The following is a 40,705-nucleotide window of genomic DNA, read 5'->3' as shown; positions in this document are numbered from 1 at the left end:
ACCACCCTCATCGGCGAGCTCTCCGACGGCAGCGGCACCCCACCCCACCGGCGCCGGGCCCGCGCCCGGCCTGCGGGTCACCGGTGCGGCACTGAGCATCCTGGCGGCCCTGCTCCTCGGCTTCGTCGTGGACGTGGGCCTGCTCGGCCAGGTCCGCCACGCCCGCGACCAGCAGGTCGACTACGCCGCCCTGCGCAACGACCTCGCCAACGGCGTGGCACCCGTGGGCGGCTCGGGCGACGGCCTCAAGCCGCTGACCTCCGGCACCCCGGTGGCGGTGCTCTCCGTCCCCGGGCTCGGCCTGCGCGAGGTCGTCGGCGAGGGCACCACCTCGGAGGTCCTGACCCGTGGCCCGGGCCACCGCCGCGACACCCCGCTGCCCGGCCAGGCCGGCGTCAGCGTCATCATGGGGCGCCAGGCGACCTACGGCGGCCCGTTCCGGCACCTCGGCGGTCTCCACCCGGGCGAGCAGCTCACCGTGACCACCGGTCAGGGCGTGCACCGCTACCGCGTCGTCGCGGTCCGCCGCGCCGGTGACCCCCAGCCCGCGCCGCCCGCGGCCGGCAAGGGCCGCCTGACGCTGATCACCGCCGAGGGCACCCCCTTCATGCCGAAGGGCATCCTGCGGGTGGACGCGGACCTGATGTCCGACGTCCAGCCCGCCTCCGCCCCCGCCGTTCCGGCCGGCGCGCTGCCCGCCGAAGAGGCCGCGATGGCCGTCCAGGAGTCCGCCTGGCTGCCGGTCGTCCTGTGGGGCCAGGCCATGCTCCTCGCCGCCGCCGGTCTCGCCTGGGCCCACGCCCGCTGGGGACGGCGGCACGCCTGGGTCGTCGGCGTCCCCGTGCTCGGCCTGCTCGGCCTCCTCGTCGCGGACCACGCGGCACTGCTCCTGCCCAACCTGATGTGAGGACCCGTTCGTGACCGAGACCACCATCCCGCTCCCGCCGATCGCCGAGGACGCCCACGCCGGCGCGACCCTGGAGGCCCGCCGCATCTCGTGCTGGTTCGGCGACCACAAGGTCCTCGAACGGGTCTCCCTGACCATGCCCGCCGGGCAGGTCACCGCCCTCATCGGCCCCTCGGGCTGCGGAAAGTCCACCTTCCTGCGGACCCTCAACCGCATGCACGAGCTCGTGCCCTCCGCCTCCCTGGCCGGCGAGGTCCTGCTGGACGGCGAGGACATCTACGCCCGCGGACGCCGCCTCACCGAGGCCCGCCGCCGCATCGGCATGGTCTTCCAGAAGCCCAACCCCTTCCCGGCGATGTCGATCTACGACAACGTCACCGCGGGCCTCAAGCTCACCGGCCAGCGGGTCCGGGACTCCCTGAAGGACGACCTCGTCGAGGAGTGCCTGACCAAGGCCGGCCTCTGGAAGGAGGTCCGGGCCCGGCTGCGCCAGCCCGGCGGCGCCCTCTCCGGCGGTCAGCAGCAGCGTCTGTGCATCGCCCGCTCGCTGGCCGTACGGCCCAAGGTGCTGCTGATGGACGAGCCCTGCTCGGCCCTGGACCCCACCTCGACCCGGCGCATCGAGGAGACGATCCGCGAACTGGCCCACGAGGTCACGATCGTGATCGTCACCCACAACATGCAGCAGGCCGCCCGCGTCTCGGACCAGTGCGCCTTCTTCCTCGCCGAACAGGGCACGCCCGGTGGCATCGTGGAGCACGGCCCCACCACGGCCATGTTCGGCAGCCCGACCGACCCGCGGACGGCCGACTACGTGGAGGGCCGGTTCGGGTAAGGGGTGGTCATGCCTTCGTACACGTCCCCACCGCGGGCCCGGCCGGCCCGCGGGGTCCTCGCCGTCGTCGGCTCGGCCGCCGACGGCGTCGAGACCCTGCGCGAGGGACTCGTGCTGCCCGCGATCGCCCGCGGCTGGCGCGTCGCCGTCACTCTCACCCCGGCCGCCGCACTCCGGCTGCGTGAATCGGGCGAGACCGGGCGGCTGCGCGACGCCACCGGCCTGCCCGTACGCGACCGGTCGCGGCTCCCCGGCGAGCCGCGGCCCCATCCGGACCCGGACTGCTGCGTGCTGGCCCCGGCCGACGCCGACACCCTGGCCAAGCTCGTCCTCGGCATCGCCGACAACCAGGCCCTCACCCTGCTCGCCGAGGTCCTCGGCACCCCGCACGTGCCGCTCGTGGCCGTCCCCGTCGTCAGCGCGGCCCACGCCCGCCACCCCGCGTGGCCGGGCCACCTCGCGACCCTCCGCGCGGCGGGCGTCCACCTGCTGCCCGACCCGGACGCACGACCCCTGCCGGAACCGGGCGACGCGCCCGGCGGGCGCGGCCTTCCCTGGGCGGACGTCCTGGAGACGATCGACCGCGTGACGGGCTGAGGGAGCCGTCGCGGACCCGGGCCACCGGGGTCCCGCCGTTGGTGCGTTCGCTGTTCGGCCTTCACCTTTCCGCCGCCCCGGGTTGCGGCCGGCCGCGCATCCTTGCGCGATGCGGTCGGGCACGGGGAGTGACCCTCGATCGCGGTCGGGGCACGGACACCGTGCCCCGCGACAGGGGGGAACGACGGTTCATGGCAAGCGGTCGGCGATCAGCGGCAGATGATCCGCCGGTGCGGGTCCGCACCGGGACGTCGAGCGCGCATGAGCAGGCGCGCCCACCCCAGGCCCTCCGGTCACCCGCAACCGCACCACCACCACTGCCCGCACCCCTCCACACCGATCAGGAGTCACCCGCCATGCCCGGCCCGCGTCCGGCACTCTTCGTACGTCCGACCATCGTCACCGCCCTCTCCCTCCTTGCCGCCGTCCTGTTCGGCGCTCCCCCGGCGACCGCCGCGACACACGTACCGATCTCTGGTGCCGGGTCGACCTGGAGCCAGAACGCGCTCGACCAGTGGCGTGCCGACGTCCAGCAGGACGGCATGCACGTGAACTACAACGGCACGGGCTCGTCGGACGGCCGCAACCAGTTCCGCAACGGCACCGTGGACTTCGCCGCCTCCGATGTCCCCTACGGCCTCGACGACTCCGGCGTCGCCGACCCGCCGCCGTCGCGCCAGTACGCGTACATGCCGATCGTCGCCGGTGGCACGTCGTTCATGTACAACCTGAGCATCGGCGGCCGGCGCGTCACCGACCTGCGGCTGTCCGGCGAGGTCATCGCCAAGGTCTTCACCGGCCGGATCACGATGTGGAACGATCCCGCCATCAAGGCCGACAACCCGGCGCTGGCCGCCACGCTGCCCGCCCGCCGGGTCGTCCCGGTGGTGCGCTCCGACAGTTCCGGTACCACGGCGCAGTTCAGCACCTGGATGAGCAAGCAGTACCCGTCGCTGTGGGACGACTACTGCCGCGAGGCGGGCCGCAGCACCCCCTGCGGGACGGCGTCGCTCTACCCTGTCGCGCCGGGCAGCAGCTTCGTCCGCCTGGCAGGCTCGAACGGCGTGTCCGGCTACGTGGCGCAGTCCCGCAACGTGGGCACCATCACGTACGTCGAGTACTCCTACGCGGCGATCACGACTGGGTCCCCCGTCGCCAAGGTGCTCAACAAGGCCGGGTACTACGTCGCGCCCACCGCGCAGAACGTCGCGGTCGCCCTTCTGAAGGCGCGGATCAACGAGGACAGCTCCTCGCCCGACTACCTGACGCAGGCCCTCGACGGCGTCTACGACAGCACGGACCCGCGCGCCTACCCCCTCTCCGGGTACGGCTACGCGATCGTCCCGACCAAGGTGGAGCGCAACTTCACCCTGCAGAAGGGCGAGTCCCTCGGTGCCTTCGCGTACTACTTCCTCTGCCAGGGGCAGCAGCACGTGGACAAGCTGGGCTACTCGCCACTGCCCATCAACCTCGTCCAGGCGGGCCTGAACCAGGTCCGCAGGATTCCCGGCGTCGACGTCCAGAGCATCGACATCAAGAGCTGCCACAACCCCACCTTCTCCACCGACGGCACCAACACCCTGGCGCTGACGGCCCCTTACCCGTCCCCCTGCGACCGGGTGGGCAGCACGCCGTGCGACGGCAGCGTCCCCGGCGGCCGGACGCAGTCGATCACGACGACCCTCGCGCCGGGGGCGCTGCTGATCTCCGTGGCGGGTGACGCGCACGTCGAGTTGCCCGGTCCGCGGCTCGACCCCTCGGGCGAGTACCTGCACACCACGGGGCAGATGACCCCGGTCACCGTCACGGACACCCGCCCCGGCAACATCGACTGGACGGCTTCGGGCCAGGTCGGCGACTTCAGGGGCCAGGCCGGAGGCGTCCTCGACGGGAGCAGCCTGACCTGGGCCCCCGCGATCGTCGACCGCGGCAACGTCCGGTCCGTCACGGCGGGCGCCCCGGTCGCCCCCGGCGACGGCAGCGGGCTCAAGGACGTCCGGACGCTGGCCAGCGGAGTCGGCCCCGGTACCACGGACGTCGGGGCCGGCCTCGACCTCGACGCCCCGAGCTCCACGCCGCCCGGCACGTACACGGCGGTCCTGACGCTGACCGTCATCTGACCCGAACCCCGGCAGCCCCCACAGCCCCGCCGGTGGACGCCCCAGCCGACCACGGTCGGCCACGACGTCCACCGGCGCCGGAGCACTCCGGGCGGCAAGCTCCTGCCGGGCAGAGACCCCTGCGGCCACGGCGCTCCCGCCGGGGGTTCCGGCCGGGCATGCCTACCCTGGCGGGCGGGTTGGTGCCTCCGGATGGATCCCCCCGGGTCCGGCGGTCCGCGGATGTCGAGGACGTGTGATCGGCTCCGTCCCAGGGACACCAGCGGCCGCACCGGCCGCACGAGGAAGAGGGAGAGACCGGCATGGCGATTCAGCGGATGGACAACGTCGGCATCGTCGTCGAGGACCTGGACGCCGCCGTCGCGTTCTTCGTGGAGCTCGGCATGGAGCTGGAGGGCAGGGCGGAGGTCCAGGGCCCCTTCGCCGACCAGTGCACCGGACTCGACGGCGTGCACTGCGACATCGCGATGGTCCGGACCCCGGACGGCCGCAGCCGGCTCGAGCTGGCGAAGTACCGCAGCCCCGCCGCGATCGGTGCCGGGCCGCGCGACCGGCCGCACAACGTCCTGGGTACGCACCGCGTCATGTTCGCGGTGGACGACATCGAGGACACCGTCGCCCGCCTGCGCCCGCACGGCGCCGAACTCCTGGGCGGGATCGCCCGGTTCGAGGACAGTTATCTGCTCTGCTACGTCCGCGGCCCGGAGGGCATCATCGTCGGACTGGCCGAGCAACTGGGCTGAGCAGGCGGAGCCCGGCGGCTGCGTGCCGAGCGGGCGGCACCCGTGCCGTGCCGTACGGGGGAAGCCGAGGGCCCGAGCCCCGCGGATCCGCTCCTGCCCGGATAGCACGGGGACGGCCTCGCGGGGTCGGTTTTCCGCCGTGCCCCGCGCGCCGCGCGGCAGCGGGCCCCCGCGCCGGCGAGTACGCCCCGCTGTTCGGCGATCGTGGCCGTGACCTGCGGAGTGTCTGCCCGGCCCGGTGGCGTGGGGCGGGTGTCCCGCGGGCCCGCGGCGCCGATCGGGCGGGCAGCGGCGGCCCGGTTTCGCCTGCCGCCTACGCGCGTTGTGCCGCGGGTCGGCTCGGGGACCACCGGAGCCGGATCGAGGGGCGGGGGAGACCGCGTCCCGCCCGCCGGAACCCCGGCACCCGCGCGTCGGAGCCGCCCGCGTGAACCCGGTGGCGCCCGGACGGCACCGGGGCGCCCCCGCGATCACGCGCAGGTGCCCCGACCGCTGCGGCGCTCGCCCCGGCAAGCCTGCGACCAGCAAAAAGCCCCTCCCTGAGGGAGGGGCGCAAGACGTGCCCCCGGCAGGACTCGAACCTGCGGCCAAGCGCTTAGAAGGCGCCTGCTCTATCCACTGAGCTACGGGGGCCGGACGTTGGCCGCGACCGAACCCGCCCCTTGTGTCGACGGTTCCGTGACCTTGCCGGGGACAAGGATAGGGCGAGGCTCATGTGCGGCCGGTTGCTTCGCCTTCATGACACGTTGTGTAGGTTCGGTGAAGCGGTCTGATAATCGCAGGCAGGTGCGAATGTCGCACCAGTTTTGGCGCCTCAGTCGGCGGCTGTTGTGCACTCGTTATGCCGGTGTCTCTTCCGGCCCTTCTGTCCCGTTCCGGGCTTCTTGCGGGCCGAAAGGCGTGAACTAGGCGGAATACGCTTCAAAAACCCATCAAAATGGGGCATTCTGCCACTGTGGCGATCTTGGATGTACGGCCCGAACTCCTCGACGCGCTGTCGGCTCTGCGCGACCGCGTCGCGGACGCGCGTTTTCCCCTTCCCCTTCCCGGTGCCGAGCGGGCCCGCCGCACACGACTGGAACTGCTGGCGCAGCTCGACGACTATCTGGTGCCCCGGCTGAAGGCACCCGAAGCGCCGCTGCTGGCCGTGGTGGGCGGCTCTACGGGGGCGGGGAAGTCGACCCTCGTGAACTCGCTGATCGGGCGGCGGGTGAGCGACGCGGGCGTGCTGCGCCCCACCACCCGTACCCCGGTGCTGGTGTGCCACCCCCAGGACCGCGCGTGGTTCGCCGACCCGCGCGTCCTGCCGGGCCTGGCCCGTGCCTGGGCACCGCGGCCCCGGACCGCCGCCGACGCCGACGGGGAGGACGGTGCGGACGGGAGCGACGAGGAGCGCGAGGCGGAGGGGACCCGGCTCTGGCTGCGTCTGGAGACCGACGACACGCTGCCGCGCGGCCTCGCCGTGCTGGACGCGCCCGACATCGACTCCCTCGTCTCCCGCAACCGCGAGCTCGCCGCCGAACTGCTCTGCGCCGCCGACATCTGGATCCTGGTGACCACCGCGTCGCGCTACGCCGACGCCGTGCCGTGGCATCTGCTCCGTACGGCCAAGGAGTACGACGTCACCCTGGCCACCGTCCTGGACCGGGTGCCGCACCAGATCGCCGAGGACGTCTCCCAGCACTACGCGGCCCTGCTGACCCGCGCCGGGCTCGGGGACGTGCCGCGCTTCACCGTCCCGGAGCTGCCCGAATCCGCCGGGTCCGGCGGGCTGCTGCCGCACACCGCGGTGGCGGCGCTCGGCAGCTGGCTCGCGCACTGCGCCGAGGACCCGGCGGCACGGCACCAGGCGGTGCGGCGCACCGCGTCCGGGGTCCTGGGGTCGCTCGGCAACCGGCTCCCGGAACTGGCCGGCGCTTCGGCCGCGCAGCATGCCGCGGCGGTGCGCCTGACCCGCCGGGTGGACGACGCCTACGACGAGGCCGAGTCGCGCGTCCAGGAGGCCGTGGACGCCGGGGCGCTGCTCTCCGGGGAGGCCCTGGGCAGCTGGCGCGGCTACCCGGACTGCGGCCCGGCGGCCCTGCTGTCCGCCCTGGCCGAGAGCCTGGCCGCGCTGCTGCGGACGGAGGTCGCCACGGCGGACGAGCGCACCCTCGACGCCTGGCGCGGCGACCGCGCGGGCACCGCCTTGGCGGAGGACACCGACCCGGAGGCGGCGGCCGACGACGCCGCCGAGCGGATCGAGGACGCCGTCGACACGTGGGGGTTCACGGTGAACCGCCTGGCGCACCAGGCGGTCCGCGGGAGCGCCGACGGAGTGGACCCGCAGCACGCTGCGGCGCTGATCGCCGTCGCCGTGCTCGGCGGCCGCAAGGGAACGGTCGCGGGCGAGCGGCTCGCCTCCCTCGTCGGGGCGCACGCGGCGCTGCGGTCCGGCGACCGGGCGCGCGAGGAGCTGGACCGGCTCGTCGGGGACGTGCTCGACGCGGAGCGCGAACTGCGGGTGCTCCCGGTGGACGCACTCGATGTGACGGCGGGCCAGCAGGCCTCGCTGATCGCGGAGCTTTCGGTCGTGCAGAAGTCGTACGGACTGCAGGAGAGGTGATCAGGTGCTCACGGAGCGGGTGGACGCGCTGTCGGAACTGCTCGGGCTGTCGCGCACCCGGGTGAGCCACGAGGCGCTCGACGGGGCCGGGGAGCTGCTCGAACGGGTCGGCGACCGGCGCCGGCTCTCCGCCGACCACACGGTGGTGGCGCTGGCCGGGGCGACGGGCAGCGGGAAGTCGTCCCTGTTCAACGCGCTGACGGAGCTGGACCTGTCGCGGATCGGCGTCCGCCGTCCCACCACCTCGGCGCCGATCGCCTGCGCCTGGGACCCCCGGGGCGCCTCCGGGCTGCTGGACCGGCTCGGCATCGCGCCCAAGGCACGGTTCGCCCGGCACAGCGTCCTGGACGAGGGGGCGGAGCGCACGGACGACGGGCCCGCCGGCCTGGTCCTGCTCGACCTGCCGGACCACGACTCGGCGGCGACCGCCCACCGCGACCAGGTGGACCGGGTGCTCAAGCTCGTCGACGTGATCGTGTGGGTGCTCGACCCCGAGAAGTACGCGGACGCCGCCCTGCACGAGCGCTACCTGCGGCCGCTGGCCGGGCACGCCGACGTGACGATCGTCGTCCTCAACCAGATCGACCGGCTCCCGGAGGAGGCCGTCGAGCAGGTCCTGGACGATTTGCGGCGGCTGCTCGACGACGACGGGCTCGCCGTCGGCGAACACGGCGAGGACGGCGCCATGGTGCTGGCCGTCTCGGCGCTGAGCGGCGACGGCGTCGCGGAGCTGAGGGCGGCCATCGGACAGGTCGTGACCGAACGGGCCGCCGCGAGCCGGCGGCTGTCCGCGGACGTGGACGGTCTCGCCGAGCGGTTGCGCCCGCTGTACGTCGCCGAGGCGGTGGCGGGCCTCACCGACCGGGCCCGCGAGGACTTCACGGCGAGCCTCGCGCACGCCGTGGGCGCCGCGGCGGCGGGCCGGGCGGCGGAGCGTGCCTGGGCCAGGGCCGCCGACGAGGCGTGCGGCACCCCGTGGCGGCACCTGCGCCGGGTCCGCGGCGGGGAGCCGGACGACGACGGCCTCGACGGGCGGCGTCCGGCGCTGTCGGCGTCCCGCGCCTCGGTCGACGAGGCGGTGCGCGCGGTCGCGGCGGAAGCCGTGGAGGGGATGCCCGCTCCGTGGGCGCAGGCGGTGCGGGAGGCGGCGCGGCGCGGCGGCCGCACGCTTCCGGAGGCGCTGGACGCGGCGGTGGAACGGGCGGCGCCGGACGAGCCGCCGCGTCCCCGGTGGTGGTCGGCGATCGGTACGGCACAGTGGCTGCTGGCGCTGCTCGCGACGGCCGCGCTGGTGTCCGGGACGGTGGCGGCCGCGGGCGCGCTGCGTCTGCCGTGGTGGCTGCCTCCCGTGCTGCTGGCGGTGGGCGCCCTGGGCGGTCCGCTGCTCACCCGGGTGAGCCGGTTCGCGGCCCGCGGCCCGGCGCGGAGGCACGGTCAGGCCGCCGAGCGGCGGATGTCCGACGCGGCGGCCGACTGCGGGCGGGCGCGGGTGCTGGAACCGCTGGCGGCGGAATTGCTGCGCTACCGGGAAGTGCGGGAGCAGTACGGGGTGCTCGCCGGAAACCACTTCCGGGTGACGGAGTTGTCCACAACGGGTCAGTAATCCACAGGTTGAATCCGATTTCTCCACGGGGGGCGGGGAGGGCGCACCATGGAGCCATCGCGGGGCCGGCGGCAGGGGGCCGCCGGCCGGCGACGGCAACGGGGGAGCATCGGCAATGAACGAGACACTGGTCACCGTCGTGGGGAATGTCGCCACCAGGCCGGAATTCCGGAAGACGCCCACGGGTGTCCCGGTCGCCAGGTTCCGCCTGGCGACGACCGCGCGCCGCTGGGACCGCGAGCGCGGCGGCTGGTCCGACGGGCACACCAGCTTCTACACGGTGTGGGCCTGGCGGCAGCTGGGGGAGAACGTCGTGGCCTCGGTCGGGGTCGGCGAACCGCTGCTCGTCCAGGGGCGCCTGAGGGTGCGTGAGGAGGAGCGCGACGGGCGGCACTGGATCTCGGCCGACGTCGACGCGTTCGCCTGCGGCCACGATCTGACGCGGGGCACCTCGGCGTTCCGGCGGCTGTCCGCGGCCCGGCCGGAACTCACGGTTCCGAATTCCGGGGGCGCTGGGGAGCCGCTCGTGGGCGATCCGCTGGCCGCACTGTCCGGATAAGCCGGACAGCTGGGCATTCGCCCCGCGGGAAAGTGTCGATGATTTATCGACAATTTCACGTTCATGCCTACGCGCGGGTAACGATTGCGATTCGAATTCTCGGGCGACCGTGAATCCCGGTGGCTTTGGTGCGGTTGGTTCCTAGGATTCAGCGATACCCCGGCTTTCCGCGGGGATCCACAGCTGTCGGCGAGGCCCACCCCACGACCAGCCTCGCACGGAGGGGAAATTCATGTTCACTGTACGGAGGCGGGGAGCTGCCCGTCTTGCCGTCGCGATGGTGGCCTCCGGGCTCCTCGCCACTGGTTCCATAGCTGCTGCCGGGTCCGCCATCGCGGACGACGCGACCCCCACCGCGCCCGGTGCGACGGCGACCCTCGGTGGTCTGAAGACCGCCGCCCAGGCCGAGATCAAGGAGAAGGGCAAGGAGCCGGAGAAGGTCAGTGCCGGCCTCTTCGAGATGTCCGTCGACGGCGGCGGCACGATCCAGACGTACTGCATCGACATCAAGAACCCCACCCAGACCAAGGCCAAGTACAAGGAAGTCTCCTGGGACCAGTCGAGCCTGCACGACAACGTCGACGCGGGGAAGATCAACTGGATCCTGCAGAACTCCTACCCCCAGGTCGACGACCTCTCCGCCCTGCAGAAGACGGCCGGGATCGAGGACGGCGCCCTGACCCCGGAGCTCGCCGCCGCCGGTACCCAGGTGGCCATCTGGCGCTTCTCCGACAAGGCCGACGTGACCGCCGTCGACCCGCTCGCCGAGCAGCTCGCGGACTGGCTGGAGGGGCATGCCGAGGACCTCAAGGAGCCCGCGGCGTCGCTGACCCTCGACCCGCCGGCCGTCTCCGGCAAGGCCGGTGACCTGCTCGGTCCGATCAAGGTCAACACCAACGCCTCCACCGTCCAGGTGAGCCCCGCGCCCAGCAACCCCTCCGGCGTCAAGGTCACCGACAAGAACGGCACCGCGGTCACCTCCGCGAAGAACGGCGACGAGCTCTACTTCGACGTCGCGGCCGGCACCGCCGACGGGACGACCTCGCTGACGGCCACCGCCAACACCAAGCTGCCGGTCGGCCGCGCCTTCACGGGCATCGACAGCACCACGCAGGTCCAGATCCTCGCCGGTTCCAGCGACAGCTCGGTCTCCGCGACGGCGACCGGCACCTGGGCCGCCAAGGGCCCGATCCCGGCGGTCTCCGCCGAGGTCAACTGCGCCAAGAGCGGCCTGGACGTGACGGCCGCCAACGAGGGTGACCAGCCGTTCACCTTCAACCTGGCCGACAAGGAGTACACGGTCGAGGCCGGCAAGTCCGAGACCATCACCGTGCCGGTGGCCGAGGACCAGCCCTACAAGGTGACCATCACCGGCCCCGAGGGCTTCGAGAAGACCTTCGAGGGCGTCCTCGACTGCGAGACCGCGGGCAGCGGCGGCGACACCCCGTCCTCCTCGCCGAGCCCGGCCTCGGCCGGCGGCTCCTCCGAGGGCACGGCCGACACCGGCTCCACGACCGGCGGTGACCTCGCCGAGACCGGTTCGAGCAGCGCCACCCCGGTGATCGCCGGCATCGCGATCGCCCTGGTCGTCCTCGGTGGCGGCGCGGTGTTCTTCCTCCGCAAGAAGAAGGCGGCCCCCTCCGCCGAGTGAACTGACCCCACAGGCCGCTCATGAGTGAAGGGGGCGGAGGTCGACAGACCTCCGCCCCCTTCACCGCGCCCCGCGGGCGCGCGCCGAGCAGCGAACAGCCCCCTCGGAGCGATCTTCGAGGGGGCTGTTCACATGCTCAGGATCCAAGACTCAGGACCCAGGTCCCGGTGCCCGGGACCCGGTGTCCGGGACTCAGTACTGCTCGGTCTCCACGAACCCCGCGTCCGCGCGGTCGTCCGCGCCGAAGGCGGCGGCGGTCGGGTCGAATCCGGGCGGGCTGTCCTTGAGGGCCAGGCCCAGGCCGGCCAGCTTCGCCTTGACCTCGTCGATCGACTTCGCACCGAAGTTGCGGATGTCGAGCAGGTCCGCCTCGGAACGTGCCAGGAGCTCACCCACCGAGTGAACTCCCTCGCGCTTGAGGCAGTTGTAGGAGCGGACGGTGAGCTCCAGCTCCTCGATCGGCAGCGCCATGTCGGCGGCGAGGGCGGCGTCCGTCGGGGACGGGCCCATGTCGATGCCCTCGGCGTCGACGTTCAGCTCGCGGGCGAGACCGAACAGCTCGACGAGGGTCTTGCCGGCCGAGGCCATGGCGTCACGGGGACGCATGGCCTGCTTGGTCTCGACGTCGACGATCAGCTTGTCGAAGTCGGTGCGCTGCTCGACACGGGTCGCCTCGACCTTGTAGGTGACCTTGAGCACCGGGCTGTAGATGGAGTCGACCGGGATGCGGCCGATCTCCTGGCCCACCTGCTTGTTCTGCACGGCCGAGACGTAGCCGCGACCGCGTTCCACGGTCAGCTCCATCTCCAGCTTGCCCTTGCCGTTCAGCGTGGCGAGCGCGAGGTCGGGGTTGTGCACCTCGACACCGGCCGGGGGCGCGATGTCGGCGGCGGTGACCAACCCCGGGCCCTGCTTGCGCAGGTACATCACGACCGGCTCGTCGTGCTCCGAGGAGATCACGAGCTGCTTGATGTTGAGGATGAGGTCGGTGACGTCCTCCTTGACGCCCGGCACGGTGGTGAACTCGTGCAGGACGCCGTCGATCCGGACCGAGGTGACCGCGGCACCCGGGATCGACGACAGGAGGGTGCGGCGGAGCGAGTTGCCGAGGGTGTAGCCGAAGCCCGGCTCCAGCGGCTCGATCACGAACCGGGAGCGGAACTCGTCGACGACCTCTTCGGTCAGTGACGGACGCTGAGCGATCAGCACGAGGTATTGCCTCCAGGTTTGGCGCCCTCTATGTGACGCCATAGACAACACGAAGGGTACGGGGCCCACGGCCTCCCGTGCGGCAGCCCCGCCCGTCCGGCCTCCGGCGGGCAGGCCGGGCCCCCTCGCGGGGTCCGAGCGCGACGATCCGCCTCGTGTGCCCCGGGAGCCGGTCGCCGCCGCGTTTCGCGGGTGCATACTGGGGGCAATGACAAAGCCTCCTGCACCGAAGCGTCATTTGCCCACCAGCCCCTTCAAGGCGCCGGTCGCGCCGGCCCCGAAGGTCTTCGCCGTGGGCGACCAGGTCACGCACGACATCTACGGCCTCGGCCGGGTGATCGGCATCGACGAGGGAACCGCGGCGCTGGTGGACTTCGGGTCCACGCAGCTGCGGATCCCGAGCCCGTACAGCAAGATGACCAAGCTGTAGGACCGCCGTGCCGGTTCACGGCACGGCAGGCCCCGCCGGGGTCCGAGACGAAAGGGACACCTCTCATCGATTCGACGTCGCTGTTCTCCGCCCCGGAAGGGCAACCGCGCTCCGTGAGCGCGGCATCCCCGCCCCCGGCGACGAACCCCTTCCAGGCCCCGGACTTCGGGGACGGCGGGACGCCCCCGCCGGACGACGCCCAGGAACCCGCCCAGGGCAGGCACGCCCCGCGCCGCAAGGCCCGCTGAGTCCTGGCACAGCGGGCCGTCGCCTGGTCGGGCGAACGCCTCCGCCCGGCTTCGCCGCACGTCTCCTACGGCCGCCCGCCCTACGGGCGGACCGTCGCCGTGCCGCTCCCCATGAGGACGTCGCCCGCACCGGACCGCCGGCCGCCCCGGCCGGGCGGTCCACCGACGCGGAGCCCCGCCGGTCCGGACGCGGCCCGGTACGGACCGTCCGTGATCCGTCTCCGGATCCGGGCGCCGCGCGGGCGCTGGTCAGCCGGGTGCGGGGCGGTGTGCGGGTACTCGTTTCCGCCCGGGGGTGGACGGCTGGCAAGATGGGGTGTATCTGCCCACACATCGAATGCCGGACGGTTTCTCTTGGCTGAGTTCATCTACACCATGCGCAAGACGCGCAAGGCGCACGGCGACAAGGTGATCCTCGACGACGTCACCCTGAACTTCCTGCCCGGCGCGAAGATCGGTGTCGTGGGACCCAACGGTGCCGGTAAGTCCACCGTGCTCAAGATCATGGCGGGTCTGGAGCAGCCGTCCAACGGCGACGCGTACATCTCACCCGGATACTCGGTCGGCATCCTGCTGCAGGAGCCCCCGCTGGACGAGTCCAAGACCGTGCTGGAGAACGTCCAGGACGGTGTGGGCCCGGTCAAGGCCAAGCTGGACCGGTTCAACGAGATCGCCGAGCTGATGGCGACCGACTACTCCGACGCGCTGCTCGACGAGATGGGCAAGCTGCAGGAGGAGCTGGACCACGCCAACGCCTGGGACCTGGACGCCCAGCTGGAGCAGGCGATGGACGCCCTCGGCTGCCCGCCCGGCGACTGGCCCGTGGTCAACCTCTCCGGTGGTGAGAAGCGCCGCGTCGCGCTCTGCAAGCTGCTGCTGGAGGCCCCCGACCTGCTGCTGCTCGACGAGCCCACCAACCACCTGGACGCCGAGTCCGTGCAGTGGCTGGAGCAGCACCTGGCCAAGTACGCGGGCACCGTCGTGGCGATCACCCACGACCGGTACTTCCTGGACAACGTCGCCGAGTGGATCCTCGAGCTCGACCGCGGCCGCGCCTACCCGTACCAGGGCAACTACTCCACGTACCTGGAGACCAAGCAGTCCCGTCTCAAGGTCGAGGGCCAGAAGGACGCCAAGCGCGCCAAGCGGCTCAAGGACGAGCTGGAGTGGGTCCGCTCCAACGCCAAGGGCCGCCAGGCCAAGTCCAAGGCCCGCCTCGCCCGTTACGAGGAGATGGCCGCCGAAGCCGAGAAGATGCGCAAGCTCGACTTCGAGGAGATCCAGATCCCGCCGGGCCCGCGGCTGGGCAGCATCGTGGTCGAGGTGAACAACCTCTCCAAGGCGTTCGGCGAGAAGGTCCTCATCGACGACCTGTCCTTCACGCTGCCGCGCAACGGCATCGTGGGCGTCATCGGCCCCAACGGCGCCGGCAAGACCACGCTGTTCAAGATGATCCAGGGCCTGGAGGCCCCGGACTCCGGGTCGATCAAGGTCGGCGAGACGGTCAAGATCTCCTACGTGGACCAGACCCGCGCCAACATCGACCCCAAGAAGACCCTCTGGGCGGTCGTGTCCGACGAGCTGGACTACATCAACGTGGGCCAGGTCGAGATGCCGTCCCGCGCGTACGTCAGCGCCTTCGGCTTCAAGGGCCCGGACCAGCAGAAGCCGGCCGGCATCCTCTCCGGCGGCGAGCGCAACCGCCTCAACCTGGCGCTCACCCTCAAGCAGGGCGGCAACCTCCTGCTCCTCGACGAGCCGACGAACGACCTCGACGTCGAGACCCTGTCCTCGCTGGAGAACGCGCTGCTGGACTTCCCCGGCTGCGCCGTGGTCGTCTCCCACGACCGCTGGTTCCTGGACCGGGTGGCCACCCACATCCTCGCCTACGAGGGCGAGTCCAAGTGGTTCTGGTTCGAGGGCAACTTCGAGTCGTACGAGAAGAACAAGATCGAGCGGCTCGGCGCCGACGCGGCCCGGCCGCACCGCGCCACCTACAAGAAGCTCACCCGGGGCTGAGCGGGAGATGGCCCGGCACATCTACCGCTGCCCGCTGCGCTGGTCGGACATGGACGCCTTCGGGCACGTCAACAACGTGGTCTTCCTCCGCTACCTGGAGGAGGCCCGGATCGACTTCATGTTCCGGCTGGCGCCCGGGGAGGGCAGCGCGTCGTTCACGGGAGGGTCGGTCGTGGCCCGTCACGAGATCGACTACCTGCGTCCGCTGGTGCACCGGCATGAGCCGGTGACCGTGGAGACGTGGGTGACCAAGGTGGGAGCCGCCTCACTGACCGTCGCGTACGAGGTCAAGGACGCGGACGTGGTCTACGTCCGCGCGTCCACGATCGTCGTGCCGTACAACCTGGAGAAGGGCCGGCCGCGCCGGATCACGGCGGAGGAGCGGTCCTTCCTGGAGGCGTACTACGACGACAGCGCGAACGGGTCCGGTGAGGCCGGCGAGGGGGCCGTTGCCGCATGACGGCACCCCTGCGACTCGCCGATGCCAGGGAGGCGGACGGTTTCGCCGCCTTCCTGGCCCGGCTGCTCCACTGGGACAAGGCCGCCGTCGTCCGGCTGCGCGCATCGGGCACGGTGCTCGCCGTGTTCGGGCAGCCGCCGTTCGGCGGCGGGGTCCTGGCCGTCCGCACCGCCGAACTGGACGGGGCCGCCGGAGACCTGGACTCGACGGTCTCCGCGGGCCAGTTGCTCGACGGCATCGACGACGTGACGGGCACGGTCGCCGTGCCCGCGGCCGTCACCGGGCCGGCCTGGGCCGGACTGCTCCCGCCGCGCGGCGGCTGGGAGCCGGTGCGGGGCCTGCCGTCCGCGGAGGACGTACGCGCCGTGGCCGCGGCCGCGGTGACGGAGTTCCGCGACCGCAGCGAGGCCCTGCGGCCCGAGAGCCGTACGCGGGCCGAACTGGACGCCATCGCCGACGACATCTGGTCCCGGCAGCTCGGCGCCACCGGCCTGCCGCTGCGCGTGGTGCACGCCGCCCACGCGCTGGGCTTCCTCCGCCCGGTCCGCACCGTCGTCCCCGCGCCGCGCACCTCGGAGCAGCCCGCGGTGCTGCTGCTCGCCGCCGGCCCGTGGCTGCGGCTGCGCACGCCGTACGGCTCGGTCGCCGTACGGCGCGGCCTGCCGGGGCTGTCGGTGAGCCCGGTCCGCTAACCGACGACGACCGCCGCGAGCCCGGTGAGCACGGCGACGGCGAACGCCACCGCGCCCAGGAGCACACAGCGGTGCTTGACGACGGCGATCCCGCTCGCGGAGACCAGGGCGGGGAGCAGCGAGGTCATCGGGTCGCGCGCGGTGTGCTCCAGCGCGCGGCGCAGCGGCTCGCCGCCGCCGGTCCGCACGACGTCGGCGAAGAAGACCAGGGGCCGGCCGGGCTGCCAGTCGCTGCGGATGCGGCGCGGCAGAACCGCCGCGATGAGCATGACCAGCGAGATCACCCAGGCGCCGACGGCGCACCACCACAGGACGGTCCCGGCGGCCGGGAGCCGGCCCGGGTCCCACTGACGGGCCGCCAGGATGCCGGTCAGCGCACCGCCGGTGAGGCCGACGGAGCCGAGCAGGATGGCGGCCTTGCTGTCGGCGCGGGTGATCTCCTCCCGGGTGCCGGCGAGCAGATGACGTGCCTGCTCGGCGACTTCGCCGTCCGCGGCCGCGGGAGCGCCCTCCGCGGCCGGGGCCCGGGCGTCCTCGGTGTCCGCCGCGGTCACCGCGGGTACCCGTAGCCGCCGTCGGCCGGGGGCCGGGGCGGCATCGGCGGCGCCTGGGGCGGCGGGGCCGGGTGTGCGCCGGGGTGCGGGGGCGGGTCCTGGGGCCCCGGACCCGGTGCGGGGCCGGGGCCGGGTCCGGCCTGCGGCGGGAGCTGCCGGGGCGCGCCCTGGAGGAGTTGGCGCAGCTGTTCCACCGCGAGGTCCAGCGGCTCCTCGAAGTCGTGCGGCTGCAGGTGCCCCTGGTCGATCAGCTGCTTGATCATGTCGGCCTTGAGCCCGAGTTGCTGCCGGTCCTGCTCGTTCATGGCGGCGATCACCTGGGGCGCCTGGGCCGGGTCCTTGGCGAGCTGCACCGCGAAGCGGGCGACGTCGCCGTCCTGGAGGTACTGGGCGTAGAAGGCGGCGGCGGCGCCGGTCAGCTGCTGGTCGTAGTGCTGCTTGGCCGCGGCGACCTTGTAGTCGCTCGCGGCGGTGACGTACTCGCGTTCCCGCTGGCGGAGCGTGACCAGGTACTCCTGGGAGGCCTTGTCCAGGGCCAGCCGCACGGTGCACCAGGTGCGCAGGCCGAGTTCGGGACCGATGGGCTGCCCGGTCAGGGCCTCGTTGACGGCGTCCTCGGCGTCGGCGCAGCGCTCGATGTCGAAGCGGCGGGTGACGGCCCGGATCCGGCCGAGCAGCAGAGGCTGCAGCGCCGCCCGTACGTCGTGGAGGCCCTCCCGCACCACGCGCACCGGATCGGCGACCTGCCAGTGCACGTCCACCTCCGACAGGAAGTGGAAGTGGTCGCCCTGGCTGGGCACCGACCCGCCGACGGGCAGGGCGTGCCGGCCCATGTTGACCTCGTAGTACGAGCGGTAGACCCGCCACAGCGGCTCCTGGCCGCGCTGGTCGCCCGGCGACCCGCTGACGATCAGCTCGTTGGACGCGTTCACGAAGATCATGACCGTGTCGGCGGCGGCCGTCGGCTTGCGGATCATGCTGTCGAGGAAGCTCAGCGGCCGCGGCCCGTCGACCGGGTTGTTGACGGGGCCGGGAGGCGGCCCCACCGGCCCCTGGCCGCCCGGCCAGGGGCGCGGTACGCCCTGCGGCTGCCGCCAGGCCTGCTGGGCCTGGTTGTGCTGCCAGGCGTTCGGGTCGGGCTGCTGGGGCCCCCACCACGGCGGTTGGGTCATGCTGTCCACTTCTTCCTGTCTCGCGCGGTCGGTTGCCTTACGGGGTTGTCACGGGCCAGGCCGGCGTCGGCGCGTCGAACGTGCCCAGGGCCCGGCGCAGTTCGCGCAGCGCCGGGTCCGAGAGGTCGCCCGCCTGCGCTGTCCTGCGCACCAGTTGGTCCAGGCGCCGGCGGTCGCGCTCGGAGCGGACGAGCAGCGGGAGGAACCGGGCGAGGCCGCCGGTCATGCCCTCCGTCCGGTCGGCCGCCGCCAGCCACGCGTACAGCGCCCCGACGGCGCCCTCCCCGGTGGCGGGGGAGGCGAGCAGCACCTGCCACAGGGCGCGGACGGCGGCCCCCGCCGCCGGGTCGTCCGTGCCGCCCTCGTCGAGGCCGGTGCGCAGCAGCCGCGGCCACGGGTCGGTGCCGTCGACGCCCTCGTCCCAGACGCCGGTCGCCATGAGGAACCCCTCGGCGCAGGCGTCGCGCAACTCCGGGGAGTCGTCCGTCGCCCAGTCCACCAGGGTCTCCAGCACCGGGCCGGGCCAGCCGCCGACGATCAGGGCGCGCAGGGTCTCCAGGACCACCGCGCGCAGTTCGTCGCCGCCCGCGCGGCGCGCGACCAGCCGGAGGTCGGCCAGCGCGGACCTGGGGTGGTCGACGCCGAAGGTGGCGTAGGTGCGGGCGGCGGTCCAGCGGCGGGCCGCCGAGCCCCGCTCGCTCCAGTCGTGCAGCAGCGCCTGGACGAGGGCGAGGAGCCCGCCCTCGGCCGCGATCTGCAGCGCCCAGGCGGCCAGTTGCCGCGGGCGCCGGGCCCGGCCGGCCGACCAGGGGTCGACCAGGGAGTGGAAGACGCCGCTGAAGTCCACGGGCAGCAGCTTCCCGGCGGTCTCGGCCGCGCGGACGCGGTGCAGGCCGACCGGGGAACCGGCGAGTTCGTGGAGCCAGCGCGCGAAGGGCTCGCGCGCGGAGGGGTGTTCGAGCCACAGGTGGCGCAGCACCAGCTCCCGGGCGCGGGGGTCCTGGAAGACGACCGCGGTGGACGGCACCCGGCCCCAGGCGGTGGTCTCGTGGGCGGGCAGCTCCTCGGAGCGGGTGAGCTCCAGCAGCCGGCCGCGGTCGCGGTCGAAGCGCGGCAGGCCCAGGTGCCGCCGGGGGTTCTCGGCCTCCCTGAGGATCAGCGCCAGCCGGTCGGCCCGCTCCACGACCTCGTGGAACGAGCACTCCTCGAAGACCGCCAGCGCGATCAGGAAGGCCTTGTCGCGCGGGTCGGTGTCGGCGCCGTCCAGGATCCGCGTCACCATCTGCCGGGCGGCGTCGTCGACGAAGCGGTCCAGCGCCTCGTCGCCGGCCCGGCCGTCCAGCAGCGCGACGAGCAGCCGGGCGAAGGCGGCGGTACGGGCGGGCCCGGGGCAGGACCGCAGCAGCCGCTGCGTCTGCGGCAGGGCCAGCAGCCGCTCCGGGTCGGCACCCTCGGGCTCGCGCCGGACGGCGACCAGTTCGTGCCGCAGGTGGCTGCGGAGCACCTGTTCGGGCTCCGCCAGCCGCCAGGTGACCGTCCGCACCCGGTTCAGGGCCGTCAGCGGGTCGACGACGATCACCATGCGGCTGCCGTGCGCGGCGAGCCGGCCGGCCAGCGCGTCCAGCCGGCTGGCCCCGAGCGGCCGGTTGTCGGGGCTGACCGGCTCCGGCAGCAGGTAGCCCGCCGGTTCGGAATCGGCGTACGGGAACTCCTGCAGATTGGTGTCGGGGTCCAGCCGCAGGACGCGGCCGCCGCCGCCGCGCAGCAGCCGCAGCCCGGCGGCCTTGCGGCCCGAGCCCACCGGCCCCTGAAGGACGACCAGGGAGCGCCGGTCCAGTTCGGCGCAGGCGCCGTCGTGACCCGGCCCGGGGACGTAGACCCGGGCGAGCCGGTCGAGTTCGGCGTCGGCCACGGGGCCGGGGCGGTCCGCGTGGGCACCCGACGGGGAGCCGTAGTGGTGGTGGTGCTTGCCGCCGGTGAACTGGTCGCCGCCCACCGAGCCGGCGTGCAGGCGCTGCCCGCCGCCGCGCAGCCGGCCGAGCAGGCCGGGTTCGTCCGGAGCGTCCTCCTCGGGCGGTTCCTCCCGGGCGTTCGCGGCGCCGGGACGGTGGGGGACCCGTGCCGCCTCGTCCGCGCCGCGCTGCCGGGGCGGGGCCTGCTCCGGCCCGGGGTGCCGTTCCGCCTCCCCGTCGGCGGCGGGGGACCGGGGTGCGTCCACGGCGGTCACCTCCGGCCGTCGTGGTAGATGTGCTTGCCGCCGGTGAACTGGTCGCCGTGGACCGTTCCGGCGTTGAAGACCACCGGGCCCTCGGGGGCCGGCGCCCGTGGGGGTGCGGCTTCGGGCGGCGGGGCCTGCGAGGGCTGCTGCGACGGTGCGGGCTGCCGCGAGGACACCGGCTCGGTGTCGATGGCGGTGGCGGTGGCGGTGGCGCCGGCCGCGGCCGGGCGGTGCGGGGCGTGCACCCAGATCCCCACGGGGCCCTCCTTGGACGTGAACTCCTCGTGGTGGAACGCCGAGGGGTCGATGCCCGGGTAGCCGTGCCGCACGGTCGCGGAGTGCACGAACCCGGAGACCGCGACGGCGACCGGTGCCGCCGACTCCCGTAACGCGGCCCGCAGCGGTTCGCAGTCGAGCATGCGGAAGGCGGCGTCCAGGTCCGAGCCGTGCACCCCGTCGGGGTCCTGGCCGACCTCACCGCCGTGCAGCACGACGCGCAGCCGCACCCGGACCCCGGGCGCGGCCAGCCGGTTGCGGCCGGCCAGGTCCTCGGGAAGGTGGTGCAGCACCGCGTGGAGCAGCCGCGGCCGGGGCACGGAGGGGTCGACGAGCAGCATGACGCCGTCGCCCCGGTCCTCGGTCCGGTACTGCGTGCGCTCCGCGCCCGCCGCCGCGAGTGCGGCGTGCACGGTCTCGTACATCACGCGACGGACGACGGGTTTCTCCACGTCGTCGCGGAGTCCCGAGCCCTCGATGTCGCAGAGCAGGATCGTCTGGTGCACCGGATCGTTCACTCGCCCGTCCCTCTCGTGGTCGCCGGCGCCGCGGGTGGGGACCCCGGGCGCCCGGAGCGCGCTCCTCCCCCGGACACGGCGCGCGCTCCGGACGTGCCACCCATCGTCGGGGGCGGGGGTACGGCCCGCGATGTCACCCTGCCCGGAGGATCTGTGACCGTGTGCACAGAACCGGCGACGCGGCGCAGGAGCTGGGGCCGGAGGACCACCACCAGCCGGCGGCGGGTCGTGACCGCGCCGCGTTCCCTGAAGTCCCTGAGCACCCTGGCCACCGCCTCGCGTGAGGCGCCCACCGAGCCCGCGAGTTCGCGCTGCGAGAGGGGCACGGTGATGGCGATGCCCTCGGGTTCCTCGGCCCCGTGCTGTTCCGCCAGGTCGAGCAGCAGCCGGGCGAGGCGTTCGGGCACCGTGTGGGCGGCGGCCTCCAGGCGGTTGCGGTCGGCGGCGCGCAGCCGGTCGGCGACCACGCCGAGCAGGGCGATCGCGGCGCGCGGATGCCGTTCAAGGAACGGCAGGAAGTCGGCGGACCGGACGGCGACCAGCCGTACCGCGTACAGGGTGGACACCCGGGCCGACCGCAAGGAGCCGTCCACCGCGGCGAGTTCGCCGACGACGTCGCCCGGGCCGCGCAGCCCCAGCAGCGCCTCGTGGCCGTTCGCGGACGAGGCGGTGACCTTCAGCCAGCCGCTCAGCACCAGCAGGACGTGCGAGGAGGGCTCGCCCTCGTGGAGCACGACGGTGTTCGGGGGCAGGGACTGCGGGAGTCCCAGCGACAGCAGGTCGTCGCGCGGGCCGTCCTCGAGCCGGGCGAGGTAGGGGACGCGGTCACCGAGCGCTGCGCTGATCGTCACCCGTCCCCCTGATCACCCGTCGAGGGCACCCAAGGATAGTCAGGGGGCACGGTCCGTGCAGGTTCAGTCCCGGATAGTGACACATCCGGGCTACGGAATCAGCCCGCGGTGTTCACCATCGACGCCGCCGCGTAGACGAGGTAGTCCCACAGTTGCCGTTCGAGGTCGGGCTCCAGGCCCAGCTCGTCGACGGCGGCGCGCATGTGCAGCAGCCACGCGTCGTGCGCGGCCCGGTCGACGGTGAAGGGTGCGTGGCGCATCCGCAGCCGGGGGTGGCCGCGGTTCTCGCTGTACGTGCGGGGGCCGCCCCAGTACTGCATGAGGAACAGCCGCAGCCGGTCCTCCGCGGGGCCGAGGTCCTCCTCGGGGTACATGGGGCGCAGGATCGGGTCCTCGGCGACGCCCTCGTAGAAGCGGCGGACGAGCCGCCGGAAGGTCGGCTCGCCGCCGACCGCCTCGAAGAACGTCTGCTGCTCGACGGTGCCCCGCGGGATCTCATTCACGCCTCCCATGCTCTCAGACGGCCCGCGTTGTCCGGAGGGGGTCACCGTCGCAGAGTGGTCGTATGACGGATGGCGACCGGTACGCCGCCGCGGCGGGGCCGCTGCGGGCCCGGCTGGTGCGCCGGATCGCCGCGGCAGGCGGCCCGGCGGACCGGCGGTGGCGGGCGGCGTTCGAGGAGGTGCCGCGGCACCTGTTCGTGCCCGTCTACCACCGGCCCCGCTCGGACGGGGGGTTCACCCGGCTGTCGGCCGAGGACCCCGACCCGCGCGGCCGGTCCCGGTGGCTGTCCGGCGCCTACGCAGACGTGCCGCTGATCACACTGGTCAGGGGCGGGGAGCCGGTCTCCTCCAGCAGCCAGCCCTCGCTGATGGCCGCCATGCTGGAGGCGCTGCGGATCGAGGACGGGCAGCGGGTGCTGGAGATCGGCGCAGGGACCGGCTACAACGCCGCCCTGCTCGCGCACCGCCTGGGCACGGGGGCGGTGACCACGGTGGACCTCGACGCCGAGATCACCGAGGGCGCACGTGCGCACCTGGCGGCGGCCGGGCGCCCGGTGGCGGTGGTCACCGGGGACGGGGCGCTGGGCTGCCCGCAGCGCGCGCCCTACGACCGGATCGTCGCCACGTGCGAGCTCCCGTCGGTGCCGGAGGCCTGGCCGCGGCAGTGCCGGCCCGGCGGACTGATCCTGGCGCCCTTCGCGGGCGGGCTGATCGGACTGCGGGTGACGGGACCGGAGCGGGCCGAGGGGCGCTTCCTGCACACCCCCGCGTACTTCGTCTCGCTGCGGGGCGCGGGAGCGGCCCCGCGCCGGGAGGCCGGCGCCGCGCCCGCCCCGGCCCGCAGCCGCGCCAGCGACACTCCGCCGCGGGTCCTGGAGGACGAGCTGTTCCGCTTCCTGCTCGGCCTGTACGCCGGGGACACGGAGGTCCACTGGACCCCGGGCGGCCCCACGGTCACCGCCGCCGACGGCTCCGCGGCGCACGCCGCACGGGACGGCACGGTCCGGCTCTCCGGGCCGCGGGACCTGTGGTCCGCCGTCGAGGAGGCGTACGTCCTGTGGCGCGCCGAGGGCCGGCCGCCCCGGGACCGCTTCGGCATGAGCCTGGCGGAGGGCCGCCAGTGGACCTGGCTGGACCGCCCGGACGGGCCGCACCGCTGGGAGCTGCGGCCCGTGCCGGGCCCGGCCGGGGTCAGTCGCGGAGGACCGTGATCGTCGTCCAGGCGCCGACGTGGACGCGGTCGCCGTCCGTCAGCGGGACGGGCACGAAGGGGTCGATGGGGTCCTCGCCGCCGTTGACGGTGGTGCCGTTGGTGGAGCCCTGGTCCACCACCGACCAGCTGCCGTCGGGCTGTTCCACGAGCACGGCGTGCTTGTGGGAGACGCCCGGGTCCTCGGGCGCCCGGGACAGGTCGATGTCGGGGGCCTCGCCGGTGCTGTGCCGGCGGCGCCCGACGGTGATCTGCGGGCCCGTCAGCGGCAGCCGCTGCTCGGGGGAGTACGAGGGGAAGTACAGCCCGCGTGCCTCCGGGCCGCTGCGGGCCATCATGCCGGTGAAGTAGTCGCGGTCGGCGGCGATCACGGCGGTCCAGGTGCCCGGGCCCGCCTGCCCGTGACCGGGGTCCTGCGCGCTCGGCGGTGTGAGCAGGAAGTCGCCCGAACCGGAGGTCACCGACTCGGGGGCGAGCGGTTCCGCCGGGCGGTTGATCTGGGACGGGCGGGACAGCTGCGACTCGTAGCGCTGGTACGGCGGCCCGTCCGGCGGGTAGCCGGGGGAGGCCGGCGGCGGGGGCGGCCCCTGCGGGACGAAGGTCGTGCCCGCCTGGGTGACGAAGTTGTAGCGGCACTCCTCGCAGAACTGGGCGTAGCCCTCGCGCGGGGTGCCGCAGTTGGGGCAGGGCTCGGCGGCCGCGGTGGCGTCCGGGTCGTAGCCGAACCCGCCCTGGCCGCGGCCGTACCCGGGGTCGTACGCCGGTTCGTAGGCGGGCTCGTAACCGGACGTGTACCCGGGGGAGTAGCCGCCGGAGTACGGCGGCGGGGGCGGTGGGGGACCCGGCGCCGGGTACGCGGGCGGTGGGGACCCGGGCGCGGGGGCGGAGGAGGACGCCGGTGCGGACATGCGCATTCCGCACACCTCGCACCAGTCGTCCGTCTCGGACCGGTGACCGTTCGGGCAAGTCGACATGTCGCTTTCTCCCCCTCCGCCCCTCTGAGTCCCGCTGCTCTATTTCTTCACACGGACGGTCTTCGTCGAACGTGTCTCGAGGGTCATCTCGTCGGCGTCGGCCACCCGGGCCTTGAGCCGCACAGTACCCGTCACCGCGTCGACCACGTCCACGACCTTGGCCAGCAGCTTGGCGGTGTCGTCGTTGCCGGAGGCGCTGGCCAGCTGCACGGCACGGCCGAGCTTGGCGGTCGCCGAGTCGAGGTCGCCCTGCTTGCGGGCCTCCAGGCCCTGCTGGATGACCTGGGCCAGCTCCGCCTGCCCGGTGTAGTGGGCGACCTGCGGGTTGATCCGCGTCGAGGCCGCCATGTCGTCCGTCCACAGCGCGCGCACCAGCCCCTGGCCCAGCACGCGCGGCGTGCCGTCCGGCTGGGGCAGGACGAGGGAGATCCGGGCCGCCAGCATCTCCTGGCCGACGCCGGCCGAGGGCACCACCACGTTGACGTGGTAGTCGCGCGACTCGTCGCCCCAGGAGCCCGTCGGGTAGTCGCCGGCGCGCGGACCGGCCTCGGTGCGGCGGGCGGTGAGGTCCTCCACGGTCGGCGCGACCTGCTTGACGTACTGGATCTCCGCGCCCTGCGGGGTCCACACGCGCAGGGCGACGTCGGCGACCTCCTTGCCCATCGCGGTCTCCATCATCTGCCGGAAGTCGGCCTCCAGGCCGGAGGGGTCGGCGACGATGTCGACGGAGCCGAGCAGCGCGGAGGCGATGCCGGTCAGCTCCTTGACCTCCCAGTCGGTGCCCACGCCGCGCGCGTCGCAGGTGAAGCGGCCGGCGCAGGAGTCGAGCGCGGCGCGCAACTGCTCCGGCTTCTCGTGCTCGTTGCGGCCGTCGGTGAGCAGGATGCCGTGCCGTATGGACACGTCGGCCGTGGCGAGCAGCCGGTTCGCCAGGCGCAGCCAGGAGCCGATCGCGGTGCCGCCGCCGGAAGTCAGGCTGCGCAGCGCCTCCTTGGCCTGGTGCCGGGTGGCCGGGTCGGCGACGGCGAGGCCGCCGTTCGCGGGGTAGACCTCCTTGGCCTGGTGCGTGCCGGCGACCACGGCGAAGGCGACACCGTCGCGAATGGTGTCGACGGCGGCGGCGGTCGCCTCGCGGGCACTGCGCATCTTGGTCGGCGGGTACTCCATGGAGCCCGAGCAGTCCACCATGATCACCACGGCGGCCCCGGCCGCCGAGCCCGGTACGTCACCCGGCGCATGGGTGGCCAGCGGCAGACCGCCGCTGGTGCCGCCGCCGGTCGAGGTCACGGTGACGATCGCGTTGACCTCGCGCCCGCCCTCGGGGAGGAACTCGTTCTGGTAGATGTCGACGGAGAACTGCGGCACGTTCGACTTGGAGAAGTTGGCCATCGGGTGCGCTCCTAGCGCTTGTTCAACCTTCGGAAGGGAGCATCAGGGAGTGGTCACGCGGCCGGGAACGGCAGTACGGCGACGGTGATGTTGTCGTGGCCGCCGCCGTCGATGGCGACCCCGACCAGGGTGCGGGCGCAGTGCAGCGGGCGGCTGCGGGCGTCCTCGGGCACCACGGAGGCAAGCTCCGCGGCCGACTCCGCGTAGTTCCACAGTCCGTCGGTGCACACCACCACTACACCCGGTTCGTCCGGTTCGAAGGAAGCGGTGTGCGGGTCCAGTTCCACGGCGTCCGCGCCGAGCCAGCCGGTGATGGCGTGGGCCCGCTCGTCCGCGTACGCCTCGGCCTGCGTCATCAGGCCCATCGACACCATGCGTTCGGCCCAGGAGTCGTCCTCGGTCAGCCGGGAGGCGGGCGCGGAGCGGTCGTCGGGGATCCAGTAGGCGCGGCTGTCCCCGATCCAGCCGATGGTGAAGGTCTTGCCGGAGGTGATCGCGCTGACGCAGGTGCACGCGGGCGCGTTGTGGTGGCGCCGGGCCTCCTCCTCGGGTGTCTCGGCCGCCAGGTCCGTCACGGCCTGGGCGGCCACGAGCAGCGCGTCGCGCATCGCCTCGTCGGGGCGGGCGCCACGGGCCAGGGAACGCACGAGCGAGGTGCTCGCGGTGCCCGCGGCCGTCTCGGAGGCGTCGTCCGGACGGTACGCGGAGGACACCCCGTCGCAGACCACGGCGACGACGGCCGGGGTGCCGTCGGGCAGCGCGGTCGTGGCCAGCGCGAAGGCGTCCTCGTTGCGGTGGTGCCGCAGGCCCCGGTCGGTCACGGCGGCCACGCCGTCGCACTCCTGCTCCTGGTGGTCGCGGGGCCGGGGCTGGGCGTGCCCGCAGTGCTCGCAGTAGCCGTCCGGGTCGACCTCGCCCATGCCGCAGGCCACGCACCGCGGGGAGGCGGCGGGCGACGCGCCCGCCGCCGGGTCCAGCCGCGGGTCGGTGATCCGCGCCCGGGGCAGGTCGGCGGTGCCCAGACCGAAGGCGAGGGTGTCGTTGTCCCCCGGCGGGGCCAGCTCGTACGACTCCGGCTCGCCGCCCGGCGGTCCGGGGGCGGCGGCGGCCGAGGCGGGGTCGGGCGGCGCCAGTTCGTACGCGTCCGGTTGCCGGGGCGCGGACAGGTCGGCGCCGCAGACGCCGCAGAACTTGTCGTCGGGTTCCAGAGGCTCGCTGCACTCCGGGCAAACGGTCTCGTGCGGCATGGCGGTTACACCCACGTCCGGGGGCGGAGGCGGTTGGCGCGCTCCACCAGATCGATCCTTGTGCGGCCCTGGTCGGCGAGCCGGGCCAGTACCCGGTACGAGTGTTCCAGGCCGAAGCGCAGGCCCCGTTCGTCCAGCTCCCGGCCCAGGAGCCCGGGCGTGGCGGATCGCGCGGCCGGCACCCCGGCCGCGCCCTGCTGCCCCGCCAGCACCCAGTCCAGCGCGCAGCCCAGCACCTCGGTGGACAACTGCTCGCGCAGCCCGGTGTCCAGGCCCATCCGCTGCAGGTCCTCCACCTGCCGGGCCGCGGCCCGCAGGTCGTCCAGGAGCGGTTCCTGCGGGGCGCGCCCGCGCAGCCGCGCGCGGACCGCCGCCACCCGCGCCGCCGTGAAGTGGATCGAGGACTCGGGGACCGACTCCAGGGCGGCGACCGCCCCGGCCCGGTCGCCCGCGGCGAGCCGGACGCGGGCCAGGCCGAAGGCCGCGCTCACGTAGCTCTGGTCGGTGGTCCACACGAGGCGGTAGTACTCGGCGGCGTTGTCGAGCTGGCCCAGCACCTCGGCGCACACGCCCAGGGCCAGCTTGGGCGCGGGCTCGCCGGGGAAGGCGTCGTAGACCGCGTCGAAGGACAGCGCGGCGGTGGCGTCGTCGCGGGTGACGAGCGCGGCCAGGCCGCGGTGCCACACCACCCGCCAGTCGTCGGGATGTTCCTCCTGCAGCGCGCGCAACTCCTCTGCGGCCGCGCGGGCGTCGTCGCTGTCGAGCCGGGCGCGCACCGTGCGCAGCCGCAGCTCCGGGGACCGCACCGGCGCCGCCTGGAGCGCGGCCACCAGCTCGGACGGGGCGGCCGCCGCGAGACCGGCCAGGAAACCGGCGTTGGGGTCGGCGGGGTCGACGTGCGGCACGGGCAGCGAGAGCGCCGCCGCCCGCACGTCGAGCGGCGAGACGACGGGTCCGGCCGCCGTGGCCGGCGGGGCGGTCCGCTGGGCGGGCACGGTGACCCGGGAGTCCGGCGCGGTGGTGCCGTAGCCGCCGGGGGCGGGCAGCGCCGCCGACGACGGGGGCAGGACGGGCCCCGGGGCCCCCGCCGGCAGGGCCGGCACGGCGCCGCGCCGGCCGTTCGCGGCGCGGCCGCCCAGGGCGGAGGCGTCCTCGGCGGGCGCCAGCAACCCGGTGTCCACCACGCGCAGTTCCGGCCCGAACAGGGTGGACAGCGCGGGCCGCGGCTTGCCGCTGCCCAGGGCCACGACCTCGCGCAGTACCCCCAGCAACTGCTCGCTCATCTCCTCCGCGGAGGCGAAGCGCCGGCCCGGGTCCGGGTCGGTGGCGCGGACCAGCAGCCGGTAGAAGGACTCGTAGCGGGAGAAGACCTCGATGCCGTCCGGGTCCGGAAGGCTGTCCACGAACACGTTCGTGTAGCCCTGGAAGTCGAAGGTGAGCACTGCCAGCGTGCGCGCCACCGTGTACAGGTCCGAGGCGACGGACGGGCCGACCTCGGGCACTTCGGGGGCCTGGTAGCCGACCGTCCCGTAGATCGGGCTGTCCTGGTCGTCCATCCTGCGGACGGCGCCCATGTCGATGAGCTCCAGCCGGTCCTCGGTCTGGATGGCGTTGTCGACCTTGAAGTCGCAGTAGAGCAGGTTGCGGCTGTGCAGGTGACCGAGGGCGTCCAGTGCTTCGATGGCGTAGGCGACGGCCTGGTCGACGGGGAGCGGTTCGCGTCTGCCGTCGGCGCCCCGGCGGTCGTTGGCGATCTCCTTGAGGGACTTGCCGCCGACGTACTCCATGACGATGTAGCCGTCGAGGGTGCCGCCCCGCGGGTCGAGGTGCTCGACGAAGTTGTAGATCCGCACGATGTTGGGGTGCTCGATCTCGGCGAGGAAGCGGCGTTCGGAGACCGCCGCGGCCAGCGCGTCCTCGTCGCCGGTGTCGAGCAGGCCCTTGAGCACCACCCAGCGGTCGCTGACCGCCCGGTCCACGGCCAGGTAGATCCAGCCCAGGCCGCCGTGCGCCAGGCAGCCCACCACCTCGTACTGCCCGTGCACCACGTCGCCCGCCCGGAGCTTGGGCGTGAACGAGTACGGGTGGCCGCACTTGGTGCAGAAGCCCTCGGTGCGTCCGGGGCGGTCGCCCCGGCTGCGTCCGACCGGCGCCCCGCACTCGCCCTTGCTGCAGTACCTCTTCCGCTCGGGGACCTGCGGGTCCGCCAGCACCGCGGCGGCCGGGTCGGGCCGGGGGATGGGCGGTACGGCCACCAGGCCCGCGCCCAGCTTGCCCCGGGTCGGCCCGCTGGTGGCGGAGCGCGCACTGCGCACGGAGACGGAGGCGGCGCCGCTCGTGCCGCCGCTCAGCGAACGCGACAGCCGCCCGGACACCGAACGGCGTGAGGAGCGGGACGTGCCCGAGGTCCGCGAGGAGCGCGAGGAGGAGCCGGAACCCGGCCCGCTCGCGGCGGCGTTCGAGGGCTGTGAGGACGGTGAGGACGGTGAGGACTGAGAGGGGCTCGACGAGGCCCCGCCGCCTCCGCCGGCCCGGCCGGCGGCCGTTCCCGCCGCGGCGCCGAGCGGCGCCAGGCCGCACGTGTCGCAGAACAGCTCACCCCCGCCGACGTCCTCGATCGTCCCGTCGCAGCCCGGGCGCTGGCAGTTCATCGTGCATCCCCCCTGTGGTCGGCAGGTTCCGCCTGCCCCGGCACCAGCAGTTCGGCGACGGCCCGCTGGTAGCGCAGCACGGCGTTCTCCGCCGCGCGCAGGTCGCACGGCGCGCTCCACAGCAGTCGCCGCGCGTGGTCGTACCGCTCCATCAGGAACGGGTCCTCCGCCATGCCGTGGCGCGCCACCTTCGCCCGGTAGGCGTCGAGCCGGCCGCGCAGCTCCGCACGGACGGCCAGCGGCGCGGTGACCGCGGTCAGCGACTCGCGCGCGCGCAGCAACTCGTCGTCCGCGCGCTGTTCGAGACCGTCCAGCAGCGGCGAGAGCCGGTGCCACTGGCCGGTCCTGCGGAAGTCGACGGCGGCGGAGAGCTGGTCCTGCAGCGCGACCGGCGCGCCGCTGACCGCGGGCACCTCCGAGGCCGCGATCTTGGCGAGCACCTCGACCCGGGCGCTGCGCGCCTCGGTGAGGGTGCGGTCGGCACGCGACAGGACGTCCCGCAGCCGCATCAGCCGGTGGTCGGCGTCGTCACGGACGTGGAGCACGGCCTCGACCTCGCGCCGTATGTCCTCGAGCGTCCGCCCCGCCCGGTCGTAGCGCCCGGTGTCGGGGCGGCCGGCGGACCAGAAGGCGAGCGGGTCGGAGACCACCTCGGCGCGCAGCGCCGCCAGCGCGTCCAGCATCCCCGCGAGGTCGTCGCCCGAGGGGTGGGTGCCGGGGCGCACGCCGACGGACTCCGCGAGCGAACGCACCCGCTGCGCCTCCGCGACCAGCAGGTCGATGCGGGCGGGCAGCGCCGACCACACCGCGTCGGCGGCCGACACCACGTCCATCACCTGCGCGTACCACGCGTTCATCCGCGCCAGCAGCTGCTCCAGGCTGATCCGCTCGCTCAGCCGGGCCGGACCGGTCAGACCGCGCGCCGCCTCCGGCACGGCGCCGCCGGAGACGGTGACCCCGGAGCCGCGCAGCAGCTCCGTCAGCTCCCGCAGTTCGCTCTGGGTGGGCCAGCGGCGGCGGCCGCGCAGGCCCCGGGCGGTCGTCAGGGCCTCGGTGTAGGTGTCGAAGTGCGCCCACAGCAGGGCGACGGCCTGTTCGGCCGCGGCCCAGCGCTCCTTGGTGGCACCGCTGAGCTCCGCGCCCTCCAGCAGCCTGCGGCCGGAGTGGTCCTGCAGCGCGAGCAGGGACGCCTCGATCGCGTCCCGCTCGTCACCGAGCCGTGCCAGGGCACGGTCGACGTCCTCACGGCTCATCGCCGGTCCGGATGGTCCCGCGACCGCCATCGCACCTTCCTTCTCTCCAGCCGGTCCCCGTGCTTGCCGTCAGTCCTTGTAGAGCGGTTGCGGCGGCCCCTCGATGCCGGGGAGGTCCGCTTCCAGCCAGGTACGGTACGCCCGCATCCAATGGCTGTCCGCGCCGCCGCCGCGGTAGTCCTCCAGCACCCTGTTGACCCGGCGCACCAGGTCGGTGTCCTGGTCGTTCATCGCCACGCCGTAGTACTCGGTGGTGACCGGCTCGCCCACCAGCCGCACCGCCGGGTCCTGCGCCGCCTGGCCGGCGGCGAGGGCGTTGTCGGTGAACACGGCGTCGGCCTCGCCGAGTTGCAGCATCACCAGGCAGTCCAGCTGGTTCGCCACGAGGAGGACGCGCGGCCGCAGCCGCTCCTTCTCCTTCTCCAGCTCGGCCTGGGCGGTGCTGCCCTGGGCGACGCAGATCCGTTTCCCCCGCGCGGAGGAGTCGAACCCCTTGATCGCCGAACCCTGACGGGGGACCAGCAGTTGCTGCCCCGCCTCGAAGTAGGCCGTGGAGAAGGCGATGTGCCGCTCCGTGATCCGCTCGCAGGTGATGCTCACGGTCCGCACCAGCAGGTCCACGTCGCGGTTGTTGACGGCGTCGAAGCGCTTGGCGGTCGGCACGGTCCTGTACAGGATGGCGTCCTCGTCGCCGAGGATGTCCTCGGCGATGGCCTTGGCCAGGTCGATGTCGAAGCCGACGATCTTCCGGGAGGCCGGGTCGCGGTAGCTCCAGCGGTAGCTGTTCTGGTCGACCCCGACGACCAGCTTGCCGCGCTTGCGGATCCGCTCGACCGCGGGACCGCTCGTGGAGGACGGCCGCAGGCTCGCCTCCGGGTGGCCGCCGCAGTCGTCGTCGGCCGCGGCCTTCCCCGGCGCCGCGGCGGGGCTCCCGGCGGCCGTCGTCCCGGCCTCCGGCCGGCCGTCCCGGCCCGCGTCCTCCTTCGGCGGCAGCACGGCGGCGGCGGCCGCGACGGCGGCCACCAGGGCCGCCGAGACCACGGCACCCCAGCCCCGCCCGCGCCACCGGCGCTGCCTGTGTCCCTCGCGTCCCATCGGCGGCCTCCCCCCGCTCACCGGTACTCCGAAAGCCGGCGCCCGATGCCGAGCACCGCGCCCGCGGCGCCCAGCACCGCCAGCAGCGCGGCCCCCGGCACCAAACCGCCCAGCGCGCCGCGCCCGTCGGCGGCGGCCTGTTCGAACTCCTGCTGCTCGTGCGCGACGGCACGGGCGAGATCGGTGTCCACCTGGTCGAAGCAGAAGCCGGTGTACTGCTCGGGCCGCCCGCCGTCCTCGTACGTGCCGCCGATCGTCTGGGCCACGGCGTCCAGGTAGTTGCCCTCGTCGTCCTTCTCACGGGCCTCCGAGTGCAGCCCCCACCAGGCCTTCGCGGCCTCCATGGCGGAGGTGACGCTCTCGCGGCCACGGTCGTCGTCGGCCAGGCCGAGCGCCTGCGCCAGCAGGCCCGTCCGCCCGTCGGCGTCCGTGCCCGCCAGGCCCTGCAGTTGCTTGTCGTACGCCGCGCTGTAGGCGTCCCCGCTGCCGCGGGCCACGAGCGTCAGGTTCTCGTTGCCCCGGGCCTGCAGGGTCTGGATCCGGGCCTCGTTGAGGATCTGCAGCGACTGCGCCCCGTGCGCGTAGGAGTCGTCGAGCTTCGCGCGGGCGACACCGTGCCCGGCGACCAGCCACAGCAGGACGACGGCGGTGGCCACCGTGCCCGCCACCATGCCCGGGTTGAACACCCGCTGCGTGCGCCGGTACGAACGCCGCTGCGCCCACACCAGCGCGGCCAGCGCCACGACGCCCAGCGCCCAGGCGGCCAGCGGCAGCACCTTGGCGTCCGCGTAGTCCTCGCCCAGCCGCTCGGTCTCGATCGTCCACAGCTGCTTGGCGTCGGGGAGGATCTCCTCGCTCATCATCTTGTTGGCGCGCCGCAGGTACGCCCCGCCGACCGGGAAGCCCTGGCGGTTGTTGGCCCGGGCCCGCTCGACCAGCCCGGTGTACACCGACAGCCGCTGGTTCAGCCGCTCCAGGCGTTCCCGCGCCTGGGCGGAGTCCTCGGAACTGGCCGCCGCCTCGGCGATGTTCCGCGAGGCCGTACGGATGTCCCGGGCGTACCGCTCGCGGTCCTGCGCGGGATCGTCGCCCCCGGCCAGGAAACCGCCGGCGGCGGTGGCGTCCGCGTCGGCGAGCGAGCGGTAGATGTCCGCGGCACGCGCGCTCAGCGGCCCGCTGTGGTGGATCACGTCGTCGGCCGCGGCCGAGCGCTCGGTGATCTGCCACGCCGTCACCGCGCCGAACGCCACCACGCACAGGGCCAGCAGCACCCCGATGACGCGCAGCCTGCCCGGTTCCGTGGTGGCCGCGGCGCGCCACGCGCGTGGTCGCTCCACCCACGCCCGCGGTCGCCTGCCACCGGGTGCGGGCGTGTCCACCCGCACGGTCGGCGACTCCGTCTCCATCGGCGTCCGTGTCACCTGCCGGCCCTCCCCCCGACCCGTTCGCCCGCGCGTACGCGCGACGAGCCCATGACCAGCAGTATGACCGTCGTCACAGACATCCACCCACGGATTGCGTGGATCTTGCCGTCCGACACGGTCCGACTGCCGCCCGTGGGTCCCCCCGCGCGCCGCCCCCTCGCAGCTCACCACGCACGGGGGAGCGTGTTCGGTTCCCCCGGCGTGCGCGCCGGTCACGACACGGAGCCCACCGATGCGTAGTGCGCCCGCAGCCGCGCGTGCGCCTCGGCGGCCGCGCCCGTGCGGTCCAGGCCCAGCAGGGCGGCACCCAGCACCGGCGGCGAGGTGACCACCCGGGGTACGGCCTTGGGCGCCGCAGCGGCCAGCAGGGAGGTCACGGAGTCCATCAGCAGGGGGTGACGGGCGGCCAGCACACCCCCGCCGAGGACGACGTCGGTCTCCTCGTCGAGGAGGCCGAGCCGGCGCAGCGCGACCGTGGCCATGACCACGATCTCCTCGGCCTGCCGCTCCACGATCGCCCGCGCGACCGGGTCACCGTCCTGCGCGGTGGCGAAGAGCACCGGGGTCAGCTCGTGCTTGCGGGAGACCGCGACACGGCCCAGGTGGAGGGCCTCGATCAGGGCGTACATCGAGGTCAGCCCGAAGTGCCCGGGCAGCGTCGTGGCGAGCGCGGTGGAGCCGCCGCGGCCGTCCTCGGCGCGCGCCGCCCACCACAGGGCCTCGTCGGCCAGGCCCGCCCCGCCGCCCCAGTCGCCGGAGAGGTGGCCGATCGCCGGGAAGCGGGCGGTACGGCCGTCCGGGAGCATGCCCGCGCAGTTGATGCCCGCGCCGCACACCACGGCGACCCCGCGCGGCTCGTCGACGCCCGCGCGCAGCAGGGCGAAGGTGTCGTTGGCGACGCGGGTGTCCTCCCCCCAGCCGCGGGCGTGGACGGCGAGTTCGAGCTGCTGCTCCTCGACGGGCAGGTCGGCGTTGGCCAGGCACGCGGAGACGTGCCGCACCAGCGGCGCGCCGGACCGCGGGGACAGGCCCGCGGCGTCCGCGGCACGCTCCACGATCCGCGCGATCACCTCGACCGCCGTCTCGGTGCCGACGACCTGCGGCTGGAACCCGCCGCCGCGGGCGGTGCCGAGCACCGTCCCGTCGGCGGCGACCAGGGCCACGTCGGTCTTGCTGTTGCCCGCGTCGACGGCGAGCACGCCGTCGGGGACGAGAGGGTTCAGGCCCACGCGAGGTGCTCCCGGTTGTGCGCGATCAGACGGTCGGTCAGGGCCTCGGCGTACTCGTACTGGCCGACGAGGGGGTGCGACAGCAGGGCCTTGAAGACCCGGTCGCGGCCACCGTGCACGGCGGCGGTCAGAGCCAGGTCCTCGTAACCGGTGACGTTGGCGACCAGGCCGCCGAACAGCGGGTCCAGGGGCGGGACGGGCAGCGGGTGCGTCCCGTTCGCGTCCACGGTGGCCGGCACCTCGATGACGGCGTCGTCGGGGAGGAAGGGCAGGGTGCCGTCGTTGCGGGTGTTGACGACCTGGACGTCGCCGGTGTCCCGCAACAGGGAGGAGGCGAGCGCCACGGCGGCCTCGGAGTAGTAGGCCCCGCCGCGCCGGGAGAGCAGCTCCGGCTTCTCGTCGAGGGTCTCGTCCCCGTACATCTCCAGCAGTTCGGCCTCGATGGCGGCCACCTCGGCGGCCCGGGAGGGCTTGTCCCGCATCTCCCGCACGACCTCGTCGTGGGCGTAGTAGTACCGCAGGTAGTACGAGGGCACCACACCGAGCCGGTCCAGCAGCGCGCGGGGCAGGTGGAGGTCGCCGGCGATGCCGTCGCCGTGCTCGGCGAGCAGCTTCGGCAGGACGTCCTCGCCCTCGGGGCCGCCGATGCGGACGCCGCGCTCCCAGGTGAGGTGGTTGAGGCCCACGTGGTCGAGGTGGACCTGCTCGGGCGTCACGCCGAGCAGCCCGGCGAACCTGCGCTGGAAGCCGATGGCGACGTTGCACAGCCCGACGGCCTTGTGGCCGGCCTGCAGCAGGGCACGCGTGACGATGCCGACCGGGTTGGTGAAGTCGATGATCCAGGCGTCGGGGGCGGCCCGGCGCACCCGCTCGGCGATGTCCAGCACCACCGGCACCGTGCGCAGCGCCTTGGCGAGGCCGCCCGCGCCGGTGGTCTCCTGGCCGACGCAGCCGCACTCCAGCGGCCAGGCCTCGTCCTGCGCCCGGGCGGCCTGGCCGCCGACGCGCAGCTGCAGCAGTACGGCGTCGGCCCCGGCCACGCCCGCGTCCAGGTCGGAGGTGGTGGTCACGGTGCCGGGGTGGCCCTGCCGGGCGAAGATCCGCCGGGCGAGCCCGCCGACCAGCCGCAGCCGGTCCTCGGCGGGGTCGACCAGGACCAGCTCCTCGACCGGCAGGGTCTCCCGCAACCGGGCGAACCCGTCGATGAGTTCCGGGGTGTACGTGGACCCGCCGCCCACGACCGCCAGCTTCATCCCTTGACTCCCGTCAACGTCACGCCTTCGATGAAGGCCTTTTGCGCGAAGAAGAAGACGACGATCACGGGTGCCATGACCAGCACCGTCGCGGCCATCGTCAGGTTCCAGTTGGTGTGGTGGGCGCCCTTGAAGGACTCCAGGCCGTAGCTGAGGGTCCAGGCCGCCGGATTCTCGCTCGCGTAGATCTGCGGGCCGAAGTAGTCGTTCCAGCAGTAGAAGAACTGGAACAGCGCCACGGCCGCGATGGCCGGCTTCGCCATCGGCAGGACGACGCGCAGCATGGTGCGCAGTTCGCCGCAGCCGTCGACCCGGGCCGCGTCCGTGTACTCCTTGGGGATGGTCAGCAGGAACTGCCGCAGCAGGAAGATGGTGAACGCGTCGCCGAAGGCCATCGGGATGATCAGCGGCCACAGCGTGCCCGACAGGTGCAGCTGCTTCGCCCAGAACAGGTACATGGGCACGATGACGACCTGCGGGGGCAGCATCATCGTGGAGATCACGAGCATCATCGACAGGTTCCGCCCGCGGAAGCGGAACTTGGCGAGCGCATAGGCGACCGGCGTGCTGGAGACGACGGTGAGTACGGTCCCCAGGCCCGCGTAGAGCAGGGTGTTGCGCCACCAGGTGAGGAAGCCGGGGGTGTCCCAGACGGTGCCGAAGTTGCCCCACTCCCAGGTCCTGGGCCACAGGTCGCGGGTGAGGGCCTGGCTGTCGCTCATCACCGCGGTGAGGAAGACGAAGACGAACGGCAGGACGAAGAAGAGCGCGGCGGCGATGCCGAGGGCGTGCACCGCGATCCAGTGGAGCGCCGCCTTGCGGGCCGCGGCGCGCCGGGCACCGGAGGGGAGACCGGTGGCGGGCGCCGTGGCGGAGGGGGCGAGGGTGGCGTGGGTGGTCATGGGCGTCAGTCCTCCGCCGTCAGGAAGCCGCTGCGGCGGCGCATGAGGAGCGCGGTGAAGGCCATGGCGAGCGCGAAGAGCACGAGGGCGATCACACAGGCCGAGCCGGTGTCGAAGCGCTGGAAGCCGAGGTTGTAGACCAGTTGCGGCAGGGTCAGCGTGGACTTCTCCGGGTAGCCGGGCTCGAACTGCTGGCCGGAGCCGCCGATGACGCCGCTGGCGACCTTCCCCGCCACCAGGGGCTGGGTGTAGTACTGCATCGTCTGGATCACGCCGGTCACGACGGCGAACATCACGATGGGCGAGATGTTCGGCAGCGTGACGTAGCGGAACCTCGCCCAGGGCCCGGCGCCGTCCAGCTCGGCGGCCTCGTACTGCTCCTTGGGCACGTCGAGCAGGGCGGCCATGAAGATGACCATGAGGTCGCCGATGCCCCACAGCGCGAGCAGTGTGAGGGCGGGCTTGGACCACGTCGGGTCGTTGAACCAGCCGGGCGTCGGCAGTCCGGCCTTGCCCAGCAGGTTGTTGACGGGTCCCGTGCCGGGGTTGAGGAGGAAGGCGAAGGCCATCGTCGCGGCCACCGGCGGGGCCAGGTAGGGCAGGTAGAAGGCGGTGCGGAACAGCCCCGCACCGGTCTTGATCTTGGTGATCAGCAGGCCGATCCCCAGGCCGAACACGACTCGGAGGCTGACCATGACCACGACCAGCCACAGGGTGTTGCGCAGCGCCGGCCAGAAGAACGGGTAGTCGTTGAAGACGTACGACCAGTTCCTGACGCCGTTCCAGGTCGGGGCGGCGAACCCGTCGTACTTCATGAAGGAGAAGTAGACGGTCGAGACCAGCGGGTAGGCGAAGAAGACGCTGAAGCCGACGATCCAGGGCGACATGAAGGCGAGGGTGCGAAGCGCCTCGCGGCGGCGCTTCGCCCTCAGCATCGGGTGGACGGTGCTCATCAGCGGGCCTGCGCGATGTCCTTGTCGACCTGCTCGTCGACGCCCTTGAGGCCCGCGGCCAGGTCGGTCTGCTTTCCGGCCTCGTAGGCGTAGCCGAAGTCCTGCAGGGTCAGCTGGTAGGTGCCGCCGTTGACGCTGGCGGGGGTGGTGCTGCTGTTCGGGTTCTGCGCGATCTCCACGAAGGTGCGGAAGAGGGGATCGGCGTCCAGGTCGGGGGACTTGAGCGCGGCGAGCGTGGACGGCACGTTGTGGATGGCGTTGGAGAAGCTCACCACCGCGTCGGTGTCGGTGGCCATGTACTTCACCAGTTCCCAGGCGGCGTTCTTCTTGGCGCTGGTGTTGGCGACGCCGATGATCGTGCCCGAGAGGTAGCCCTTGCCGTAGGTGTCGGCCTGGTCGTCGGGTACGGGGAAGGGCGCGACACCGATCTCGAACTTCGTGCCCGCCTCCTTGGCCATGCCGGCCCGCCACTCGCCGTCGACGGCCATGGCCACCTGCCCGGTGTGGAAGGGGTTCTTGGCGCCCCACTCGTCACCGAAGCCGGACCGGTACTTCTCCAGCTTCTTGAAGCCGCCGAGCGCCTTCACCATGTCCTGCTGCCAGGTGAACATGGCGGCGAAACCGGGGTCCTTGGCGACGTTCGACTTGCCGTCCGCGTCGAAGTACTTGGCGCCCCACTGGGCGGCCAGGTGCGTGGTGGTGGACTCGTAGCCGTGGAAGTTCGGCATGAAGCCGAGCTGGGAGTAGGAGTCGCCCTTGTTCTTGGTGAGCTTGACGGCGTCGGCCTTGAACTCCGAGAGCGTCTTCGGCGGGGAGGCGATCCCGGCGGCCTTGAAGGCGTCCTTGTTGTAGTAGAGGCCGTAGGCGTCGCCGAGCAGCGGCAGCGTGCAGCGCTTCCCCTCGAACTGGGTGTACTCCAGCATCGGCTTGGGGAAGGTGGTGGCCGGGTCGATGCCGGACTTCTTCAGGAACGGGTCCAGGTCGGCGAAGGCGTTGGAGGCGCAGAACTTGCCGACGTTGTCCGTGGTGAAGGAGGAGACGACGTCCGGGGCGTTGGGGCCGCCGGCCCGCAGTGCCTGGTTGATCTTGTCGTCGGTGATGTTGCCCTGCACCTTGACGTGGATGTTGGGGTGGGCCTTCTCGAACGCCTTGACGTTGGCGTCGATCGCCTTCACCTCGCTGGGCGCGGACCAGCCGTGCCAGAAGGTGATGGTCACGTCCTTGGTGGGGTCGTCACCTGCGGTGTTGTTGCTCGAGCCCGTGCACGCGCTCGTCAGCAGGGTTATCGCGGCGGCTGCCGCGACGGCGGCCGCGGCCGTCTTGGTGGAACCGGACACTTCGCTTCCTCCGGGGGGACTTCGGGCGGTTCGAGGGTGTGCGAGACCGGCGGAGGGACCCGGGGCGGGCCCGTCCGCTGCGAGTGCGGGTGGTGGGTGGGCTGTTGCGGTCAGCGCGAGGTGTCGAACACCTCGTCGCGGGTGGTGGCGAGGGCGCTCTGCAGCGCTCCGGACAGGACGGGGTCGTTCGGTACGCCGCCGAGCACCAGCCGGGGCCGGGGCACGGCCAGTTCGGCCAGTTCGGACTGGACGAGGGAGCGCAGCGGCTCCCCGCCGGCGGCGATCACCCCGCCGGCCAGGACGATCAGGCCGGGGTCGAGGACGGTGACCAGCGAGGCGAGTCCGACGGCGAGCCCGGTGGCGAAGCGCCGCAGCAGTTCCGCGTGCGCGCCGTCACCGGTCCCCGCCGCCGCGGCCAGCAGCGCCGAGGCGCCCTCGGCCTGCGTGCCCCGCGGCACGGGCAGTCCCAGTTCGCGTGCGATGCGCAGCACCGCGTTGCAGCCCGCCAGCTCCTGGAAGCCGCCGGCGTTGGCCTTGGCGACGTGCCGGACCAGGGGGGTCCCCGGCACCGGCATGAAGCCGACCTCGCCGGCGCCGCCGGTCCAGCCGCGGTGCAGCCGGCCGCCGATCACGATGGCCGCGCCGATGCCCTCCTCGTTCCACAGCAGGACGAAGTCGTCGTGGTCCCGGGCCGCGCCGAGCCGCTGCTCGGCGACGGCGGCGAGGTTCACGTCGTTGTCGTACTCCAGGGGGACGGGCAGGGCGGCGGCCAGCTCGTCCAGGAGGGCGGGGGAGTGCCAGCCGGGGAGGTGGCTGGCGTAGCGCAGCCGGCCGGTGCTGGGGTCGAAGGCGCCGGGGGTGCCGACGACGATCCGGTGCAGGTCGGTGCGGTGCAGTCCGGCCGCCTTGACCGCGCCGTCGACGGCCTGGACGACCTGTTCGACGGCGCCGCCCTGGCCGCGCCGGCCGCGGCCGGGGGTGGCGAGCTCGAAGACGCCGGCCACCCGGCCGGTGATGT

General features: G+C 73.6%; 35 protein-coding genes and 1 tRNA gene (1 of these 36 running past the window's edge). 15 read left to right on the top strand and 21 right to left on the bottom strand.

Annotation, left to right across the window (positions count from 1 at the left end):
* From ABZ479_RS13385 to ABZ479_RS13365, 5 genes are all read left to right on the top strand, one after another.
* A partial coding sequence (locus ABZ479_RS13385) for a sortase domain-containing protein (protein ID WP_500461685.1) occupies positions 1-907 on the top strand: 907 nt, incomplete at its 5' end.
* 70 nt (positions 908-977) lie between these two features.
* Positions 978-1,742, top strand: a complete 765-nt coding sequence (locus tag ABZ479_RS13380; protein ID WP_500461696.1) for a phosphate ABC transporter ATP-binding protein — start codon at positions 978-980, stop codon at positions 1,740-1,742.
* Positions 1,743-1,751: 9 nt separating this feature from the next.
* The gene (locus ABZ479_RS13375; RefSeq protein ID WP_500461684.1) at positions 1,752-2,339 is read left to right on the top strand and encodes a flavoprotein; all 588 of its coding nucleotides are present in this window, start codon (positions 1,752-1,754) and stop codon (positions 2,337-2,339) included.
* A 356-nt stretch (positions 2,340-2,695) separates the two neighbouring features.
* A complete protein-coding gene (gene pstS, locus ABZ479_RS13370) occupies positions 2,696-4,459 on the top strand; it encodes a phosphate ABC transporter substrate-binding protein PstS (protein WP_500461683.1) in 1,764 nt (587 codons plus the stop codon).
* 302 nt (positions 4,460-4,761) lie between these two features.
* Entirely contained in the window at positions 4,762-5,202 is a 441-nt protein-coding gene (locus tag ABZ479_RS13365) for a VOC family protein (RefSeq protein WP_500461682.1), read from the top strand.
* A 560-nt stretch (positions 5,203-5,762) separates the two neighbouring features.
* On the opposite strand, the gene ABZ479_RS13360 is transcribed toward ABZ479_RS13365, so the two are convergent.
* Positions 5,763-5,835: transfer RNA gene (locus tag ABZ479_RS13360), tRNA-Arg, on the bottom strand.
* A gap of 304 nt (positions 5,836-6,139) precedes the next feature.
* On the opposite strand from ABZ479_RS13360, the gene ABZ479_RS13355 reads away from it, so the two are divergent.
* From ABZ479_RS13355 to ABZ479_RS13340, 4 genes are all read left to right on the top strand, one after another.
* Positions 6,140-7,807, top strand: coding sequence for a dynamin family protein (locus ABZ479_RS13355; RefSeq protein WP_500461681.1), 1,668 nt, complete (start codon positions 6,140-6,142; stop codon positions 7,805-7,807).
* Between the two features lie 4 nt (positions 7,808-7,811).
* The gene (locus ABZ479_RS13350) at positions 7,812-9,410 is read left to right on the top strand and encodes a GTPase (protein WP_500461680.1); all 1,599 of its coding nucleotides are present in this window, start codon (positions 7,812-7,814) and stop codon (positions 9,408-9,410) included.
* 115 nt (positions 9,411-9,525) lie between these two features.
* Positions 9,526-9,969, top strand: a complete 444-nt coding sequence (locus ABZ479_RS13345; protein WP_499599042.1) for a single-stranded DNA-binding protein — start codon at positions 9,526-9,528, stop codon at positions 9,967-9,969.
* 232 nt (positions 9,970-10,201) lie between these two features.
* A complete protein-coding gene (locus ABZ479_RS13340; RefSeq protein WP_500461679.1) occupies positions 10,202-11,620 on the top strand; it encodes an LAETG motif-containing sortase-dependent surface protein in 1,419 nt (472 codons plus the stop codon).
* Between the two features lie 192 nt (positions 11,621-11,812).
* Here the strand turns inward: ABZ479_RS13340 and ABZ479_RS13335 are convergent, their stop codons facing one another.
* Positions 11,813-12,829: a DNA-directed RNA polymerase subunit alpha gene (locus tag ABZ479_RS13335; RefSeq protein ID WP_500461678.1), complete on the bottom strand. Its 1,017-nt coding sequence runs from the start codon at positions 12,827-12,829 to the stop codon at positions 11,813-11,815.
* 208 nt (positions 12,830-13,037) lie between these two features.
* On the opposite strand from ABZ479_RS13335, the gene ABZ479_RS13330 reads away from it, so the two are divergent.
* The 5 genes from ABZ479_RS13330 to ABZ479_RS13310 all read left to right on the top strand — a co-directional run bounded on the left by ABZ479_RS13330 (position 13,038) and on the right by ABZ479_RS13310 (position 16,678).
* Positions 13,038-13,259, top strand: a complete 222-nt coding sequence (locus tag ABZ479_RS13330) for a hypothetical protein (RefSeq protein WP_499599037.1) — start codon at positions 13,038-13,040, stop codon at positions 13,257-13,259.
* Positions 13,260-13,372: 113 nt separating this feature from the next.
* The gene (locus tag ABZ479_RS13325; protein WP_500461677.1) at positions 13,373-13,507 is read left to right on the top strand and encodes a hypothetical protein; all 135 of its coding nucleotides are present in this window, start codon (positions 13,373-13,375) and stop codon (positions 13,505-13,507) included.
* A 354-nt stretch (positions 13,508-13,861) separates the two neighbouring features.
* Entirely contained in the window at positions 13,862-15,526 is a 1,665-nt protein-coding gene (ettA, locus tag ABZ479_RS13320; RefSeq protein ID WP_406264897.1) for an energy-dependent translational throttle protein EttA, read from the top strand.
* A 7-nt stretch (positions 15,527-15,533) separates the two neighbouring features.
* Complete coding sequence (locus ABZ479_RS13315; RefSeq protein WP_499599032.1) at positions 15,534-15,986, top strand: acyl-CoA thioesterase; 453 nt, start codon at positions 15,534-15,536, stop codon at positions 15,984-15,986.
* Positions 15,983-16,678, top strand: coding sequence for a DUF8185 domain-containing protein (locus ABZ479_RS13310; protein ID WP_500461676.1), 696 nt, complete (start codon positions 15,983-15,985; stop codon positions 16,676-16,678). Before ABZ479_RS13315 ends, ABZ479_RS13310 begins: the two co-directional genes overlap by 4 nt.
* Here the strand turns inward: ABZ479_RS13310 and ABZ479_RS13305 are convergent.
* The 6 genes from ABZ479_RS13305 to ABZ479_RS13280 form a co-directional block, all read right to left on the bottom strand.
* The gene (locus ABZ479_RS13305) at positions 16,675-17,232 is read right to left on the bottom strand and encodes a Pycsar system effector family protein (protein WP_500461675.1); all 558 of its coding nucleotides are present in this window, start codon (positions 17,230-17,232) and stop codon (positions 16,675-16,677) included. The genes ABZ479_RS13310 and ABZ479_RS13305 overlap by 4 nt on opposite strands.
* Entirely contained in the window at positions 17,229-18,404 is a 1,176-nt protein-coding gene (locus tag ABZ479_RS13300) for a hypothetical protein (protein WP_499599029.1), read from the bottom strand. The genes ABZ479_RS13305 and ABZ479_RS13300 overlap by 4 nt, the downstream gene beginning before the upstream one ends.
* A gap of 37 nt (positions 18,405-18,441) precedes the next feature.
* A complete protein-coding gene (locus ABZ479_RS13295) occupies positions 18,442-20,622 on the bottom strand; it encodes a hypothetical protein (RefSeq protein WP_500461674.1) in 2,181 nt (726 codons plus the stop codon).
* A 5-nt stretch (positions 20,623-20,627) separates the two neighbouring features.
* Positions 20,628-21,416, bottom strand: a complete 789-nt coding sequence (locus ABZ479_RS13290; RefSeq protein WP_500461673.1) for a hypothetical protein — start codon at positions 21,414-21,416, stop codon at positions 20,628-20,630.
* A complete protein-coding gene (locus ABZ479_RS13285) occupies positions 21,413-22,267 on the bottom strand; it encodes a Crp/Fnr family transcriptional regulator (RefSeq protein ID WP_500461672.1) in 855 nt (284 codons plus the stop codon). The genes ABZ479_RS13290 and ABZ479_RS13285 overlap by 4 nt, the downstream gene beginning before the upstream one ends.
* Before the next feature lie 98 nt (positions 22,268-22,365).
* Complete coding sequence (locus tag ABZ479_RS13280; RefSeq protein WP_500461671.1) at positions 22,366-22,770, bottom strand: globin; 405 nt, start codon at positions 22,768-22,770, stop codon at positions 22,366-22,368.
* 62 nt (positions 22,771-22,832) lie between these two features.
* On the opposite strand from ABZ479_RS13280, the gene ABZ479_RS13275 reads away from it, so the two are divergent.
* Positions 22,833-23,981 (top strand): methyltransferase domain-containing protein, encoded by a 1,149-nt coding sequence (locus ABZ479_RS13275; protein ID WP_500461670.1) that lies wholly within the window; start codon positions 22,833-22,835, stop codon positions 23,979-23,981.
* Here the strand turns inward: ABZ479_RS13275 and ABZ479_RS13270 are convergent.
* The 13 genes from ABZ479_RS13270 to ABZ479_RS13210 form a co-directional block, all read right to left on the bottom strand.
* Positions 23,962-24,894: an FHA domain-containing protein gene (locus ABZ479_RS13270; RefSeq protein ID WP_500461669.1), complete on the bottom strand. Its 933-nt coding sequence runs from the start codon at positions 24,892-24,894 to the stop codon at positions 23,962-23,964. The two genes, ABZ479_RS13275 and ABZ479_RS13270, sit on opposite strands and share 20 nt — an antisense overlap.
* A gap of 99 nt (positions 24,895-24,993) precedes the next feature.
* Complete coding sequence (locus tag ABZ479_RS13265) at positions 24,994-26,343, bottom strand: vWA domain-containing protein (RefSeq protein WP_500461668.1); 1,350 nt, start codon at positions 26,341-26,343, stop codon at positions 24,994-24,996.
* Positions 26,344-26,396: 53 nt separating this feature from the next.
* Positions 26,397-27,590 (bottom strand): protein phosphatase 2C domain-containing protein, encoded by a 1,194-nt coding sequence (locus tag ABZ479_RS13260; protein ID WP_500461667.1) that lies wholly within the window; start codon positions 27,588-27,590, stop codon positions 26,397-26,399.
* Between the two features lie 5 nt (positions 27,591-27,595).
* Positions 27,596-30,241 carry a serine/threonine-protein kinase gene (locus ABZ479_RS13255; RefSeq protein ID WP_500461666.1) on the bottom strand — a complete coding sequence of 882 codons (2,646 nt, stop codon included), beginning with the start codon at positions 30,239-30,241 and terminating at the stop codon, positions 27,596-27,598.
* Positions 30,238-31,494 carry a hypothetical protein gene (locus tag ABZ479_RS13250; protein WP_500461665.1) on the bottom strand — a complete coding sequence of 419 codons (1,257 nt, stop codon included), beginning with the start codon at positions 31,492-31,494 and terminating at the stop codon, positions 30,238-30,240. Before ABZ479_RS13250 ends, ABZ479_RS13255 begins: the two co-directional genes overlap by 4 nt.
* Positions 31,495-31,563: 69 nt before the next feature.
* Entirely contained in the window at positions 31,564-32,589 is a 1,026-nt protein-coding gene (locus ABZ479_RS13245; RefSeq protein WP_500461664.1) for a glutamate ABC transporter substrate-binding protein, read from the bottom strand.
* Positions 32,590-32,606: 17 nt separating this feature from the next.
* Complete coding sequence (locus tag ABZ479_RS13240) at positions 32,607-33,926, bottom strand: GlnX family signal transduction membrane protein (protein ID WP_500461663.1); 1,320 nt, start codon at positions 33,924-33,926, stop codon at positions 32,607-32,609.
* A gap of 299 nt (positions 33,927-34,225) precedes the next feature.
* Complete coding sequence (locus ABZ479_RS13235; protein ID WP_500461662.1) at positions 34,226-35,242, bottom strand: N-acetylglucosamine kinase; 1,017 nt, start codon at positions 35,240-35,242, stop codon at positions 34,226-34,228.
* The gene (locus ABZ479_RS13230; protein WP_500461661.1) at positions 35,233-36,495 is read right to left on the bottom strand and encodes a 6-phospho-beta-glucosidase; all 1,263 of its coding nucleotides are present in this window, start codon (positions 36,493-36,495) and stop codon (positions 35,233-35,235) included. Before ABZ479_RS13230 ends, ABZ479_RS13235 begins: the two co-directional genes overlap by 10 nt.
* Entirely contained in the window at positions 36,492-37,397 is a 906-nt protein-coding gene (locus ABZ479_RS13225; RefSeq protein WP_500461660.1) for a carbohydrate ABC transporter permease, read from the bottom strand. Before ABZ479_RS13225 ends, ABZ479_RS13230 begins: the two co-directional genes overlap by 4 nt.
* Positions 37,398-37,402: 5 nt before the next feature.
* Entirely contained in the window at positions 37,403-38,350 is a 948-nt protein-coding gene (locus ABZ479_RS13220; RefSeq protein WP_500461659.1) for a carbohydrate ABC transporter permease, read from the bottom strand.
* On the bottom strand, positions 38,350-39,687 hold the full coding sequence (locus ABZ479_RS13215) for an ABC transporter substrate-binding protein (RefSeq protein ID WP_500461658.1): 1,338 nt from the start codon (positions 39,685-39,687) through the stop codon (positions 38,350-38,352). The genes ABZ479_RS13220 and ABZ479_RS13215 overlap by 1 nt, the downstream gene beginning before the upstream one ends.
* Before the next feature lie 110 nt (positions 39,688-39,797).
* On the bottom strand, positions 39,798-40,705 hold the 3' portion of the coding sequence (locus ABZ479_RS13210; protein ID WP_500461657.1) for an ROK family transcriptional regulator. The gene runs 259 nt beyond the window's last position; 908 of the gene's 1,167 nt are visible here — the last part of the coding sequence; its start codon lies beyond the right edge, outside the window; it ends in the stop codon at positions 39,798-39,800.

Origin of the sequence: Streptomyces sp. NPDC005722 (assembly GCF_040630935.1) — a bacterium.
Taxonomy (GTDB): domain Bacteria; phylum Actinomycetota; class Actinomycetes; order Streptomycetales; family Streptomycetaceae; genus Actinacidiphila.
This window is presented reverse-complemented; position numbering and strand designations above follow the sequence as displayed.

Coding starts and splice junctions, on each gene's coding strand:
- ABZ479_RS13260 (WP_500461667.1), bottom strand. CDS start 27,590: ATGCCGCACGAGACCGTTTGCCCGGAGTGCAGCGAGCCTCTGGAACCC.
- ABZ479_RS13300 (WP_499599029.1), bottom strand. CDS start 18,404: ATGACCCAACCGCCGTGGTGGGGGCCCCAGCAGCCCGACCCGAACGCC.
- ABZ479_RS13375 (WP_500461684.1), top strand. CDS start 1,752: ATGCCTTCGTACACGTCCCCACCGCGGGCCCGGCCGGCCCGCGGGGTC.
- ABZ479_RS13230 (WP_500461661.1), bottom strand. CDS start 36,495: ATGAAGCTGGCGGTCGTGGGCGGCGGGTCCACGTACACCCCGGAACTC.
- ABZ479_RS13355 (WP_500461681.1), top strand. CDS start 6,140: ATGGGGCATTCTGCCACTGTGGCGATCTTGGATGTACGGCCCGAACTC.
- pstS (WP_500461683.1), top strand. CDS start 2,696: ATGCCCGGCCCGCGTCCGGCACTCTTCGTACGTCCGACCATCGTCACC.
- ABZ479_RS13275 (WP_500461670.1), top strand. CDS start 22,833: ATGACGGATGGCGACCGGTACGCCGCCGCGGCGGGGCCGCTGCGGGCC.
- ABZ479_RS13330 (WP_499599037.1), top strand. CDS start 13,038: ATGACAAAGCCTCCTGCACCGAAGCGTCATTTGCCCACCAGCCCCTTC.
- ABZ479_RS13345 (WP_499599042.1), top strand. CDS start 9,526: ATGAACGAGACACTGGTCACCGTCGTGGGGAATGTCGCCACCAGGCCG.
- ABZ479_RS13265 (WP_500461668.1), bottom strand. CDS start 26,343: ATGGCCAACTTCTCCAAGTCGAACGTGCCGCAGTTCTCCGTCGACATC.
- ABZ479_RS13245 (WP_500461664.1), bottom strand. CDS start 32,589: ATGGGACGCGAGGGACACAGGCAGCGCCGGTGGCGCGGGCGGGGCTGG.
- ABZ479_RS13225 (WP_500461660.1), bottom strand. CDS start 37,397: ATGACCACCCACGCCACCCTCGCCCCCTCCGCCACGGCGCCCGCCACC.
- ABZ479_RS13310 (WP_500461676.1), top strand. CDS start 15,983: ATGACGGCACCCCTGCGACTCGCCGATGCCAGGGAGGCGGACGGTTTC.
- ABZ479_RS13365 (WP_500461682.1), top strand. CDS start 4,762: ATGGCGATTCAGCGGATGGACAACGTCGGCATCGTCGTCGAGGACCTG.
- ABZ479_RS13255 (WP_500461666.1), bottom strand. CDS start 30,241: ATGAACTGCCAGCGCCCGGGCTGCGACGGGACGATCGAGGACGTCGGC.
- ABZ479_RS13270 (WP_500461669.1), bottom strand. CDS start 24,894: ATGCGCATGTCCGCACCGGCGTCCTCCTCCGCCCCCGCGCCCGGGTCC.
- ABZ479_RS13315 (WP_499599032.1), top strand. CDS start 15,534: ATGGCCCGGCACATCTACCGCTGCCCGCTGCGCTGGTCGGACATGGAC.
- ABZ479_RS13250 (WP_500461665.1), bottom strand. CDS start 31,494: ATGAGCCGTGAGGACGTCGACCGTGCCCTGGCACGGCTCGGTGACGAG.
- ABZ479_RS13220 (WP_500461659.1), bottom strand. CDS start 38,350: ATGAGCACCGTCCACCCGATGCTGAGGGCGAAGCGCCGCCGCGAGGCG.
- ABZ479_RS13340 (WP_500461679.1), top strand. CDS start 10,202: ATGTTCACTGTACGGAGGCGGGGAGCTGCCCGTCTTGCCGTCGCGATG.